This window comes from Alteromonas sp. G4i35 (genome assembly GCF_054960375.1).
Window position 1 is genome coordinate 1 of the sequence record NZ_JBHNZD010000024.1, and the last position, 57,671, is coordinate 57,671.

The following is a 57,671-nucleotide window of genomic DNA, read 5'->3' on the forward strand; positions in this document are numbered from 1 at the left end:
AAAGATACTTCGTGTGACGACAAAAGCGGCAATGATGCTATTCATGGGTAGTGAAAGAAATGAAAGGGGGCGTCTTTTTAAGGTGAGGCTGCGCGGCCAGTTTATAGAAACGCTGTACTAAAACACTGTAATCACAATCATTATATTCATAACTACTGTATTAATAGCACAGCACACTTTTCGTATAGCGGGCGCGTTACATTCGCAAGGTTAATTAGAACAAGGCGAGGGCAATCAACCAGATGCCGTAGATAACAATATAAGGTGCACTTGCAATTAATGCCGCTTTTTTAAGAGAAAAGGCGGTCCATTGAGTAATGCCTACGGTGGCTAAATAAATGCCCCAGAATAGCTCTACCCTTAACGCCTGGCCGAAAGCGTACCAAGGCGAGTCCATCGGGATATTCGCAATATACCCAAGAGACGCTGGCGATAAAATTGATGGCGCTACTTGATGGTCGCCTGCGAACAACAGCAAAGCAACACCCACCAAACCAGTAAGCACATAAGGCATTGAAAGCCACCAAGCGAAACCATACCAGTCAGTAAAGCCATACACATGGCTGTCGTCAGAACGGGTCATTAAATTCACGTACACGGCGTAAATGGCGTTTACGATAATAGGAATAAAAAAGGCACCTATAACCGATGACCAAAGCAAAGCATCCCTGGTGAAGAAGGCCTTCATTTGCTCTTCTTCTGCCGGACTCATATCCCCTTGCGCGGCAATATTCATCTGAGCGAACCATTCAATGTCAACGAAGTTTACATACAAGTACTGGGAAACAAGCGAAATTGCCATGATCAATATAAATGGCATCCAGCTCCAATTGTTGTTTTCACCTACTGCTTTAAATACGCCATTAGGCTTGAAGAAAATATCGTTACACGCTTGAAAGGGGTTCGTTACATTGTGCATCCCTTGCTCCTATTTCGTTTTTCTTATTACTCTGGCTCTGGGTAAAGCCATGAGTCATTGTTAGCTTGCCAACAGGCAGGCAATAAATTGAGTTATAGATTACTGTTGGCTACAGGTGTTGTACAGCACAACATCTTGATATTTGTAAGAGAAAATGAATGTATTGAAAGGTTATAAATAAAAAAAGGGAAGCGTTCGCTTCCCTTTACGTAATACTGCTGATTGCTGCTCTATCTTTGGTGATTTTCTATGTCCTCTCAAAACGCGCCGCAAGACCTTACAAATAAGTAATATTAAGCAGTGTCAAAACTATGGTGCTATACAACAGCGAAATAGGCAGTCCAATTTTTATAAAATGCGAAAACTTATAATTCGCCGCATTATAAACAAGCAAGTTGGTTTGATAGCCGAATGGTGAAATAAAACTGGCACTTGCTGCAAATGCTACCGCTAATGCAAATGGCATTAGCGGTGCGCCAATGATTTGCACTAACCCGTAGGCAAACGGGAACATTAACGCTGCAGCAGCGTTGTTGGTAACGAACTCTGTTAAAACCAGTGTTAGCAAGTAGATGACTAACAATGCTATGAACCAGTCAGTACCCGACAACACCGGCATAAGTGCCTCGGTGGTTATATTAATAACCCCTGAATTTTCTAATGCGGTTGCCAGGCTTAGCGCGCCTACAATCACAACAATCAAATTCAACGGTAAATTTCGTTTCATTTCGCCGTTTGACGTTACCCTTACGCCAATTAGCACAGCGGCTAAAAACAGCAGACCAATAGCCAGTGAAATGACATTAGTTGCAGCCAATAACACCGTGGAAAGGAAGCCGCCAAGGGTAATCCACTCTTGCTTGTTGGTTAGTGGGCGGGCTATTTTTTGCTCTGACAAAATAAAAAAGTTTTTATTTAAATTTTGACGAGTCGCAAAGTCTGGGCCTGTAGCTAAAAGTAAGAAGTCACCTGCTTGAAGCTTAATTTCTCCTAACTTGCCTGACAGCTGCTCTCCATCGCGGCGAATGGCTACAACGGCCGCATCAAACAGGGCTCTAAAGCCAAGTTTTTTAATGGTTTGCCCAATAACTTGAGCGCGATTGGCAACAACTACCTCGGTTAAGCTCTCACGCAATACCCCATCGGTCTCAGCAAACATGCTTAGCCCCTTTATGTGGCTAAGATTATCAAGCTTTTGAACGTTGCCAGAGAAGATCAGTTTGTCGTTTTCCAGAATGACCAGGTCAGGCCCAACAGGAGATATCAGGTTGCCATTGCGCACCACTTCTACCAAAAAGAGTTCTGGTAAGTTACGTAAATGGTTTTGTTCTACGGTTTTGCCTATGAGCTCTGAACCAGATTCCACTTCGGCTTCAACCATATACTCGTGATAGTTATTACTCTTATTGCCAATATGAGGTAGCAAAGGCAGTAACAAAAACATGAGAAGACCACAGCTTAAACCCGCTACGGTGCCATAAAGTGTGAAGTCAAAAAAGTTAAAGCCTGGATGCCCGTGCTCTTGCAAAAAGCTGTCTACGATTAGGTTGGTAGACGTACCGATTAAGGTGACCGTACCGCCTAAGATAGCTGCGTACGAGAGCGGGATTAGTAATCGAGAGGCAGGATGATATTGGTTTTGCTTAATTGGACCAATAAGGCTTGCCACAATAGCAGTATTGTTCAAAAGCGCAGACGATAAAAAGGTCAGTGAAAACAAGCGCCAATAGGATTGAGTAAAGTTAGCACTTACTAGTTTCCTACCTAGGCGTTTTATTAGCGCTGTTTTATCAATTGCACTGCTTACCAAAAGCAACAAAACAAGGGTAATAAGACCCTTGTTTGTTAAATTTAGCAAGATGTCATCAAGAGATAACTGCTGGGTAACCAGTAAAGCTAACACTGCACCAGAAAACACAGTGGAAGGGCGCTGATTGGTAAAGATCAGCGCGCATATCGTACCGGCAAATACTGCCAGTACGATGAACTGGGTCACATCCATATTGCTCCAGTCCTGCTTAAAGTTTACTGATATCCACAGAGTTCCAATGCGGGAAGTGCTTGCGTACTAGTGCATTGAATTCAAGCTCGAACTCAGAGAAGTTTGGCGATGTATGCTGTGCGTCACCCGCAATTTCGTCAATGATCATACCAGCACCAACAGTGCCGTTGGTCAAGCGATCGATAACGATGAATGAACCGGTAGGGCGGTTGCGTTTATACGGGTCGCATGCAACAGGTTGAGTAAACTTAACGTCTACTACACCAATCTCGTTAAGATTTAAGTGCATGGCATCCGTTTCTTCCAACGTGTTCACATCAATTTGATTATCGATATGAGCAACTACCCCTGGCGTTGATTTAGTCGCGAACTTAAACAAGTATTGCTTGTTTGGCATTAGCGGCTCTTCAGACATCCACACAAGGTGAGTTTTAAATTGCGTGTTAAGCAGTGGCAAGTTGTCTGATTTTACAATCATATCGCCACGAGAGATGTCAATTTCATCTTCTAGCGTTAGCGTTACCGCTTGTGGTACATAAGCGCGCTCTTGGTCGCCTTCAAACGTAACGACTTGCTTCACCTTTGATTTCTTACCAGAAGGAAGTGCCGTTACTTCATCACCTGGTGCAACTTGGCCAGATACCACGGTACCCGCAAAGCCACGGAAATCTAGGTTAGGGCGGTTAACGTATTGTACAGGGAAGCGAAAATCTTCTAAGTTGTCGTCTTCACCAATTTCAATGTTTTCCAACATTTCCATAAGTGGCGTGCCGTCAAACCATGGTGTCTTTTCGCTCTTGCCTACTACGTTGTCGCCTTCAAGTGCTGAAATAGGTACGAACTGAATGTCAGGAATATCAAGCTGCTCAGCAAACTTCAGGTAGTCTTCCTGAATTTGCTTGTACACTTCTTCTGAATAGTCCATCAAGTCCATTTTGTTGATAGCAACAATAACGTGTTTTATACCTAGAAGAGAAACCAGGAACGAGTGACGTTTCGTTTGTACCTTAACGCCGCCGCGAGCATCAACAAGAATAATAGCAAGGTCGCACGTTGACGCACCGGTTACCATGTTACGGGTGTACTGCTCGTGCCCCGGAGTATCTGCGATAATAAACTTACGCTTGTCAGTAGAGAAGTAGCGGTATGCTACGTCGATAGTAATCCCTTGCTCACGCTCAGACTGAAGACCGTCTACAAGAAGGGCAAGGTCAACTTTCTCGCCGGTAGTGCCCACTTTTTTACTGTCTTTAGTGATAGCTGCAAGTTGGTCTTCATAAATCATTTTAGAATCGTGAAGCAAGCGACCAATTAGGGTACTTTTACCGTCGTCTACGCTACCGCAGGTAAGGAAACGTAGCATGTCTTTCTTTTCGTGTTGTTCTAGGTAAGACAGAATGTCCTGTCTCAATAATTCGTTTTCATTGTTCATGTTATGCGCTCACAAGGAAAAAGGGGTTTAACACAGACTCTTTTTGGTTGTACGTAAGAGCGTCAGCGTTTTCATCTAATGGGTTTTCAGGGTCAAGTACGGTGACGTTTGCGCCTGCTGCGAGTGCGACTGCGTGCGCTGCACCTGTATCCCATTCAGATGTTGGGCCTAATCGAGGGTAAAGATGTGCTTCGCCCTCAGCCACCAAGCAAAGCTTCAGTGAGCTGCCCATCGCCACAAGCTCGGTTTCACCTTTAAGCTGTGCCAATAAATTCTGAATTTCTGGGCTTTGGTGAGAACGACTACCTACCACTTTCCACACTTCGGCACCATCGTGCTTGCGCGCAGAAATAGCGGTAAATTCGCCATTTACTTCAGTCCACGCACCTTCACCAACAATACCTACATAGCTTTTGTTTAGTGCTGGCGCGTAAACCACACCCATGGTCGGTTTACCGTTTTCGATAAGTGCAATATTTACCGTAAACTCACCGTTTTTCTTAATAAACTCTTTAGTGCCGTCTAGCGGGTCTACCAGCCAGTATGACGACCACGTTTTGCGCTCTTCCCATGAAATATCTGCTGACTCTTCAGAAAGAATCGGCAGGTCAGATTCAGCTTCAAGGGCGTTAACGATTACGTTATGTGCGGCAAGGTCAGCTTCTGTTAGCGGGCTGGTATCCTGCTTTTCATAAATGGCGAAGTCTTTCTCGTAAATGGCCATTATCTTATCGCCAGCTTCTTTGGCGATAGCTAGCACTTTTTGTGCAAGACTATTTAAAGGCTGTGTCATTACACCAATCCCTTTTCTTGAAGCAAAGCATACAATCGCTCAGCGGTTTGCTCTGCTGGTTCATCCTGATAGGTTAAGTGTACTTCTGGCGCTTCAGGTGCTTCATAGGCTGAATCAATACCTGTGAAGTCCTTAATTTCACCGCTACGCGCTTTCTTGTATAGCCCTTTCGGGTCGCGTTTTTCACACACTTCAAGAGGTGTATCGATAAACACTTCTACAAACTCTCCGTCTTCCATTAAGCTGCGGCAATAATCGCGGTCGGCTTTGAAAGGCGAGATAAAAGCGGTAAGCACAATGGTACCGGCATCGACAAAAAGTTTAGCGACTTCGCTAATGCGGCGAATGTTTTCAACGCGATCTTTATCGCTGAAACCTAAATCGCCACACAGACCGTGGCGCACGTTGTCGCCGTCAAGCAAATAGGTGTGCTTGTTCTGCTCGTGAAGCTTTTTCTCAAGCAGGTTGGCTAATGTCGATTTACCAGAGCCGCTTAAACCCGTTAGCCAAAATACGCGAGGCGTTTGACCAAGCTTTTCAGAACGGGTGGTCTTGTTTACTTCGTGTTTATGCCAAACAACGTTGTCGGTGGCCATTAGAAGTACCCTTCCATTTTCTTCTTCTCCATCGAGCCTGCGCTGTCATGGTCGATAACTCGGCCCTGACGTTCAGACGTCTTGGTAAGCAGCATTTCTTGAATAACTTCAGGTAAGGTTGCTGCTTCTGACTCAACCGCACCGGTCAGTGGGTAACAGCCAAGGGTACGGAAACGCACAGAGCGCATCTCTGGTACTTCACCTTCTTCCAGCGGCATACGGTCGTCGTCAACCATAATAAGAATGCCGTCGCGCTCAACGACAGGGCGAGGCTTAGAAAGGTAAAGTTGTGGAATATCGATGTTTTCTAGGTAGATGTATTGCCAGATATCTAGCTCAGTCCAGTTAGACATTGGGAATACACGAATGCTTTCGCCTTTATTAACCTGAGAGTTATAAATATTCCAAAGCTCTGGACGCTGGTTTTTTGGGTCCCAGCGGTGGTTGCTGTCGCGGAATGAGTAAACACGTTCTTTGGCACGTGATTTTTCCTCGTCGCGTCGAGCGCCACCAAATGCAGCATCGAACTTATATTTGTTCAGTGCTTGTTTAAGTGCTTGGGTTTTCATGATGTCAGTATGTTTTGCTGAGCCGTGGCTAAATGGGCCAACACCAGCTTCAACACCTTCTTCATTGATGTGAACAAGCAAATCAAAACCGTGCTTCTTAGCTTGTTCGTCACGGAACTTAATCATTTCACCAAACTTCCACGTGGTATCTACGTGTAATAGTGGGAAAGGAATTTTGCCGGGCGCGAACGCTTTACGGGCAAGATGAAGCAGTACAGAAGAGTCTTTTCCTACAGAGTAAAGCATAACTGGGTTTTCAAACTCAGCAGCAACCTCACGGAAAATCTGGATACTCTCGGCTTCGAGTTGTTTCAAATGCGTTACAGACGGGATACTAGCAGTCATTTTGAAGTCCGAATTTTATGTTATATACAAAAAAGTTATATATGGGTTATTTTTCTGCATAGAACGATAACATATTTAATTTCAAAAGTAGTATGCGATTTTGCTATTTAAAATAGCTATCTTATTCCATTAAATAAAACTGTCATGCAATTGAAGCATAAGCCACTTTTTTCAAGGCCTATAAAAAGAAAAAAGCCCTGTTTAGTAACATAAACAGGGCTTGTTATTCACTTTCGTTGCGAATGACTTATTTCGTATCGTTCGCTTACCTTTCAGTCAATTTGGTCTGGAAAGCGTCGAACGTATCAACCACACCTTCTCTTGGCGAGCCAGATTTACTTAAAATCATGATGGTTAAGCTAGATAAAATAAACCCAGGGACAATTTCGTACATCCAGTCACCAAGCTTTTGGCCGCCGATTTCAATAGGAAGATAGATCCACAGTAACACCGTCACTGCACCAACGATCATACCACCTAATGCAGCACGGCGAGTCATTTCACGCTTAAACAGGCTAAATAGTACAAGCGGTCCGAAGGCTGCACCAAAGCCAGCCCAAGCATTACTTACAAGCGTTAAAATGGTGCTGTCTCTATCATAAGCTAGATAGATTGCTACGAGCGCGACAACTACTACGCTGACTCGACCAGCAATAACGAGCTCGCCATCTGACGCATCACGTCTTAGGAAGGCTTGATAAAAGTCACTGGTTAGTGAACTTGAGGTTACCAACAGCTGAGAAGAAATAGTACTCATGATCGCCGCTAAAATCGCAGCGAGCAGGAAGCCACCGATGAGCGGGTGGAATAGAATTTGAGATAAGTAGATGAAGACGGTTTCTGGATCGATTTCGTTTCCGTTACCTGTTACATAGGCAAGGCCGAAAAGCCCCGTCATTAACGCACCAATAATCGACACAATCATCCAACTCATACCGATATTGCGCGCAGTTGGTATATCTTTAACAGAACGTATCGCCATAAAACGCACAATGATATGAGGCTGACCAAAATAACCTAGGCCCCATGACATCAGTGAAACAATGCCTATTACGCTTAGTGCTTCATTGGTAGACGCATCCATAAATGCATCGAAAAGCGCCGGATTAATGGTATCTAAGGCGTCAATTGACGCGCCGATTCCACCCAACTCGCTAATAACAACGGCAGGTACCATAATGAGAGATACAAACATGATGCACCCCTGAACGAAGTCGGTCATGCTTACTGCCATGAAACCGCCTACGAGGGTATAAGCTACGACGACACCCGCGGTGACGTATAAGCCGGTCTCATAAGTTAATCCAAATGATGTCTCAAAGAGCTTTCCGCCAGCTACCACACCAGAAGAGGTGTAAAGCGTAAAGAAGACAACGATAACCACAGAGGCTATAACGCGCAATAAACGCGTGTTGTCAGCGAAGCGATTTTCAAAATAGTCGGGGAGGGTAATGGAGTTGTTGGCTACTTCAGTGTAAACGCGAAGGCGTGGAGCAACTAACATATAATTTGCCAGAGCACCGAGTGTCAAACCAACGGCAATCCAGCCAGCAGATAAGCCTGATACATACATTGCACCGGGTAAGCCCATGAGCATCCATCCGCTCATATCCGATGCACCTGCTGAAAGCGCGGTTACCGCGGGGCCTAGTTGGCGGCCGCCAAGCATATAGCCTTCTACGTTGGTGTCTGTCTGCCGATAAGCGAAAAGGCCTATCCCTAACATTACAACAAAATACAAACCCAACGAGATTATCGTGCCAGTAGCCATATAAATTCCCTATGTTTTTTCTTTCATGCTAACACCTATGACATAGAGTCTCTATGTCAGTCAGCGACCTTGCATGTTTTCTATACGGTAATTCGTAAATAAAGTTTGGCGAAAGGTTAAATTGGAAAAGATGCAACGCGCGCTCGACCTTCTCTTTTGGCTCTGTAGAGAAGCTCATCACACATCTTGATAATGGTGTCTAGGTTGGTTTCTCCGTTGACGTCTAACAGACCCGAAGAAAAACTCACGGAAAACATTTCTTTTGTATTGCTCCAGTGTTTCTGGCGAGAAAGCGCGAAATTCAGCTCGTCCAGAATTCGCTTAGCAGACCTTTGGTCGGAGTCGGAAAAGTAAATCAAAAACTCTTCGCCGCCATATCGGCAGAGCTTGTCTGACTTACGAATTCGGTTTTTGATAATCTGCGTAAAGGTAGTCAACACTTCATCACCGACAACGTGGCCGTATTTGTCATTAATCTTTTTAAAGTTGTCGACATCAAGTAGAGCAATACAGGACGCTTTATTGCCTTTCAGTGCTTTTTTCAAACTGTTTAGCATAGCTCGTCGCGTGAGAGCGCCGGTAAGTGAGTCACGCTCAGCTAGCAAGTCGCTCTGTCGTTTTGAAATCCATAGCCATAGTGCAAGAATGATGAGAATTGTGATAATCAACGCAAAAATGGTGGTTTTCATTGCTTCTTTGTCGGTAGAAAGGCCATCTTTTTCACTTCTGAGCACAGTGAGTTCTTTTTGTCGATATCGCGCTAACTCGATATCTTTCGCAATACCGTCGGTAAACGAAGAATTTGACAACTTGAATTGCTCAGTGTTTTTTTCAACAAGAAGCCTATTGTAGGTTTTCGAATGCTCATATGCTTTTTCGTAGTCACCCGAAGCATCGTAAAGCCTAGAAAGCTCCCGCTCTAACCTAAGCTTGATTTTTTCTTTAAAACCCGAATTTGGAATAGTAGCCAGAACGATATTGCGGTAACGCTGAAGGGAGTCTTGAAATTTAGCATCATCGTTCAATACCGCAGCGTAAAGTGCATCTGCGTAAGCTGAAAGCTCCTCAGTTCTTTGTTTTACCTCTGTGGTATCAAGCTGCCTGATTTGCGTCATGACTTCTTGCGCTAGCAGTTCATATCCTTCGCTTTTTTGAAACACTACTACACGAAGTCTTTGGACATACGTCAACAACCTTTCGTGCACTGACGTTACTGTGGACAAATGCTCTATTGCGTCGTTTGACATAGCCAATGCTTCTTCAAACTTATTTTGAATTAACAATGAATCGATGGCCGAGAAGTAGGCCCAAGTCTTTACCATGGTGTTGTTATCTTGCGTTTTACTTTCAATGATCTCTTTTGAGTGGAAAAATGCTCTGCTTGGAACGAAGAGTTCCAGATAAGCACCTCTCAGCCAATCATGTGCAATTACGTTTGATAACGCATTTTCTAAGCTTTTGTCTGATGAGTATCGAGGAAGGTGCGGTAACGCATATTCGATTTCATTAATTGCTTGTATTGGGTTCGCAAGGGTGAGTTCCATCGCTAACCATATGCTAGCTATAGCAGTGGCTCGTCGACTCCCAGTTTCTAGCGCTTCTCGCTGCAAACGGCGCAGTTCAGGAACAGAAAAATTTACCCTATGGTCAGAGCCTTTAAAATCATTTACCGCTCTAGCATAAATGTAATACGCCTTCGCAGCAGCGAAAAGCTCAGGCTTAATTGTCTTAAGCTCTTGCCAATGCTTATCTAATAGAGGCTCTTTAACGAAAAGTGGGATTCTCGGCGAGTCAGCATCATTCGCAGTATAAGTGGCCAACAAGTGTCTAAATATCACGCCTTCACTTTGCGTGTCATTCTGCAAACCGGCGCTCGTTAACATAGCAATGATATTCTCATTGCTCACCTCGCTAGGTGTATTCCAATGATAAATTGCCGTTGCAGCTATATGACTATAATTATCAAGTTTTTTTAGTCTAAGTGCGTTGGGAATATCTATACTTTGAGCAAAGACAGTGAAACAAGCTATTGTAGGAATCAAAAGGCAAATCATTAGCCTTGTAAAACGAAACCAAGCGCTCATTGTGATGGAGACCTCTTTACTGCGGGTAAGTGAATGAAGTGATTAACTGAAATTAAAACGGACGTTTTAACCTTTAAGTCGGAGTATAAGTTTTATTGAACAGGGTTTCATCTTAATTTTGGGCAAAAAAAATCGGCCCATAGGGGCCGACGAAGGGAAGTGCTAAAGATACGCACTTTTTTGGAACACTTTACAGTTACTTAACGTGTGTTAAGCAGAGAATTGAATCCTTTCTGACACCGCCTTTTTCATATCGCTTAAATCAGCATCTTTATCGCCAACAATCATTACATTGGCATGCTTCATTTTAATGCTCTCTCCATGGTACTGACCATCGGCAAACTCGCTTGGAACTGAGACATCTCCACGTTCAGGTACTACGAATACCGACATCTTGCCTTGTGGCGTATTCACAATCAGGTGAAGGCTTCTAACTGTGCTCAAATGGCAATAGTTTGCGACCTCTACACCGTCGAGCATTTCGCTAAAGCTGCCACCAAAGCTTGCTAGCTTTGCGTTAACCATGTTCAAATCAACAGGAAGCAACGAATGAGCGTGTTCCATTTCTGCGTACTGCATATGGGCAAGTGCTTGTCCGCCAATACTAAGCGGTTGGTGGTACCACATGGTAAGTCCGATACCTACAGTGAAAGCAACCGATGCAGCCATGGCTAAATACCAGCGACTTCTGCGTTTATAACGGGTGAATTCGTCTGCAGACTGCTGCCATATTAGCTTGCTTGCGAGATCCTCTGGTACATCGACTTTCAATGCTTGCTTTAATTGCTTATCTAACTGCTTTTGTTCATTCCAGAAACTGCGTTTACTTTCATCCGCTTTTGCCGCTTCTACAACATCACTGTCAGTCGTTTCTGGATCGGCGTAGATACGACGCCTAAATTCTAACTCATCCATTTACACGACCTCTCTGTTCATTTTGCTTCTCTAATGCCTCTTTTAGCTGATTCCTCGCTCTGAAAAGGCGAGTCATTACCGTGTTTTTGTTAAGCCCTAACTGGTTGGCGATCTCTTCGCCACTAAAACCAAAAATCAACTGGAGTATTAAGGGTTCACGATACTCCACACTCAATCCACCTAATAGTCGCTGAAGCTCTCTATCTTTCAAGTCCCCATCAGCATGCTGTGTGTCATCTTGAATATGGCAATCATCAATATCTACTGTGTCGAACTGTTTGCGTTCAAACCGACGGGCGTTTTCGCGGCGAAGAATGGTAATTAACCATGACTTTGCTGCTTTTTCATCATTTAGGGCGTCTAATGAGCGCCAAGCACGTAAAAAGGTTTCCTGAACAACATCTTCAGCAATGCTCTGGTCTTTGATAAGCCAAAATGCATAGCGGTAGATGTCGGCGTGAAATGCCTTTACTAATGCTTCATATCTTTGGTGTTTTGCTTTCATACCCGATAAGACCTGAGCATTATCAGATTTATTTCGCCCAAACATAAAAAAATCCAAAAACTTAATTTTTTCTCACTATGGCATAAAAAACGCGCCATTTCGTTAGCCGAAAGGCGCGTTTTCATTTTATTTCCAGTGATCAGAGCACCTAGTTCGAAAAGCTAGGCACGTTTTTGGGAAGTAATCCAAGCATTAATGTTTTCTTCTAAAATAGAAAGTGGGACTGGACCGTACTTCAATACCTCGTCATGGAAGCCTTTCCAATCAAACTTGTCACCAAGTTCAGCTTGGGCATGCTCTCTAAGTTCCATAATTTTCAGTTTACCAATCATATAGGCCGTAGCCTGACCTGGCATAGCAATGTAGCGCTCAATGGCTTTTTGCGCGTCGTATTCAGGGTTTGGCGTATTTTCAACAAGGTAATTTACGGCTTCTTCACGCGTCCATTTTTTCGCATGAATACCCGTATCAACCACAAGTCTGCAAGCGCGCCAAAGCTCCATGGCTAGACGACCGAAATCAGAATAAGGGTCTTCATAAAAGCCCATATCTTTTGCAAGTTCTTCGGTATATAGGCCCCAACCTTCTGTGTATGCGGTAAAGCTCAAGAATTTCTGGAATTGAGGTACACCTTCTAGCTCTTGTGCAATAGCGCGCTGCATGTGGTGACCTGGGATGCCTTCGTGATACGCCAGCGCCTCTAACTGATAAGTAGGCATTGCTTTCATGTCATAAAGGTTTGCATAATAAATACCTGGGCGGCTGCCATCTTGCGCTGGGCTTTGATAAAACGCCTTGCCCGCAGACTGTTCGCGGAATGCTTCAACCCGTTTAACAATCATGGGCGCCTCTGGAAGAATACCGAAGTATTCAGGGATAGCTTCTCGCATGTCGTCTATGGCTGTTTTCGCCATATCAAGGTATTGCTGTCTACCTTCATCGGTTGAAGGTAGATAGAATTGCTCGTCTTCACGCATGAAAACGAAAAACTCTTGAAGGCTGCCTTCAAATTTCACTTGTTTCATAATGTCGCGCATTGCATCGTGTATGCGCTCTACATTGTCTAAGCCAATTTGATGGACTTCTTCAGCGGTTAGGTCTGTAGTGGTAAACCAGTTTAGACGATTCTGATACCATTGATCACCATTGGGTAAGCGCCACACACCATCGCCTTCAGGCGTGATTTCCCTTTGATGAGCGAGTTCTTCGATAAACTTCTCGTATGACGGCATGACTGAAGTTACCAAAGCGGCTTTCGCTTCACCTAATAACGTCGTTTTTTCCGCCTCTGTGATATCCAGGCTATTTACTTTATTTTGAAAATCTTCCCAGATAGTTGAAGATGTTTCGCTAGAATCAAACGGTGCGCCGGTAATCACGTTTTTTGACGCATCAATCATTTGATCGTAGGCCCATGCAGGGGGGAATACGCCGGCTTTTTCGCGAACTTTCATTTGTTCGATAACTTGATCAAAGTACGTACGTACATTGTCTAGTCGTCCAATGTATGCCTTAGCGTCCTCTTTACTCTTTACGCTGTGAATGTTGATAAGGAAGCTAGGCACTTGTGTATGTGCGGCGCGGAACTGATGTACAATGTAACGGTGATGTCGAAATTCGTCGTTAGCTAAATCGCGCTCAATACCCAATTTATACAGGCGCAAGCTTAGCTGTTCCTGTTCACTTAACTGACTGGTGTCAAAACTATTAAGCTTTTCTAGTCGGTTTTTGGCGATAGCAATGCGAGCGTCAGCTTCTTCGTCACTGATGTCATCCCATTTGTCATAGTCCCATTTTTTACCCAAGTAACTTTGAAATAATGGCGAACGCTTAAGATCTTCTTCAAAAGTACGTTCGAAGAACGCATTAAGGCGCTCTGATTCAGACTGCCCGGCTGGCTGTTCTGTTTTAATAGGTTCTGGCGCTGTTTTAGCGGTTTCACTTGCAGGAGAGCAAGCCGTAAGCGTGGTAATGGCCAACGCAATTGGCGTTAGCTTTACTAGTGTTTTCTTCATTATATTCCCCGTCGCGTTTAATTGATTATTTTTATGAGCTAAAGCTTCAAAGATTAATAAGCCTTAAAGAGGACAATAAGGCTCAAAGGCTCGACTGTTTCTCAAACGCAAACATTTCTGTTACCAAGCCCTTGCCACTGAGATTTAGCTAGTTGCAAGGGCTTTCATTACGCAAATTCTAGTGTATTGGCAAATAAAATGCGTTTTATGAAGCAGGATATAAGGCAGATAGCGTGTTATTGTTCCCTTCACTTTTTTGCTTCCATTCGCTGCGGGCAAGCTTAGCTTCATGTGAAAGTTTATCTAAAGCTTTCATGACCTGTTTAGATTGGGTGTTAGCGTCAGCTTTACTGGCTGAAAAGCGCAGTGCATAGAGCTCATTAACACTAGCGTTGATTCTTTCAAACTGCGAAAGTTGCGCTTTACCCGAAGTTAACGCGTTTATCCACTGCTTAAGAGCAGGCGTAAGTAAACGTGTGTCCTTTGCCTTTATTACTGACATTAGGTTTTGAAACTGTGCTTTTTCATCCCACTGAGCATAAGAGTGGAGGCGCTGTGCAGAACCGGTTTTGTTAGTGATCCCAGGTCCCATAAACTGAGCCTGTTTAAGCTTTCTGTAGGTAACTAACCATCCTGTAAGCGCAATGATGAACAGCAAAAGTAATACACAAGTTACCATCCAATTAAGCTGGGTACTTTCGTCAGTACTGACGTCACCTGAAGCGCTGTCTAATGGTTTATTCTCATTGCTAGCACTAGCGTTAGGCTGTTTTGCAGTTGACGGTATATCATTTTGAATATCTTCATTGCTTGCACTACTGATTGAAGGAGTGTCTAAGCTATTCGGAGTATTGGCATTATTTGCGCCAGACGCTGGCGCTACCGTAATTGAACGGGCGGGAATAGTGGCATACTCTGTTTGCTGAGTAAGCGTATTAAACCAAGGAATAGTAATTTCAGGTAAGACAAAGTTACCAGGCTGCGTTGGAATGATCGCCAGCGACGTTTGGCGCTGTGAAATTAAGCTCTGGTCTTTTTCGACTGTCGTAGTATTAGATTGATCAGGGTACAGCTTAAAGTTTGGCGGATAAAACTCAGGAATATCAGGAAGCTGCTCTTCTACTACGCCCAATGCGGTTAGCGTAACAATACGGGTGACTGGTTCACCTGCTACAAAACTATCACCTTGTGGCCATTCTTCATCCACTCGCACCATTTCAGAAGGCAACCAAGGGTAATCTATCCCCTGAGGAATGGGCTTAATGTTCACCGTAATGTCGGGCCCAACCCGATTAATTTGCTGGGTGCGGTTGAAGAAGCCAAAACGTTGGTTAGTATTGGCAGCCATAACTTCGCCAGTGAAAATAGGGCCTCTTAGCGTAAATTCACCGGATGCTTGAGGCACAACAGCAAATTGACGCTCTATAATCTGATACCGTCTTCCATTTACTATATCTGTATACTGTTTATCTTCTCCTAGCTGGGTGATTTCCGCATTTTGCATTTCTGGCGCTTGTAGACTGCCGCGCTCAATATTGCTAGAAAGAAACAGCTTAACCGTGTAAAGCAGCTGTTGATTTAAATAGGCCTCTTTTACGTCGATGTCAGTGGTAACAAAATAGTCTCGGGCGACATTACTTTGTTCTTGAACCGGAATAACTTTGATCTGAATAGGTTGGGTAGATTTTCCCTCAATGGTTAATGAAGGAATGGTGAACGTGCCTTCCTTACGAGGAAATAACGTAGTGGTCCAAACGGTGGTGCGCTTGGTGTCGAAATTGACAATTGAGGTTTGGCTACTTACTGATGTTCTTCCGACCACAAAGTCTTTAAGCAGGGGAGAGCTGTCGAATGCATCTCTTTCCGCGCTGCCGTCTGCGGTAACCGTTAAGCGAATGGCTTCATCCAACATGACAGGGTTTCTATCAATGGTGGCTTCCAGCGAATTTACATCGGCATAAGCCGCCGTACTTAAGAGTAGGGTTAATAAAAAAACTATAAGTGTAGATTGTAATAAGGCTCTCATCTACCAATCACTCCGGTTTGAAGGCATACGTTGACGCTGACGTTTTTGTGCTTCTAATTGCATTTTTCGTTTTAGTAGGTATGCAGGGTCGTCTGGCACGCGGCGCATTAAACTCTCCATTCGCTGCAGCTCTTCTTTTTCTGCGTCGGTAAGCTCGGCCTCTTGACCTTGCATTGCCTGTGCTTCCTGCTCTGCTTGTTGTTCGTCTTTTTGTGCTTGCGCGCTGTCACCTTGATCAGACTCTTCTTGTTCTGCATTTTGCTGCTGAGAGTCTGATGACTCGTTCCGACTGTTCATCTCGGAATCATCAGGCTGTTGTGAGTTATCTCCGCCACTTTGCTGTTCATCGTTAGCTTGGCTTTGATCAGACTGTTGACCCTCATTATCGTCTTGCTGACCATTCTGCTCGTTTGAACCTTCCTGATTGTTCTGGTCCCCTGATTGCTGTTTGCTATTAGGGCTATCAGAGTTATCTTGGCCATTATCCTGCGAGTCACTCTGTTCACCATCATCGCCATTATCGTTCTGGTTTTGCTCCTGATTCTGCTGTTGCTGCTGTTTCAGCAAATCCTCGACAATCTTTTTGTTGGTTCTTGCATCGTCGAAATCGGGGGCTTCGCTTAACGCCTGATCATATTTCTTAATAGCGTCTTCAAGCTTACCGAGTTTTGCCAGTGCATTGCCTTGATTGTAAAGACTCTCGGGACCAGGAATGCTTTTGAAGGCATTTAATGCACCTTCGTAGTCACCTGATTTATAAAGTGATGATGCTTTCCAGGTGTCGTCATTAAACTGATTAACGGCGTCTTTGTACTTGCCTCTTTGATAGCTGTTTAATGCTTCTTGGTTGTCATTCATAAATGGCGTTTGCCACCATGAGAGTGAATCAGGTTTGTTTGCCATCTCTAGAGTATCTTCTGGTGCGCCTATGCCTTGTGACGTGCTTATGCCTTGTGACGTGCCAGCAATTTCTGAGGCTTGGGCACGTTGCAGAGCATGGGCGTTTTTAATCATAGAGGGGCTAAGTAAACCCACCAACACGATGAAAACTAACCCGCGTTTGAATGCGAAGGCGGCAAACGGTAGAAGTATAAGCAGCAAGTAAGGGCCAACTTCTTTCCACTGGTCTCCTTGTAAATTACTTTCTTCTTCGTTCTCTTCGCTGTCGCTTTTATCTAGCAGAGATACCGAGGCGAGGGCATCAATGTCGGTGTCGTTTGATGTAAAGGATTCAAAGCGTCCGCCGCTCGTTCTAACCACGCCTTTCACTGCGCCTTCGTTTAACTTGGGTATAACGATGCTGCCGGTGAAGTCTTTTAATAGCTCGCCGCTTTGCTGGCGGATAGGCGCGCCTTCAGATGTCCCAACGGTAAGTGCATTTACTGTAAAAGGAATAGAAGCCACATACTCCTGAAGCTCTTGTTGTTGTTCTAACTCTATTCCGTCAGTAATCCAGTAGATCATGCCTGAGTTATATCCGGCATTCGTGAGAAGCTCTGACGCACTCTCTATACCTAGGAGAGGGTCGCTGCCCGGCACGGGCATAATTTCCGGTGACAGGCTAGGGATTAGGGTTGTGATATTTCCTGCGTCTTCGGTTAAGGGGCTAATGACAAACGCATCGCCAGCGTAAGCAACCAAGCCCATTTCTCCTTCACCAATAGCGTTGACTAGGTCTATCGCTTTATATTTAGCGCGAGTTAGCCTGTCTGGCGTCATATCGGTAGCGCGCATTGAAAGCGACATATCTATGACTATAACGTGTCCCATTTTCAACTGGTAAACCGGCTGCGGCAGGCGCTCCCACGTTGGGCCAGCGAGTGCTATCACACTTATAATCCACACAAAAGCAAGCATCCACATTGGAGGTTTTGCGCCCATTTCGTTTTTTCCAATCACCATGTATTGATATAGGTGAGAAGGGATCACAGATTGCCAGCCAGATTGCTTAGCCGTGGTTTTTCTAATTAAAAGCACAAGCAGCATCAGGGGAACGAGCGCGATAAACCATTCGGGGCGTAAAAAATGAAATTGGTTTAAGAAGTCGAATTCCATTACTTCGTCTCCCTATTTATTTGAGCTGCTTGTATTGAATCAGCTGAGTTCGGGGGTTGCTGGGACGAGTTAATTCGTCTTTGTGCGAACCAACGAAATGTTGATAAAAGAACCGTCAAGAATGCCCATAGTGCTGACAGTAATATTGCCGCACCAAGGGGATAGTAAAACAGTGCGCTCAATGGACGCATCTTACGCGTTTCACCTTCAATAGGCTCAAGCGCGTCAAGTTGTTGATAAATAGCTTGAAGTTCCTGGGCATTTCGAGCCCTAAAATATTGGCCGCCAGTGCTAGTCGCAATGTCGGTTAACATGCCTTCATCAAGTTCTTGCGACGGGTTTATTTGTCGGCTGCCGAAAAAGCTCTGGATCAGCATTTTATCTGCGCCCACACCAATAGTGTAAACCTTCACACCCTTACTAATCGCCAACTCTTTCGCCTGCTCAGGTGTAATATTCCCTGCAGTATTTTGCCCATCGGTAAGAAGAATTAATACGTTATTAGACTCTTCCCGTTCGTCAAAGCGCTTCACCGCTAAACCTATCGCATCGCCAATAGCCGTCTGTTCGCCAACCAACCCAATGACAGCTTCACTCAGAAGTGTAGAAACGGTATCTCTGTCATAGGTAAGCGGCGCTTGAACGTACGCGGTATCGGCAAATAAGATAAGGCCAATTCTGTCGCCAACGCGACGCTGAATAAAGTCATAAACCACCGACTTAGTCATGGTTAAACGGTTAACTTGTCGGCCATTTAGCTGCATATCATCTATCTTCATACTGCCCGATAAGTCTACTGCTAACATCATTTCTCGACCTTCGTTTGGTATGCTAACAGGCTCTCCTAACCATTGAGGGCGCGCGGCAGCCGTTACTAGCAGCAGCCATATTAAGCTACTTACCACTAGCGGTATTCTGGTTTGTTTCAACTGGGTTTGCTCTGACACATCGCCAGGTCGCAAACTAGGAACCCGCAATGCAGCCATGGGCATGTCTTGTGCTTTTTTAGAAAGCAGGCGTACGATAATAGGCAAGGGGAGTACGAAAAAGACCCACCACCAAGCAAAATTAAGCATGATGCGGCTCCTTGGTTTGCTTATCATGAGCGCTACCATCGTTTAGACCGCCATCATTCACATCGCCGTAAGCCCCCTTGTTTTTTGGCAGTTTGGCTTTTAAAAGCCAGTTTTTTACTGCCCCTTTGCAGGTTTCAAAATCACTAGGGTTGGGGGTGGCTTGATAAACATTATTTACTAGCAAACCTAAATCACTTTCAAGTTTACTATCACTACTTTTCAATGCAGAGGTTAAGAACGCTTGCCACTGTTTACCGTATAACCCGGCTACTTGCTGAGTTGGGTAATAGCTCATAGCCGTGCGTTTTAGAATTGAGTTTAACGCCACGGGCCAATTGCTTTGTTGTGCTGAAATCGATTCAAGTAAGGCTAAAGCTTGCTTGCGCGCCTTGTTGTGACGTATGTGAGCAGTGATAGTTTTATATAGGCAAAATAGGGCAAGTAAAAACACTGCGATAGCGACCCACCAACCCCAATCTAATGGCCAAATGTTGACCTCTGTAGGTACGTGTATATCGCGCAGTTGAGCTAGTGGGTCTTGCTGCTGAGGGGGCACTGGCATTTGATTTGCCGGCGGCATCGATTGAGCAGCTGATTTTGTGTAACTAGATAGAAAGTTTGATAAAAAATGGGTTGAAAAAATACTGCTTTGCATTAATTAAGCTCCAACCTTTGTTCTTGTTGCATACTTTGAAGCTGTTCGTCTAAAGGAAGGCCCGCTGAAACACTGAATCGAGCGATATTGTTTTTGCGCAAGGCGCTATAAATTGCGCTGTTGTGTTCACTGCGCCATTTTTGATATTGCTGTTGCTCGGTATTGTCGCCTAACACCCAGCGTTGTTGGTTTCGGCCATCAGAAACGCTGACGGTTTGTAATGAACTGGTTTGTGGTAAGGCGTGTTCTATTGGATCGTTAATTACGATAGCCCTTACTTCACAGTGTCGTGTTAAGTGACTTAAGTGTTGAATAGCTTGGGTACTTAAATGCTGAAAGTCTGATACCAGATAAACCAAGCTCCCAGGTCTTGCTAAACGTCTTGCCCTAGCGCACGCATCGGCAAAAGCTTGTTCGTCTTTGTCTTTGTCCGGCTCAGATTGCGCGCTCTGTTCGTGCAATGCCATAAGTTCATGACACACGTGCAACACGGCTTTTTTGCGTGTTAGTGGTTTAATTTCTTTGTGCTGTTGCTGATTAAATACTAGCGCGCCAACTTTATCGCCGCGAGCGGCAGCTGACCAGCTAATTAATGAAGATACATGAGCGGCTTGCACCGCTTTAGTAAGCAGTTGCGTGCCAAATGCCATTGACGGTAGGTAGTCACAGAATAGAAAAACCGGGCGCTCTCGCTCTTCCCGATACACTTTAGTGTGAGTTTTACCCGTGCGCGCAGTAACGCGCCAATCAATAGCGCGAATATCATCACCAGGCTGATAATGACGGGCCTCATCAAACTCCATGCCTCGGCCTTTGTGCTTGGTGAGATAACTCCCTGCAAGTTTAGCTTGTGGCATACGTTTAGGCGCTAAGCTAAAAAGCTTAGCCAACTGTTGATAGCGAAGTAGCTCCGCGGTAGACAGTGACACCCCGTTACTTTGCAGCTTGTCTAGCTGCGCTTGTACATTCACCATAACTTAAGGAACTGCGACAGTTGCAACAATCTTATCAAGTACGTCGTTAATCGTTACGCCTTCAGCCTCGGCTTGATATGACAGAATAATGCGGTGGCGAAGCACGTTGTGAACCACAGCTTGAATATCATCAGGACCAACAAAGTCTCTGCCGCTAAGCCATGCGTGAGCGCGTGCACAGCGATCTAAGCTTATGGTTGCTCGGGGGCTTGTTCCCATCGCTATCCACTGGCCTAATTCCGCGTCAAAATTTGCAGGCTGACGTGTGGCCATAATCAATTGAACTAAATACTGTTCTAACTCAGGCGCCATATACAAAGACAACGCTTCTTTACGCGACGTAAAAATATCGTCTTGAGTTAGCGTTGGTGGCGTAACAGGCGGTTCTGAGAGGGCTTCACCTCGCGTTAAACGCAATATCTCTAATTCTGTCTCGGCGCCAGGATAATCGATGTCCACGTGCATTAAGAATCGGTCTAGCTGTGCTTCAGGTAGTGGATAAGTTCCTTCCTGTTCTAGCGGGTTTTGCGTTGCCATTACTAAAAATAGCGGAGGAAGAGGGTAGGTTTTACTGCCTACCGTAATTTGACGTTCCGCCATGGCCTCAAGCAGGGCCGACTGCACTTTTGCGGGGGCACGGTTGATTTCGTCGGCTAGCACTAAGTTATGAAAAAGCGGCCCTTTTTGAAAAACAAACTCGCCAGTCTCGGGGCGGTATATGTCTGTCCCAGTTAAGTCGGCAGGCAAAAGATCAGGGGTAAATTGTACGCGATGAAAGTCGCCGTCAATACCGTTAGCAAGTGCATTGATTGCGCGTGTTTTTGCAAGCCCTGGAGGGCCTTCTACCAGAAGGTGGCCGTCGGCCAAAAGAGCGATAAGAAGGCTTTTGGTTAACGCATGCTGACCAATAATCTGCTGGTCTAAATAAGCGTGTAACTGTTGAAATTGCGCTGCTGCCATAATGCAAAATTTCCGTTTGAGTTCTCGTTATCAGGAAGTGTCATCGGAACGATAGATTTATAAATCTCTTATAAAGTGATCGCTTAGCTAAAAAGTAAATTACATATTAATTAGATAGCTTTAGCCCGTCACAATGACACAAAACAGACTTTCATTTCCATATAAGGTTCATTCTATCTTTCTTCAAGTCGTCAAACAGTAATAAAAATGCGATATGTGGTGGAGGGCGAAACTTGCTTTCTTTAATCTCAAGCGAATTTAGCTAGCAAGTTTATTGACTAACTGCACGAACGGCGCAAATTTTAGTTTCATTTATATTGTCCTTAATCCTGCATTATTTGCTATTTTGTTCATTGTTTGTAAAAATCGGGTTTATTACAGGTCAGACCACTTCATTAGTAGTGAGCTAAAGGTGAAGCTGGTCATAAATTTAGGTGCATTATGGCAACAAAACAATCAGTTACTACCCGAGAGGGTGATCGCATCGCCATTGTCGCGGGGTTGCGTACTCCGTTTGCGAAAATGGCTACATATTTCCACGGTGTTCCGGCTGTTGATCTAGGTAAAATGGTCGTAAACGAACTTCTCGTTCGCCATGGTGTTCAAAAAGAATGGGTTGACCAGGTTGTCTACGGTCAAGTAGTACAAATGCCTGAAGCGCCAAACATTGCGCGCGAAATCGTGCTTGGCACGGGCATGAATATTCATACCGACGCGTACAGCGTATCTCGTGCATGTGCGACGAGCTTCCAGTCAACGGTAAACATCGCAGAAAGCATGATGGCTGGTACGGTACAGGTAGGCATTGCTGGTGGTGCTGATTCAACGTCGGTATCACCTATTGGGGTTTCTAAGAATCTTGCGCGTGCGCTGGTTGATTTACAGAAAACTAAGACCCTTGGTCAAAAGCTAAACATCTTCAAGCGTTTAAGCTTAAAAGACCTAGCGCCTGTTCCTCCTGCGGTAGCAGAGTACTCAACAGGTCTGTCGATGGGACAAACGGCTGAGCAAATGGCGAAAACGCATCAAATTTCTCGTGAAGAACAAGACAAGCTCGCACATCGCTCGCACAGCCTAGCCGCTGAAAGCTGGGAAGCAGGCAAGCTGTCTAGCGAAGTGATGACCGCTTACGCAGAACCGTATAAAGGTGCGCTTGAGCGCGATAACAACGTACGTTTCGATTCCAAGCTTGAAGGCTATGCGAAACTGCGCCCAGTTTTCGATAAAAAGTATGGCTCGGTAACCGCTGCAAACGCTACACCGCTTACCGATGGCGCTTCTGCAGTGCTTATGATGACAGAAAGCCGAGCGAAAAAACTAGGTTATACGCCGCTGGGTTACATTAAGAGCTACGCGTTTTCGGCAATCGACGTTTGGGAAGACATGCTAATGGGGCCGTCGTACGCGACACCTATTGCGCTAGACCGCGCAGGCATGACGCTAAATGACTTAACGCTAATTGAAATGCACGAAGCGTTCGCAGCCCAAACCCTAGCGAACGTTAAAATGTTCGCAAGTGACAAGTTCGCTAAAGAGAAACTAGGCCGCGACAAAGCGACGGGCGAAATTGACATGGACAAGTTCAACGTAATGGGTAGTTCAATTGCCTACGGTCACCCGTTTGCCGCAACCGGCACACGTATGATCACGCAAATGCTTAACGAACTAAATCGCCGTGGCGGTGGTACAGGTCTTCTTACTGCATGTGCTGCGGGTGGTCTTGGTGCCGCAATGATTGTGGAGACAGAATAATATGAGTCAGGAACAAGAAATGACAAATGAAGTTCAGCCAACATCAGGCGCATTTACGTTAACTAAGCAAGATAATGGCGTTGCTATTCTTAGCATGGACGTACCTGGCGAGAGCATGAATACGCTTAAAGCTGAGTTTGGCGATGAGATATCTGCCATGCTTGATGATATTGAACGCGACAGCAGCATCAAAGGTGTGGTGTTAACAAGCGGCAAGCCAAGCTCATTCGTAGCAGGTGCCGATATCACCATGCTAGCAGCGTGTAAAACTGCGGAAGATGCCACAACGATTGCCGCTGGCGGCCAAGCCATTTTCGATAGAATTGAGAACATGAAGGCTACCTTTGTTGCGGCTATTCACGGCCCAGCGTTAGGCGGTGGTTTAGAACTAGCATTAGCGTGTCACTACCGTGTATGTACCGATTCACCTAGCACTCAGGTAGGTCTACCGGAAGTGCAGCTAGGCTTGTTGCCAGGCAGTGGTGGTACTCAGCGCCTTCCTCGCCTAATTGGCATTCAGCAAGCGATGAAAATGATGCTTACTGGGTCTCCAGCACGCGCTAAGCAAGCTAAAAAGTACGGTATTGTAGATGATGTGGTACCTCACAGTGTTTTGCTAAAGGTAGCTGAACAGTTTGCGCTTAAACGCAAACCAGAAAGAGAAGCGCCGCAAAAGAGTGTGATGGACAAAGTGTTAGAGAAAACCGGCCCGGGCCGTAACATGATGTTCAAAAAAGCGCGCGAAGCGACATTTGCCAAAACCAAAGGTAATTATCCAGCGCCAGGTTACATTATTGATGTAATTGAAACAGGCATGAACGAAGGGATGAAAGCGGGGCTTAAAGCCGAAGCTGAAGCCTTTGGTAAGCTTGTTATGACGCCGGAATCTTTCCAGTTACGTCAGATTTTCTTCGCTACGACAGAAATGAAGAAAGAAAACGGCGTTGAAGGTGTTAAACCTGAAAAAATGAAGAAAGTCGGTGTGCTTGGCGGTGGTTTAATGGGTGGTGGTATCGCCTATGTAACGTCGACCAAAGCCGGTGTACCTGTCCGTATTAAAGACGTGCGTGCTGAAGGCATAGCCAATGCAATGAAATATAGCTATGACATCTTAAACAAAAAGGTGAAGAAGCGTTTCATGCGCAATAGTGAAATGCAGAAACAGTTGGCGCTTCTTACCGGTACGCTAGATTATAGTGGCTACCAAGATGCTGATATCGTGGTTGAGGCGGTTTTTGAAGATTTAGATCTTAAGCAAAAAATGGTGGCGGATATTGAAGAGAACTGCAAAGAAAGCACGATCTTCGCGTCTAATACGTCGTCTATTCCAATTACACAAATTGCAGCTAAAGCAGCACGACCTGAAAACGTGATTGGTCTACATTACTTCTCGCCAGTAGACAAAATGCCGTTGGCCGAAGTTATTGCTCACGATAAAACGTCTGACCAAGTCATTTCATCGACGGTAGAGTTTGCTAAAAAGCAAGGCAAAACGCCGGTAGTTGTTAAAGACGGTGCGGGTTTCTACGTAAACCGTATTTTAGCGCCGTACATGAATGAAGCGGCAAACCTCATTCTTGACGGTGAGCCTATTGAGCACATCGATAAGTCATTGGTTAAGTTTGGCTTCCCTGTAGGCCCTGTGAAACTACTTGATGAAGTGGGCATTGATGTTGGTACTAAGATTATCCCATTCCTTGTAGAGGCGTTCGGCGAGCGCTTCACTGCGCCAAGTGCTTTCGATAAAGTACTTGCAGACGGCAGAAAGGGTAAGAAAAACCAAAAAGGGTTTTATTCTTATGAAGGCAAAAAACCAGGTAAAGAAGTGGACGAGTCAATCTACGAACTACTGGGTCTTTCACCTTCTGCTAAGTTAAGCGAAAAAGAAGTAGCGGAACGCTGCGTATTAATGATGCTTAACGAGGCGGCACGCTGTTTGGATGAGGGCGTTATCCGCAGTGCCCGTGACGGCGATATCGGTGCTATCTTTGGTATTGGTTTCCCTCCATTCTTAGGTGGCCCATTCCGCTATATGGATACACTGGGAATTAAACACGTTGTTGCTCGTTTAAACCATTATGCTACTGCTGTAGGTGATAAATTTGCACCTGCTGAAGTGTTAGTAAAAATGGCAGAAAACGATCAAAAGTTTTACAGCTAAGTTTATAAAATGTTAAAAGCCGGGCATTGCCCGGTTTTTTTATGTCTAATGGGTATTTTTGCTGGTTTATTGTTCTATTTTGGGTAGAATTCCTGCGGTTAAAAAATGAACGTGTCAAATTGTTGGCGTCAATTATCAGTAAGTTAAATTGAATAATTGATGGGGACAAGTAACCCCACGTAACTAGGTCAAACAGGCGGAGGCAGTGTGATTTCACTCGTAGTATTAAGCGTTATCTTTTCTCTATATTTTTATGTAGAAGCGTTTAAATGGGGGATGAGCGCGAAAAAGTGGGCGATAGCGGGTTTTGTGTTAGGTCCAACCTTACTGCCCATGTTCTCAATCTCTCGCCATATACATTGGCGCAACGCAGTAGGGTTTAACAACCTTTATATTTCTGCGTAGTCTTTCCTAGCGGTCTGCTGAAATAAGTAAGTGGGGCGTAAAATACAGGTATAAAAAAAGAGAGCGTTGCTCTCTTTTTTTGGAAATTCTAAGGTATCTCTTAAAGACCAATACCGTAACCGCCACCACCCGTCTTAGGGCGAACTGTTTGTGGTTGAGTTACTGTCTCTTTTTGCGACTCAGGAGCTTGTTTAGCGCCTTCTTGCTTGTCGGCAGCAACTGGGGTAGCGGTAGAAAGTACTAGTGCAACTGCGTACTCTTTTAACATGTTAATTTCCTCTGATTATTTTGAACGAACAAACAAAACCGATTTTTTATATTTGTCATCGGTATCTAATACTTAGCTAAATGTGTGCCAAAAATAATATTTTTTAAAATATCCAATATAATCAGGTGGTTAGCTTTTCGTTTTAATGCGGAGAATTGTCGATGTTCACAAGCGCCATTTTAATGGCACTAAAGTCTAATAAAATAAGGTTGAATAGGCATGACTTTGCCTAAAGCTGCAATGAGTGGCATTAGGCAGGGGAAAGTACGCGCCCTATACGCGAGTAAAAGGTAAGGGCTATTAAAAGTTAGAGTGGCCAAGCAGCGTATGAAGCTTTTGATTCTCGGTGAGAAGCTTCTCGAAGCGCTCTGCATTTAATGGTCGGCTGTACAAGAAGCCTTGCAACATTTCGCAATCGTAGCGACGTAAAATATCTAGCTGAGCTTCTTCTTCAACGCCTTCCGCTACCACTTTTAAGCCTAGATTGTGGGCGATATTTATAATGGCAGCCGCCATATGACGATCTACATTACTTTTTGCAATATCGTCAATAAATGCTTTGTCAATTTTTAGCGTGTTTAGCGGGAAACGCTTTAAGTAGGCTAGGGACGAGTAACCTGTACCGAAATCGTCTAGCGCTAGGTGAATACCTCTTTCGCGAAGGCGAGTCATCATTTGAAGGCCGTTTTCAGGACTTTCCATTAGCGTACCTTCAGTTATTTCGCACTCTAAATGTAGTGGTGACAAACCGATATCGCTTAAAATCTTGTTTATTCTGTCGTCTAAGTCGGGTAATTCGAACTGCTTCGCAGATATATTCACAGCTACACGACCACTAAACAAACCTTGGTTTACCCAGCGTTTGGTATCTGCACAAGCCTTTCTTAGCACTTGTTCACCAATTTCTATAATCTGGCCTGTTTGCTCTGCCAGAGGGATAAATTGCCCAGGGCTTACTATGCCTTTTTGTGGGTGCTCAAAGCGCACCAAAGCTTCCATGCTAACTAGCTTACCTGAGGCTATATCTACTTTAGGCTGGTAGTAAACCGTAAACAAGTCATCTTTAATACCTTGTCTTATAAGGTTTTCGATTTGCAGTTGCCTAACGGCGTTTTGATTCATCTCTCCGCTAAAGAACTGGTAGCTGTTACCGCCATTGTTTTTAGCGAAATACATGGCTGTGTCGGCGTTTTTCAGCATTTCTTGGGGAGAAGTGCCGTCGTCAGGGAAGAACGCGATACCAATACTGGCACCCAATACAAACTCTTGCTTATTAATGATAAAGGGGCGAGATAAAGTGTCTAATAGGTTCTGTGCGTAATGCGTTACCGTGTGGATATCGGCATTGTCTTCCATTAACACGCTAAATTCATCACCACCTAAACGATAGCAAGTCGCACTCTTACCCGTAATTCTCTGTAAGCGCTTTGCTATTTGTTTAATTAATATATCGCCCGTTTGGTGACCTAAAGAATCGTTTATTTTCTTAAAGTTATCCATATCCAAACAGAGTAGGGTATGTTGTGCCCCTTTCCGCACCAAGTTCTGGTGGCTAGCTTGGAAGAACGAACGATTCGGAAGCTCCGTGAGCGGGTCGGTATTAGCTAGTTTCAATAGCTCTTTCTCAGTACTTTTTCTTGACGTGATATCACTAAATACGCCTACAAAATGGCTTATTTTTCCGTCATCGTCATGGACGGCGTCTATGTTTAATTCCATTTCATAGCGCTCGCCGTTCACTCGCACACTTTCTACTTCACCTGACCAGTTACCTTTCGCTTTTAGCGTTTTCTTAATTTCTTCGGTAAACGCGTCTGGATATAGATGGAAGTGCATATAGCTTGCTAACGCTTGATCGCGGGTCTCGCCGGTGTAACCGCAATATGCATTGTTTACACTTATGAATTTAAATTGGGTATTAGTTATGAATACACCTTCAGAAATATTCTCAATTGAACGCTTAAATAGATTCAGCTGCTCTTCAGCTTCTTTTAAGTGATGAATATTCTTAAGCGTACCAGTCATTCGTACCGGCTGAGCATTGTGGTCTCTTTCAACCACTTTTCCGCGGTCAAGTATCCAAATCCACTGATTCTTAAATGTCTTTGCGCGGTATGCGAGCTCGTAGAAGTCGCTATTACCTTCAAGATGGTCTCTTAGGGCAGTTTTAACACGGTTTACGTCGTTAGGATGAATGTTTGCATCGTAAGCGCCTGTGGTGCGTATATCATCTTGAGGGAAGTCGAGTGTGCCCCATGTATTTGCACGGTAAACTTGGCCTCTGTATACGTCCCAGTCCCACAGCTCATCTCCAGAACTCCATAGCGTCAGTTTAAGGCGTTCTTCCGACTCTTTAATGGCAAGCTGGTTTGCCTTCCTTATCTGATATTGGCGAACGATAAATGCAAAAATAGCGAATGCGACAATACAGTAAAAAACAATAGCAACAGTATGAAGCCAAGGTGGTCTTGCGATTTGAACTGAAAGATTTCTGCTGTCAGACCACAACCTTCCAGGCGCTTTTGCTTGTACCTCGAAAACGTAGTTTCCAAAGCTTATATTATTAAATTGAGCAACTCTGTCGTCTCCATTATCAATCCAGTTGTCGTCAAAACCAAGCAACCGATATCGGTAAACCACGTGCTGCGGATAAACAGCGTTGAGTAAATTGAAAGATATGCTGAATCTAGACTCATTGTAATCTAGCGCAATCGACTTTTTAGTTCCTATATTTTGTGCCGATGAGAAATAACTTATTTCGCCACTGCTTTCCCTCTGAATTACATTTGACCTATTGTTAGATACCCCAAAAACTTTTAATTCAGAAAGCTCTGGGATAAGTGTTTTCGTCAAATCATCTTTTGAGCTAGTTTTCTTACTCGTTATTATGTTGTAACCAGTCATCCCACCAAAATAGATAGTTTTTTCTGAGGATGCGAAAGCTGAGCTCTCGCCTAAAGAATTGTAGTTAAGCTCTGAATTTGGAACCGAACTTACTTCTTCAAGTTCGGGAAGTTTGATTTGGTGAACTCCCGTAGTATCTGCATACCAAATACTGTTATCGATACCTACGGATGATATTATTAGCCCAGAGTTTTCTGTACGAACTTGCCTTTTGACAAATTCAAGAGAATGCTTGTCGACCTGCAAAATTCCTTTCGAGCGAGTAGTTAACCAGTATGAGTCTGGTGTTTCGTAAACGCCGTAAACGAGTGAATCGAAACCATTGCTCTGATCTAAATTTTTGATCAACTCCCTGTTCTTCAGCGAGTATATACTTACACCTGACTCGCTTCTCAGCCAAAGTCGATTATCATTATCTTTATAGATCGGAACTAAACGGGATGAGTCTATCTCTATTTTTATTGGCTCAACAGATGCTTTAGACGAATCATAACCAAGAGATAGTTTTACCGGTCCCTGTGTATCCTCCCAGATCCAAACTTCGTCCCCTTTGGTATAGAGAAAATCGATAAATAACCCTTCGAACACATGATCTATTAATTGAAGCTTTCCTTCCACCTGCCTCAAAACATAGATGCCATTAGAGGATGCAACCCAGAATGTGCCTTTGGTATCTATTTCAACATCCCAGTAAGTTATTGAGTTCGCAAAATCAGAGAAGGTTTCTGAGAACTTTACTTCTCCGCTAGAGCTATTAATAACGCCAAGTCCTCTTTGTTGAGAAACAACATATATGTCGTTGGCGGAGTCTTCTGCAAAGCCCCATATTGAGGAGTAGTCATCCTCGGATAAGCTCGAAGAATTAAAAACAGATTTATACCTAGTTGTAGCGTAGTCTGGGTGATACCTAAATGCACCGCTCTTTATTGTCGTAACCCAGATACCACCGACTCTATCTGTTACTAGGTTCATGATTGTTGCTGTAGGCAAGCCTGTCAGCTCTTGATTGTCGTGATCAAGGTAGATGACCCTCGGCTGGAAGCTGCCATTTATCTCTGACGTTGCTGCATCACTAAATATGAATAGGCCTGCTTGAGTGCCAATCCAGATGTCGTCATCTTTCTCATAGATTGTTAGGGTATTAAGCGCTTCATCAGACTTAGAAGTGAATGCGTCTTTCAAATGTTGAAGTATTTTACCCGAAGCAGCTATGACATAGATGCCCTCATTGGTTGCAAGCCAATAGTTACCGTTTATTACTTTGATGTCGTGAAGAGAACGAACATCCAAGTTGATTCCCCATGGATTTACTTTTGTTGCGGAATAAAGTGACTCGTTAGCCTTGTCTATAAGCGAAAGCCCAAACTCATTTGAACCTAACCAGGTGCGGTTCGCTTCATCATAAATGACCTTTATAAAACTCTGGTCTTTGTGTATCTGTTTTACAACCTCAATTTGATGACTCTCTTTCGATAACTTGTAAAGAAACTTCAGATCAGCAAATAGAATGTCACCATCGTACGATTCTCCGATGCCAGTAATAAAATCAACTTTAATTACACTATTTTCTCTATTGAAAACTTTGAAGTTGTCACTTTCAGGTTGATACTTGGCAAGACCTGCTTGTGTTCCCACCCATAACTCGCCATGAGAATCTAAGAATAGATTTTGAGTATAGCCGGACGGAAGTGAATTGTGGTCAACATCTGAAGGGTGGTATTGCTTCACCTCATAACCAGAATAGCGATTTAAACCATTGGAGGTCGCGATCCAAATATATCCTTTATTGTCTTCAACGATATCCAATACCGCAGTGTCAGAGAGTCCTTGCTGTTTATTTAGCTCATTGAAATGAAGATCAGAAACCTCTATCGCCTTTGCAGAAGAAAAAAGAATTCCTGACAAAGCCAACAAAAGAAGAGAAATTGAATAAATTAGGGTTGAGCGCACCTACACACCTTTGGCATACGCCATTTATTATTTTTTTATTTCACTGGCGGCATCCCTAACAGCCAGAATAATAAATATGCCGAATTAACTAAGCCTCTACAAGGACTTTTTAGTAATAACAAGAATGATGGTTTACTTATTAACCAACCTTGTCTGCGAATACCACTGGGTATCGGCAGATTGATTAAAATCTTAACGACCGTGGCACGTGCCTACATGCAGCGTTAGTAGTAAGGAATTTCTTTTTTGAATTCAGAAATACTGTTAATCGTTCGTTTTTCTTGCGTGGGAATACTCTCAAATTTTCCACGAGAGAACAGCACCAATTCCCCGCAGCGCTCTCGTTTAGCGAGTTGATGCGCGAAGTCTTGAATCTCTTCGAAACTCAAGCCTTTGATCCTTTCAGCAAGCTTTGCATTTCTATTAAACTCTAAATCTTGCGTACCCAAACTTACCCATAAACGCTGTGACTTCATCGAAAGAGTAAGGTCTCTCTCTTCTAACTGCTTAATAAGGTTTTGTTGGATAGTCGGCCAATAAAAACGATAGAACTCTATTTCATTGAGTTGCTGGAATAAAAAGGCGGTCATTGCATCTAGCAACTGCTTTGGACTGCATTGCGGGCTTTGTATATAGAATGCCATTCCGGGGTGTTGATTATGTGGCACATAGCCTGTACCGACTATGTATCCCAATTGCTGTTCTGTTCTTAACGAATTGAAGAACGGTGCTGCCAGCATCTGTTCAAGAACCATGCATAATGCGGTGTCGGTGAGGCTAGGAGAAGGTGCTTGTAAATAAAGTACGACCGCTGAGTCATCGTGATTACACAACACTTCATGATAAAGAGTTCCGCCTACAGGCAGCTTAGATACAGCACGAGAAAGGGGAGCTCCCCCTGCATTTTTGCAATGGCTATGAAGCGACGTCGAAAATGCCTTTGCTTCTTCGCTTGCCCAGTTGCCATGCATAAATGCCTCTACAAAATAATGCTCAAAGGCTGCACTGCGACAGCTTAGCATCTCGTTATAAGAGATGTTTTCTATCACGTCTAACAATTCAACTGGCGCTTGCGTGTTGCGTTGAATAAGAACACTTAAGCGAGAGAATAAACGGTTAGTCGGCTTATTTAACAGTGAATTATGAAGGCTTTGAATTTGAAGTGCTTTGTGATGTTCAAAGGCTCTTTCGTCAGGAATAAAACCGAGAACGGCGTCAAGAAGTTGACTTGCTAACAATGTCTGCTGATTCGTAAAACCACGGGTGTGTAGGGTAAACCCAGCTTGATGCCCATAAATCCGATAGTGAAGTCCTGCTATTTCAGCTCGGTAGTATTTAGCTTGGAGATGATCGTTAAGTGCGCCGAGCCAAATTCGCTTGGCCGCAACAGAGGTCAAAGAGTCTGAAAACTGAGCTGCGTCGAAAGAGATATAAATATCGCCTTTGGGGCTATGGAATTGTTGGTCCTGAGCGAACCAAAATCGATAGCCACCATTATCTACCAACCTATTTGGAACATTAAACCCCGTTTCAGGGAGGATAAGCGTGTATTCGCTCGCCAAATAAGGGTTGGGTGGGGGAAGACACAATTCTGGAATTTTCTTTGCGCTTTCAAGTGAATGTATTAGCGCATCGTCGATGACTTCAACGCTATATTCAGCCTCATAAAATGCGCAAATCTGAGTGGTTTTAACATCTTTTGATATGACCTTTAAACGAAGGTTCTTGGGCGTGAAAAAAGATAGTGCATGCTCAATTATGCTTCTGTCATAACTACCAATAGTAGAGCGAAGTCTATTTAATTCGTCAGGTTCGAATATAAATTGATGCTGTGCATACTCAGTTATGATCCCAAGCGGCTTCACATTTTCTTCGTACTCTAAGGCCAGCGCATTTAGCTGCGACTTTTCGTGAAAGCGCCATTCTTCAGTCGATGCTTCTCTAATTAATTCGATGTAGCTAAATAGTGCCTCTAACACCTGCGCTTTGTGTTTAAGGCCTTCCTGGGTAAGCTGAAAGCTCACATTAAAATCTTTAAATTTATCGCCTTCTATGCCAGAGCCCGCTATCAGGTTTAACGCCCAATCTTTTTCTTTTAAATAGGCAAGTAGGCTTCCTTCACCTTCGTCACCAATCAAATGGCTGATGTAGTTCAGCGGTTTGGTTTTGTAGTCGTTCTGTAAAGCGGGGAGGGCAAATGTCACTATCATACGTCTAGCAGATTGCAGCGGATGAATGTTGATTTGAATGCCCAGTTCATTTTCTGTGTAAAGCGAAGGCCAGTCGTCAGAGGCTAACTGTCCACTTGGCAATGTCCCAAAACACTGATTCACTAACGCCTCGAGTTGACGTATTGGCATAGGACTGGCTATGCACAAGCGCATATTAAGCGCACAGTAATACGATTGGTGCAGTGCCTTTAGGCGCCGTTTAAGCTCTGTACATTCGTGTTGAGAAAAGGTATCGCAATTGCCTACAGAAAATTTTGCAAAAGGATGTTCTGGATTACATGTCTCTTTATGAATTTGATAAAGGCGGCGAAGGTCGTCTTTTTTCTTAAACTCAAATTCAGCATGAATGTTCTTTATTTCGTTGGTTAGCGCGTCTTCTTCAAATAAGGGTTGCCTAAGCATATCTGCAAATGCAGGCAATGTTTGCGCAATAGCGTCACCGCTGCAATTAAAATGGTAATTTGTGTACTCGGTACCTGTCCACGCGTTGATTGTGCCGCCGTGTTGCTCAATGAATCCATTTATAGCATTGGGTTTGGGCAAATGACGGCTACCCATAAAAAGCATGTGTTCAAGAAGATGGGCTAACCCTTGGCAATCGTTTGGGTCATAAAAGTGTCCGGCTCTTACCGCCATTGAAACAAAAGATTCACTCGCTTCTGGCGTGTGACATAACATGGCACGCAACCCATTAGGTAAAGTAACGTGATGTGCGTTTTCTAAATTTATGGTGTTGTTCACATTGTCTCGTTTTTGGTCAAGAGCACCTTACTGCTGGAGCGTCTATAAAGAGAAACTTCACAAAACGTTAAATAATGTACGAAAATTCTCACTATTCGCCGTTTAGCGCTAGGCGTAGTATCAGCTCTCTGATATCGTTAGCATACTTTCATTAATACTATGCGCAATGTTATGTCAGGTCAAAGTAGCAACGACGACATTTATCTTTTCATTATGCGTCACGGTGAAGCAGAAGCGCCCAGACTCGATGATAAAAGCAGGCAACTTACACCATTAGGTAGAGAGCAAGCCAAAACAGCAGCTTTATGGTTAAAAGACCAGTATTGCCAGAAAGGCATTGTGGACTTAGCGCTTGTGAGCCCTTATCGTCGAGCCAAACAGACCCATGATATGGTATCGCTTGATATCATTGCGAACAAAGTTGAAAATAATGAAGATATTGTTCCGGAAGGCTCGCCAAGACTGGTGAGTGATTATATTGATGGACTTCTTCACGCCGCGGTCAATTCCAAAAAACCAATCAAAAAACTTCTTGTTGTTAGTCACATGCCGCTAGTTAGCTATCTCGTTGATGAACTGTGCCAGTCTTACACCACAAGTTTGTTTTCTACGGCCTCAATTGCTGTTATCAAGTATTCTTTAAAAGAGCACAAAGGCACGCTGGTAACGCATTATCAAGGACTGTAAACGCCTTGCTCCTTCTTAGCGATTAATTTCGGAAATTGAACAATTAATCGTTAAGTATATTCCCACATGGTCGATAGACTCTTTGAGAGTGTCAAAGTTTATTCTATTGAAGGGTTGGGAAATGGACAGCAAATCTATTCCTGAGCTCCTTAAACGTTCATTGCAATCGCATATGGCGGAGGCTGATTTACGTGAAGATAAGGAGACGCAGGATATTATTGCCAAATTATCTGAATTGTCAGATAAGGTCGCTGCTGCGAAAGCTAGAGCGCTGGCAAATAGAGCACAGCGTCTAGCTGACGAATCAAAAGGTTAGCTGATAAGGCCGAAAGGCAGGTTAACCACCAAAACGCTTAGTGGTCGTTATTCGACTCTTTAGGTGCAACATAGTATTCCGGCATGATTCTGACGGTTTTTATCATGCTTTCTGAAATGTCTACAATTTCTAACGGATAACCCGCCAAACGCACGCTTACTTTGTTCTCAGGAATATCTTCAAGATACTCAAGTAATAAACCATTAAGGGTTTTAGGGCCTTCCGTAGGCAGGTTCCAATCCATTTCTCTGTTCAATTCCCGGACGTTGGCACTACCATCAACCAATACTGAACCATCCTGTTGTACGTGTGCTTCTTTACTGTGGTCTGGAACCATACTGGTGGTAAAGTCACCGATAATCTCTTCAAGAATATCTTCAAGAGTGACTAGACCCATAATGTCGCCATACTCATCAACGACCAAAGCAATGCGCTCTTTTTCCGCTTGAAACTTATACATCAGCGTGTGCAGTGGGGTAGATTCTGGTGTGTAGTAAATCTCACGAACTGCGCGAAGCAAACTTGATTTAGTGAACTGGTCTTTTGATAGAAGGCGCAGGGCGTCACGCACATGCACAAAGCCTACCGCATCGTCGACACTGTCTCGGTATAATAAAACACGGGTATGTTGAGCATGGGTTAAGGCTTTTTGAATTTTCTTCCAATCGTCGTTAATGTCGATAGCAAAAATTTCAGCACGTGGCACCATGATATCTTCGGCCGTTACGCTTTCTAAGTCCAAAATACTCACCAACATATCTTGGTGTCGCTTAGGGATCATAGCACCAGCTTCGAAAACCACGGTTCTTAACTCTTCTCGACTTAACGAGTCGTCACTTCCACTTGCAGGACTAATTCTTAGCAAAGCTAGAATGCCGTTTGTGATACCGTTAATCGCTGCCACAAAAGGGTACAGCAATGTAAGTAGTGGAAGCAGAATAATGGAGCTCGGAAATGCCACTTTTTCTGGATACAGCGCAGCCAGTGTTTTCGGCGTTACTTCTGCAAAAATAAGTAGGACCAGCGTTAAGCCAAAGGTAGCAGCAAACAGCCCCCAATAGTCACCGAATAAACGAATACAAAGTATGGTTGCAAGCGAGGATGCTGCAATATTAACTAAGTTGTTTCCGATGAGAATAAGGCCGATAAGGCGATCAGGTCGTTCTAGAAGTTTAGCAACACGTATAGCTGAGCGGTTGCCTTCTCCTTGCAAATGCTTGAGTCGATAACGATTAATCGACATCATGCCAGTTTCTGAACTAGAGAAATACGCAGATAGTAATATGAGTACGCCGAGCGCGATAAACAGCGTACTCGTTGATATGTCGTCCAATTAATGGGTTCCTGTCTTAACTTAGGCTTCAAATGTATTGATTTGAGGTGCGAGTTTCAAGGGAAAATTGTTGATATGCCCCTAATTAACTAGATAACACCCAAAAGTGACAAGCGCCGCCGAGCCGCCTAAAAAGCCAGCCCTGCAGCGAGCTCAGCAATAAATACAGGGAATTTTAAAGAAGAAATTCGCGAACTAATTTGCTACCAAAATAGGCAAGGGACAGTAGCGTCACACCCAAGACTGTCATCACAATAACTTGTCGCCCGCGCCAACCCCGAAGTTTCTGGCCTATTAAAAGAATGAGAAAAACAACGAGAGCGGCCGCTGATAGCACCGTTTTATGCGCGTAAGTTTTGTTAAACATATCTTCTAAGAAAACAAACCCGCTAATTAGTGAGACGGTTAGTAAACAAGTTCCCGCAAGCAACAGCTTGAACAAAATGTTTTCTACAAGCATTAAAGGCGGTAGTGATGAATGTAGTAGCGCAGCACCTTTTTGCTTTAACCGGTAGGTAATGTAGGACATTTGCAGTGCGTATAAGAATGCAATGACCAAAGTGCAGTAAGCAAACAATGACAAACTAATATGGATAACTAAGCCCGGCTGCAGCTCTATGTGCATGATGTACGACACGGGAATAAACTGTGAGGCGAGTACCGTAAGACTTGCAAAGCCGAAAACAACAGGAAGTAAAATAAGATTAGGAATGGCGCGGGCAAATATAAGCATGGATACTGTGATTATCCACGACACTAATGAAAGTACGTTGGTTACACTCATGTCTTGCCCAGGCGCGACAATAATAACGTTGGTGAGAAAAGCGATATGTGCAATTGCCCCAACACTAGCGATGGATAGCCCCAATCGCTTATTCGGGCCGTCTTGGTGTACGAATTTGCCAATAAGTACTGCCGCAGCTAATGCGTAGAGTAAAGCAGCAGAAATGGCGAAAAGGGTGTTCATGATGCGTCCTGTAATAGGTAGGTGACGTCTTCACCGACTGAGTCGGTATTGATACTGCAACTTGCAAGTAAATTCAACCATCTCCTTGATTTTGTTTGTTTCACACCCACTTTTAGTGTGGGTATAGGATCATGGAAGGACAATTTTTACTCCATATCGACTTCGAAATTCGTACATCAAATTTCGACAACCCTTGACGCAAAAGTTTAAAAATTTAACCGCAATTGTGGGTACGTTACCGTTCGCTTTTACGTTACAATGCGGGCATTACGTCTGAAATAAAAAGAAGTTTCATACTATGTTTGAGAATTTATCAGAACGCTTAGGCCAGACATTACGAAATGTCAGCGGTAAAGGGCGTCTTACTGAAGACAATATTAAAGAAACGCTACGCGAAGTGCGTATGGCGCTACTTGAAGCCGACGTTGCGCTACCCGTAGTAAAAGCGTTTGTTGCACAGGTAAAAGAGCGTGCAGTTGGTACCGAAGTAACCAAAAGCCTCAAGCCTGGCCAAGTATTTATTAAAATCGTTCAGTCTGAACTAGAGTCGGTGATGGGGGAGGCGAACGAAAAGCTTAACCTCGCAACTCAACCTCCGGCTGTTGTGCTTATGGCGGGCTTACAAGGTGCGGGTAAAACTACGTCTGTAGGTAAACTTGCGAAATACCTAACTGAGCGCGAGAAAAAGAAAGTGATGGTAGTGAGTGCCGACGTTTATCGTCCGGCCGCTATCAAGCAGCTTGAAACCCTTGCCGGTGAAGTGAATGTAGCTTTTCACCCGTCAACGATTTTACAAAAGCCCATTGATATCGTTAACGATGCCATTGTTGAAGCGAAGAAGAATTTCTTCGATGTACTACTAGTGGATACAGCAGGTCGTTTGCATGTCGACAACGACATGATGGACGAAATTAAAGAGCTTCACGCTGCCGTTAAGCCAATTGAAACTCTGTTCGTGGTTGATGCCATGACTGGTCAGGATGCTGCGAATACGGCAAAGGCGTTTAACGACGCGCTACCGCTAACCGGTGTAATACTGACCAAAGCAGATGGTGATGCACGAGGTGGTGCTGCACTGTCGGTTCGTCATATCACGGGTAAACCTATCAAGTTTATCGGTATGGGCGAAAAGGTTGATGCACTAGAGCCTTTCCACCCTGAGCGTATTGCGTCTCGTATCTTGGGCATGGGCGACGTACTTAGCCTCATCGAAGAGGTTGAGCGTAAAGTCGATAAGTCGAAAGCGGAAAAGCTGGCCAAGAAGGTACAGAAAGGAAAAGGCTTCGACTTGCAAGACTTTAAAGATCAGCTTGAGCAAATGAAGAACATGGGCGGCATGATGGGAATGCTTGATAAGCTTCCTGGCATGGGCGGTATGTCTGATAAAATCAAAGATCAGGCAAACGACAAGCAGTTTAACCAAATGGAAGCCATCATTAATTCAATGACACCGGCCGAACGTGCGCGCCCAGATATGATTAAAGGGTCGCGTAAGCGCCGTATTGCAGCAGGCTCAGGTACGCAAATTCAAGACGTAAACCGTTTACTTAAGCAGTTTACGCAAATGCAGAAAATGATGAAAAAGATGTCTGGCGGCGGCATGAAGAAGATGATGCGCCAGATGAAAGGCATGATGCCTCCGGGTGGCGGTTTTGGAGGCCCTGGTGGTCCAGGCGGCCCAGGTGGATTCGGCGGTCCTGGCGGGTTTGGCGGAGGCGGTGGCTTCCCACCACGTTAAAAGACTATCGCATTACTTAACAATGCTTAAAAACCTCAATCGCAGCAATGCATTGAGGTTTTTTTATTTTTTTGCATCCAGTTTCACTCATCAATCGTTTGGCTTGTTGAACAGGACGTGAGCAGTACTTATCGCATCGCGCGTTTAAGTGACGTCTCTTCACGAATCAACAAGTACGGAGATGAAGATGGAATTCAATAAAACATCACAGCAAAAATTAAAACTGTCACTGTTGGCGACGGCAATGGTTCTCGCGCTAAGTGCCTGCGACGGTGACGACGGAACAGATGGTGTCGATGGGACTGATGGCGCGCCTGGCCAAGATGGTGCACCCGGTCAAGATGGAACCCCAGGCTTCGCGTCTGCGACATTCTTGGTCGCAAATAATGGCGATGACAACCGCAATACGGTTACCTCGATTGACCAAAACGCGAATGTTTTATCCACGGTAACCACAGGAGCCAACGAGGGGATTGTATTCACGCAAAGCGGAAGCTTAGTACAAGCTGGCGACAGTGATTTACCGTTATTAAGAACGCTTTGTAATTTTGAAGCTCAAGCCGACTACATGATGAGTGCAGGGCACGAGATAACGGGCGCAGCTACGGGCCTTGTTAACCCGAAAGGTATTGCCTTTGCTGAAAATGCAGGTTTAGTTATGGTGGCTGACTTTAACGGTCAAAAGGTTAGCGTATTCGGTAGCCAAGCAGTAGGCAATGTTGCACCGATTGCAGAAATAATGACCTCAGCAAAACCATGGGATGTGGCCTATGACGAACAAAGCGATAGATTGTTTGTTGCACTGACCGATGGGACACTTGCGGTTTACGATAATGTCGCTGGTTCTGATTTTGCGCCCGCAGTTATGCGTTCAGTGGTGCCTTCAGATGCAGACGGAAATCAAATATCGATTAATCTGCACGGTATCGCTTACGAGCCTATGTCTAATCGTATGGTATTGTCAGACGTTGGCGATGCTGCAATTGCTGATGATGGTCAAATTTTTGTTTTAGAAAATGTTTCATCAGCTGATGGCGCTGTCGTACCAAGCAGAGTTATTGGCGGCGCATCGACCCAGCTTGGTAATCCGGTAGACATTGTTTTAACCGGTTCTGATCTTCGCGTGGCGGAAAAATCCAATGACGCCATTTTGGTGTTCTCAAACATATTTAACGGTGCGAGCGGCGACGTTGCACCAACGCTATCAACGCCTTCAGTAAAACCAGAGTCGTTGGCCGAGTTAACTCAGCTGAACGAGATGACAGACGCATCGGACGATGGCATAACTACCATGCCTATTATGGGCCTTTCGGTATCAAGTAACCCTGCAAGCGAAGGTCCAACCACGGGGCAAGTAGCGCAATACAGCGCTGTACTTTCCAGTGAGCTAAGCACTTTTGACGCTGGTATGAGCATTGAGAGTGCCGCTTTCACGGCTAGCGGTGATGGCGTCATTACCTTCGATGATGTTGAAACCTCAACGGGTGGTTTACTCGTGATTAATCGCCTCAAAACCATGCGAGACGGTATGATGTATAGCGATAATTTCGACCACATGATTGCGGGTAGCGATACAGGCTTGATTGCACCTAAAGGGTTAGACATTGCCTCAGAAGCAGGTGTGGTATTTGTGGCAGATGTTAACGAAGCTACTCCTGCCGTTCGCGTATTCTCGCCTTGTGCGTCAGGCAATGTTGCGCCTCTATTAACACTTGAAGCGGCCAACGGGGCGCGCCCTTGGGATGTGGATTACGACCCATCAACTGATAGCGCGTATCTGGCGTTAACTAACGGTTCGGTTGCCGTGTTTGAAGAAGTGATGCGCAAAATGGAAAGCGGTGAAACCGTAATTACGGGTGAAGATAGGCTGATTGTCCCTGCAAGTGGTGGGACAGCATTTGCCGCGCCAACCAACATCCATGGCATAGACTATGATAGCCAAAGCGATAGTTTGGTCATTTCTGATGTAGGCAGCGCAGCGGATGCTACTGACGGTAAATTGTACGTGATTCCTGGCGCAGGCAGTGCCGATGGCATAACGGATGTATCCGTCAATATTGCAGGACCGAACTCAATGTTGGGTAATCCGGTAGACTTGATGCTCAGCAATGGCCATGTATATGTTGCTGAAAAATCAAATGGCATGATCCTGCGCTTTGATAATATTCTAAATGCAGCCTCGGGTGATATTACGCCCAGCTTTAGCATGATGTATCCCGCACCAGAGTCGGTAAATGTATTGTCAGTGAAGTAAAACAGCTGATAGACAGCTTTATAGAAACAGTTCAGTTAATTTCATCGCTGTTCTATGAAAGCTCAATGCTTTCGCTAAGGCGGCACGTACCTAATCAGTACGTGCCGCTTTATATTCATGTGGCGTTATTGGGATATTCAAAAGCTTTGCCAACTTAACTTTTAAACAATAGCATGCTTTATAACCAACAAATCACCGCGCATCTGTGCAAATTCGTGAATTCATAATACACTGACGGGCTACATCGTGCGCATGTGCTCGCTTTCTTTCAGGTATGCAACTTTTACCCTATCAAAGCAGGTACAGTTTTGTGCTGTGTGAGCGTTCACACGGCAGAGTTATTGATACAGGAACACTATGGCAGGCTTAAAACGTATTATTCTTATCGACACGCATTTACCAGGCGTGGTCGAGCTAAAGCTTGATGGACACACCAATATTTGTGGTACCAATGCGTCGGGTAAAACCACGCTTCAACGACTTATTCCCGTGTTTTACGGCGAGTACCCAAGTCGCGTGGTACCGGCAACCCGTGACAGCTTTGAACGCTGGTATTTGCCTCGTTTATCTAGCTTTATTATTTATGAATACACGCGTGCCGAAGGTGACCTGTGCCAAGCAGTGTTAAGCTCAAATGGAACCGGCGTCAATTATCGTTTAATCGGCAAGCCATTTGAAATCAGTGATTATTTGATAGAGCAAAAGAACGGCAAACACGCTAGTGTAAGCAGCGCCGAGCTTGCACGCGCCATGAAGCGTAACAACATATTGGTTACGAGCTTACTTAATACGAAAGACTTCCGTGCAATCATTCAAAACGACCACGGGGTGCTTAACCAGAGTAACAATGCCCGTGAGCTATTAGGCTACGCCAAAATCTTTAGCCTTTGCGAACCGTCGAAACACATGCGCCACATTGAGAAGTTGGCTAAAGCGGTTCACTCTAAAGAAGGCAAGATGGAAACTATCAAGGCCATGATTGCCGCCATTTTAGAAGAGGACGGTGTTACGCCACCTACTTCAGGCCTAAGCCGCCACCGCGTCGATGACTGGATTAAAGAATGTCACTTAATTAAACAATTCGACAAAATTCGCCCTGAATTTTCTAAACTCGAACAAGCTGACATGGCGTTAACCACAACAGAGCAAGTGCTTGCTAACCTCAAGCATAGCTTCGAGCTTGATAAGACCTACTTGGCTGCGCGCGTTGAAACAACAAAGAATGAACTGGATGAGAATAGCTTCCAGCGCAAACAAACGGACAGCGAGTGGGGTGATACCCGTGATCACCTAAACCAGGTAATTTCATCTGCTCGCGCTGATGTTGAGAAGTTCACCAGTGAACTTGATACGGTAGAGCGTGAATTCGATAAGTGGCAAGACGAAAATATTGAGCAGCTTAAAGAAGACGTGGCAAATCTAGCGCAGTGGCAAAATGAAAAGGCCATGGCCGATAGTCGCTATGTACTGCTTACTGAAAAACACCAAGATATTGAGTCGGCCTACAATAAGCGCTTGGCTGAGCTAGGTGAAAAGCTGTCAATTACCCTGGAAGAAATGTCAGCCGCACGCCAAGAAGCCGCAGAGAATAAAGCTGAGCAGCAGCAGAGCGAGCGTGAAGCATTAAGTCGCATTCAGAGCGACTACAATAGCCAGCTAAGCGCGCTTCAGAACGATTACCAAAATAGTTTGAATGAGCTAAAAGTTGCTGAAGCTGAACTTAAAGCTTCACTAAGTAACGCAGGCTACAACGAGTTTGAACAATCTCAGCTAGATATTCTTGATGCGGCCATTAAAGAAGCATCGATTAATGAAGATGCAGCGCGCGGTGAGCTGCGACAAGCGCAGCAGGCGCACAGTAAATCAGTTGAGTTTCGCAAAGAATGTTCAAATGCGTTAGATAAAGCACGCAACGCCTTTCAACAAGAAGAAAAAGCGGTTAACAAAATTAATGCGCTTCTTTACCCTGGCGAAGGCTCGCTACTTGAGTTCTTGCGCGCCAATGTCGATGACTGGGAGTTATCCTTAGGTAAAGTTGTGCGTCCTGAGCTACTAGAGCGCACTGATTTAGCGCCTGCTATGGCAAAGGATGCACAAGGCGACAGCCATACCTTTATGGGCGTTAAGTTAGCACTTACTGAACTTGATACCCCAGACTATGCCTTTACCGAGCAAGCGCTTAAGCAGCAACTGCAAGAAGCTGAAATTCGTCAAGCCGCTGCCCTTGCTGCGCAAAACGAATGCGAACAGCGCTTGGCGAAAGCGAACGAAGATGTGCGCAACGCCGAGCTTGTGGTTACCCAAAAAGACAACGCTGTTAAGAGTGCCGAAGCCAGCCGTAAACGCGCACAGCAAGACCGCGATACGGTACTTAGCGAATATCAGCAGGCGCTTTCTGCACGTAAGCAAAAAGCCAAAACTAAGCTTGAAGCGAATCAGCAGTCGCAAAAGCAAGCGAAGGCGCAGTTTGAGCTTAGTCGTGACGAAATCAAAGATCAGCAGCGCGAAGCGGAAACCGAACACAAATTCCATTGGCAGCAGCTTATTGCTGACAGTGAGGCACGTATATCTCAGCTTGATAGCGACATGCGTAAGGCGAAAGACAATGCTGCCCAAGACCGCAAAGATATGCAGGATTGGCTAGAAAGCGAATTGAGCAATCGCGGTGTGGATGTTGATGAAATAGGTCAGCTTAAAAAGCAAATCAATAAGCTTAAAGAAGACATAACGCGCACTGAAACCCACCGTCATAAAGTAGCCGACTACGAGCGTTGGTACACTAACGTGTTTACCAAGCAAAAAGTGGTATGGCAGGAAGGCTTGTCTAAGTCGCGTAAGTTATTGGGCGAATCTGAGCGTAATTTAGCCAGCAAACAAGCAACCTATAAAGCTAACCGCGAACAGCTTCAAGAGCAGCACGGGCAGCTTGAAACTACGCTTAAAACTGCCAGTGAGCACTTGGAACAGGTTAAAACCTTAAGTAAATCTCTTGCCAAGCTTACGCTTCAGGCAGGTGATGAAACGGCTGAAATTAAGCACGACGATGTAAGTATTGGTCAGCGTATTTCAGAAGTGCAAAGCCAGCTTCAAGAGCGCGAAAACTTACTAAGCGATATTCGCGCCTATGTAGAGCGGTTCGATCAGCTTATTGCCGCGCAAGCGGGCACAGGTTTGTCGGATACGTGGGAGCGCGCCCGTGAAGAGTGTGCAACGCTGAACGCCCACGGCGTGAAGAGCTTTGATCATCGCCGTATGGTGTCGCATTTAGCACAGCTTCTAAACGTGATTGTTCCGCAAAAGCTACAGGGCTTGCGTGAGCAAGGCCGTATCTTTGGTGCCGATCTTTCGCAATACTACTTTGTACTTGCCGATATCGACAAACGCATTGTGTCGCAAAGCCGCCGTATTACCCAAGAGGTCGACGGCGACCTTTCTCTTGATGGTGTATCAGACTCGGCTGTTAAAATTCGCTCACGTATTAGTGAACTTGAATTCTGGCCCGAACTTGAGCAATTCAGAAAGCTCTATGAGCACTGGATGGAAGAGGGGGCTAACGAGTTACCGGAAGAAGAATACGGTCAAAGTATGCGCCGGGTTCTTGATATTCTTGGCCGTGCAGCGCTTACGGGCGGCATTAGCAAGCTACTTGATATCGAGCTACACCTTCGTGAGGGTAAAAGTGACCTTGTCATTCGTACTGACCGCCAGCTTAACGAGTCATCAAGCCACGGAATGGCCTACCTTATTCTGTGTAAATTCTTACTCGCTTTCACCCGTCTGCTGCGCGGCGATGCCGACGCCACAGTGCATTGGCCTATCGATGAACTAGGTACACTTCACCAAAACAACGTGAAGAAAATCTTTGAAGCGTGTCAAAACAATAACATTAGTGTAGTCGGCGCATTCCCTAACCCAGAGTCAGAAGTATTGACGTTGTTTGAAAACCGCTACTTGATAGATAAGGTGACCCGCCAACTGCAGGTGGTTCAGCCCAAAGCAAGCTCTATAGGGGCGCGCATTAAACAGAAAAAAGAAGCAGAAAAGAACAGTGAAGTAGCAGGTGAGGAGACATCAGCATGATGACAGAACAAGGCCGTGTACTGAGTGCACTTTTACAAGGCGCGTTTATATGTCAGGTGACCGATGAAGAGGCATGGCGTTATCTTAAATCAAGAGACAACGCTGCGCAGTTAGAACCTCATTTAGCGTTATTAAATCGTACATTATCGACCACCGCTGAGGGGGACGTATTCTTTGCCAGCTTCCTCACCATTGGTGAGAACGAGCGCAAAGTGCTTACACAGCAGTTCCAAGATACAGCATCTAACCTAGTGCCTCTGGTAGAGTGGTTATTGCTAGTTCAGCAAGCTAATGAATCTGATATGCCCATTACCATGGGTAGCGCTATTCGATTAAACGAGCTGCAAACTACCATTGAAGATACGCCCGCCTATGCTGAGCAGTTAGAGAAAATATCGCGCTATCGCATGTTTGGTTCTACCAGTGTGAATTTGGATGGTCAGCTAAAGCAGGTGTTTAAACGCTTAACTGAAATGGGTTATCTGATTAAGCCAAACCCAGATAAACAGATTTATTTGGGCACTGGCAAAATTGAACACCTTTACGAAATGCTACGTTTCATTGATGAAACCGAAGCGCTGAGTTTATCTGAGCAGGCGGAGGCCGCTATTTCGCAAGGTAGCTTGATATGAGTCAGGTGTTAATTCAGGCAGGAACTAAACTATTAAACGCATTGGGTCGTCACAGCGACCTGATCATGCAGGCGTACATTAATGGTTCAGTAAAAGAGCGTGATCACAGCCCTAAGGTATTAGACCAGCTTGTTCAACTAGGCGTATTATGGCGTCCGGAAGCGCAAAGCGAACTGCGTTTGAAAAGCGCGGTGAGAACGCTTTTAGAGGGGAGCTTACAAGACGAGCGCAACCGGACTATCAACGCCAATATTGGTGCGTCGCTGGCAAGTCTTAAAACCCTAACCGAGCACTATAAAGAAGCCCTTCACTACAACAAGTATAATGAAGCGGCAGCCCACATGGGCGATTTGACCGAGCATGTCTATCAGCTTTCAGAATCATTGAGTAATAGCGTGCGTGTCATGTTTGGCCGTATTAACAATGAGTTTGGCTACGTGTCTTCGGTTGAAGCTAAAATTCGCGAAAATGAGTTAGCGCAAGGACAGGTAACCGACTTACTTGCCCAGCTTGAGTGTTTCCGCTTCGATGAGTTAAGTGAACTGGCAGGTTCTAACCGTGAACTTCGTCACTTGCTGGTGGTGTCGCTACAACAGCGCTTTGCTAAAGCTGCACAGGAGCTGTCAGTAGTACAAGCACGCTTATTAGACTTGTTAGGCCGGTTTAGAGAGTTCCAAGGTCGAACACGCTTGCTTAAAGGCTTCTTGCTACACATGGAGCAGCAGCCTGATTTTGCGCCAGGCAACTACGCTAACCTGACTAACGTACCTGTGTTGTTTAACCAATCGGACGCGATTATTGCTAACGCCGCCCCAGACGTGAACAACGTTGAGCATGAAGCCGATTACCAAAATATAGTGGCGTCGTTAACCCACGTACACAAACGCCAGACTAAACACGAAGACACAAAACCGGTCGACATTGATGTGACTGAGCAATCGACCTTGTCACTTGAAAAAGATCCATTGCAGCAAGCAGTAGAAGCGTATTTCTGTGAAGTCATCGACTCTGGTCAGCCTAAAACGGCGCTGGATTACTTTGAAGAACAGGCGTTAGACTTTGACCCTGAAGTGTGGATTTATCAGGTGATCGGGGGGTATCAAGCCCTAAACGATGAAGATAAGCAGTTTTTTGCATTAGAATCCCACGGTAATAACGATAAAGTCTATACGGGTAATTTCTATATTAACGATATTACATTGGGCTTGCGTTAACGTCATTTCTTAATTTTACCCATCGCCTGTAAAAGTAAGTCTGGCCCACGTTTATTAAGGGTGTGCCAGGCTTTCATACAACGCCAACGGTTCAAATTTAAACGTAAGTTAACAATGTTGATTAACTTCGTTCTTTTCTTTTTCACGCCAATTTTTGCGATGTGTGACACTTGGAACCTGTCAAAAAACACCTATAATGCAATAGGTGTTTACACTTATTTAACATTGTGAACTAAAAGCTTCATCGCGGCGTAACACTATCGTCAATTCAGCGGTCTACATTATTAGCCCTGTTAAACCTTTGAACCAAGTTAAAGGTTTATAGGTCCTATCGTAGTTCAACAACGACGCGTTATTGATGCTTTGGGTGTTAAATAGCTCGGTGTAGACACAAAAAAATTATCGCTACTGCTAGGACGCAGAGCATGTTGTGGTACTGCCGCGTACAGTACGAAGAGGAAGAGTGTTATGCAATTATCAGAAGAACAAAGTTTTAACCAAGCCCTTATCAAGCTTTCAGTATTACTTTATCAAGTCGACGGAATGGTCACACTGTCGGAACAAGACTACCTGAATGCAATGGTTGAGTCTTTAGACTGGCAAAGCCCAATCTGTCGCGAAGCATTTCTAAACGACACGATATACCAAACGCGAAAGGCCATTGACACCGGCGATGCCATGACGTTTTTACGCAGTTTGAAGCACGACCTATCGTTTGATGCCGAGAAAACGTTAGAGGTTGCAATGGCGATCACGGGCGTTGATGGCGAGCGAAGCGAGGAAGAAACCGAACTTCTATCATTACTTACCCATAAATTACTCGCCAAAGCTTTAGTTTCGGGTAAAGATACACTGCAATAATCGCTTTTTATTGCCACAGACCTAAACGTTAACAATGCCAAATTTTACCGTTAAAGCAGCACACGCATGTGCTGCTTCTCTCGCGCTGTTCTTATTGAGCGGCTGCCATTCGTCGCACAGTTCTCAGTTCAGCGCCAGTGCACAGGCCTTCCCGGTTGGTGTGCAGCCTTTCGATAATTACCTAAATGAAGTTGAACGTTACTTGCTTGAACATAGGGCATTTATTTCTGACGACAAAGCACAAGAAATGTCCATGAATATGCCATTTGAATGCGGCACACAATACCGCAATATTGGCGTCTTGTTAGTTCATGGATTGGGCGATTCACCTTACTTTTTTCGTGATGTTGCCAACGCCATGTGCAGTGAGGGCATTCACGTTAGAACCATCTTGTTGCCGGGACACGGCTCAAAACCCGGAGACATGCTAAATGTTAGCTATCAGCAGTGGCAGACAGAAACTAATCATCACATACGGCTATTTTCCGAAGAAGTAGACAACCTCTACATTGGTGGCTTTTCGACAGGCGCTAATTTAACCACAATAGCGAGTTTTTCGATGGCGGAAGAGCTTGATATAAAAGGGCTAATGCATTTTTCACCAGCCTTTAAATCACGCTTCTTTGTGTCCCGTTTAGCGCCTTATATTGACTCATTATTTCCCTGGCCTAATGTTGAAGAAGAAGATAACCCAAGTCGCTATAACTCTACTGCAATGCCAGGGTTCGCTGCCTATCAAGAAAGCGTAAATGTGCTTCAAGATTTATTCTCTAAATCGGAAAAAGAAAAGCGTGCGTTGAATTTACCTGTGCTTATGGTGGTGGCAGAAAAAGACAGTGTGGTTGACACATCAAAAGTAGCTGAACAGTTTAGAGATAATTTTACTCATCCCCACAAGTGTTTATTGTGGCAGGGTGAGGATGAACCCGATGTACCTGAAAATACACTCGTCATGCAAACCATGAAGGTCCCGAAGCAGCGGATTAGCGCAGCCTCCCATATGAGTACACTTTTTTCAGATAAGAACCCGCTATATGGTACTGCGAGTGACTTTCGCATATGTGATAACGGTCAAGGTAGTGGCGCTGAAGCGCGCTGCAAAGCGGGCGAAGAAGTGTGGTATGGGCCGTGGGGATTTGAGCCCGATAACGCTGATGAAGAGTTAGCAACTAATAAGAAAGACAAGGTGTATGCAAGGCTAACCTACAACCCTTACTTTGATAGGATGGTCGATCAACTACTCGCCTTTACAGGTAAAGCCAAAGTCAAAGCGTTCTGTAAAACCTACTAGGGCAGTAGGTTCTTAATCCATTTGAAAGCTCTAGCATCAGCCGTTTTTTAATAAAAAAACGCCCAAGCCTTAACGCGAGTAGTAACACTTGTTGTTACAACACACGTAGCTTGGGCGTCTCTCTTAATTCTCAAAGCAAACCTAGCGCACAGTCGCCGTTTAGGTGCCGCTTAAATAGGCATAGCGCCTACTTAAGCGGGTAAATCCTAGGAATGTTGTGCGTTGGCTTCTTCCATTTCCTTCTCAAGCTTAGCGCTTTCGTCTGCACGTGGCTTGGTAAATCGGGCAAGGGCAAGATACAAAACCGGTGTCAGGTAAAGGGTAAATACTACGGCAATACCCAATCCACCAAATACGACCCAGCCAATAGCATTACGAGCTTCTGCGCCAGCGCCTGTGGACAGAATGAGCGGCAGGCCACCTAGGATTGTTGAAACCAGCGTCATCATAATAGGGCGTAATCGCACTCTACCAGCCTCAACGATAGCATCGTAAATATCATAACCCTTATCGCGAAGCTGGTCGGCAAATTCAATCAAAAGAATCGCGTTTTTGGCGAGAAGACCTATCAACATTACCAAGCCAATTTGCGAGTAAATATTAATGCTGGTGCCGGTTAAAAACAGGGCATAGACCGCGGCTGCAATACCAAAAGGAACGGTAAGCATAACCACAACCGCACTGTTCACACTTTCAAATTGTGCAGCCAATACAAGCAGTACAATAACAAAAGCCAACACATAGGTAAGCGCTACTTGCTTAGACGTTTCTTCATAAGTTTGTGCTTCGCCAAGAAACACAAGTCCGATACCGTTCGGTAATGATTCTGCCGCTAGATTACGAATATTCTCTACTACACTACTAAGCGCTACGTCTTCGGGTAATTCCATTTCCAGCTTAATTGCGCGGCGCTGTGCCTGACGCTCTAATTCAGCGGCAACACCTTCTTCACTGATGAAAGCTACGCTAGAAAGAGGCACCAAGTTTCCGTCGGTACTTTTCACATATAAGCTAGTAAGCTCAGATGGATCTAATGTACTGCGATTATTAGTTTGCAGCATGATAGGGATAGATTGGTCGCCCACATTCAAATCTGCGATATCATCGCCGTTCACAGCGGCGCGCAGGGTACTTGCTATATCGGTAAGCGGCACGCCCAGTTCTTCAGCACGGCGTCTGTCAATATTTACTCTCATCTGAGGTTGGGTAGGGTCGTAGCTTATTCTCGGTCTACCTAGTTCGGGTAGTACATCTTCAATCTGACGAGAGAACGCTTGTGAAGCTTCGAAAATGTTTTCATAAGTGTCGCCAGTTAAAGCTATTTCAAGCCCGCCGCTTTGACCGCGAAGGTTCAAACTATTGCCGCCAAAGGCACTGCCTGGCGCACCAGGAATTTGCTGAAGCTTAGGGCGTATTTCATTTACTACTTCTTGCAGAGATTTGTCTCGGTCATCCCAATGCTTCAAAGGCGCTGTGATAAAGACGATGTTGGGATCCCACGAACCGACTACCGTGTAAATGGAATCTATGGTGCCGTTATCCACATAGGGAAGCAGCAGTTCTTCCATCTTTTCAGCTTGTCTGTCCATAAAGTTTAGGCCAGCACCGTCTGGACCTCGTGCAAAAATACGAATTGTGCCTCTGTCTTCGCTTGGCAGTAATTCATTATCGATATTTTGCGATAAAATATAAGCGCCACCACCTGCTGCTAAGCTCAACACACCAACTACCCAGCCATATTTGAGCGCTTTTAATAATGACGCCTGATACAGGCGCAAACAAGCGTTGCCAAAACGGCCAAAGGTCTTGCTAAACAAACCGCTTTCTTTCGCTTCTTTCACCTTAAGTCGGGCGGTAAGTGCAGGAACCAAGGAAAGGGCAACGAAAGATGAGATTATAACAGCGCCAGCTAATACGCCTCCAAACTCCCTGAATAAAAGCCCTGCAGTAGAAGGAAGGAATGCGATGGGAATAAATACTGAGGCGAGTACTGCGGTTGTTGCTACTACTGCGAAGAATACTTCTCGTGTGCCCACCACGGCTGCCGCACGGGCACCTAGACCCATACTTCTGCGACGCTGTATATTTTCAGAAACCACAATAGCGTCGTCTACTATCATACCCGTGGCCAATACAAGAGCGAGGAGGGTAAGAATATTAATGGAAAAGCCCATGCCCCAAATAATAGCCAGTGCACCCGCTAGCGAAACGGGTATCGAAAGGGCTGGGACGATGGTGGCGCGCCACGAACCGATAAATACTAACAATGTAACAACAACCAGCGCTACGGTAAGGCTGAGAGAAACGACCACTTCTTTAACCGAGTCGCGGATAAACTCTGCATCATCGGATGTTACTACGATATGCATATCAGTAAAACGCTTGTCGAGGTCTGCGACCATGGCCAGCACTTCATCTGAAATCTCAATAGTATTAGAGCTTGCTTGACGTATTACGCCAACGCCTATGACTGGCGTTCCATCCAAACGAACTACGCTGGTGGTGTCGGCAGGGCCGAAGTACACACTGGCAACATCATTAATTCGAATGTCACCGCTTACAACAATGTTACCCACATCTTCTGCCGATACCGAAGTTGCATCAGCTCGCACGATTAACGCTTGTTCGGCAGATTGAATACTGCCAGCGGGTACATCAAAAGGCGCAAGCGATAATGCATTAGCAATGTCACTCATCGATAGGCCAAAACTGGTTAATCGTAGAGGATCCACAGAAACGCGCAGCACACGCTCTCTTTCTCCATCTAACATAACGTCGGCAACGCCAGGAATGCTTAAAAACAACGGTGCTACATCGGTGTCTACACGTTCGGTGAGCGTCTCCATGTCCAAGGTATCACTTGAAATAGCAAGGCTTACAACTGCCTGAGCGTCGCTGTCGGCCCGAATGATCGATACTTGTTCGACATCTTCCGGAAGCTGTCGCTGAATTCGACTGACCGATTCACGTACTTCGTTAGCCGCGTCTTCCAAGTTAACACCGGGGCGAAACTCAACCCGAACACGGGCCGAGTTTTCTTCACTTTGCGCATAGATGTCTTTGACGCCACTCACACGCGCAACCGCACCTTCAAGGCGACCAGTTACTTCGGCATCCACTGTTTCAGGAGATGCGCCGGGAAATTCTGCTGTAACGGTTACCTGAGGTGTATCTACATCGGGCAGCTCGCGCACTTCAAGGCCGCTCAATGCAGCAAACCCAGCGATAGCAATAAGTAGGTTTAGTACAACAATAAGAACCGGGCGTCGAATTGATAGCGATGGTAAGTCGCTAACTGACGAAGATAGGTTTGGATCACTCACCTTGAGGCCCTCCGGCCAGTTCGGTAGTAATCTCTTGTCCGGTACGTAAGCGTTGTACACCTTCAGAAATTAGTGTGTCACCTTCTTCAATGTCGCCTGAAACAAGGATAGTTCCTCTAAGGCGCTGATGAACACTCACGTCAACACGTTTAGCCTTACCGTCTTCGGCAAGCCATATGTAAGCGCCAGTAGCTCCCCACAAAAGTGCGGCTTCTGGAATCGCGGCAAAGCGATCGCCTTCAATGCTTAAATTAACCCGAAAGCTCATGCCAGGGCGAAATTGATCAGAAGAGTTGTCGAGTAATGCTCTAGCGCGAAGCGTTCTATCTGCCTCATTGATACGAGAATCAACCTGAGCTATTTCGGCTCTTACTAGTTTCTCTCTGTCACTCCATGGCTCAAGCGTTACGTTTGGCGCATTCAGTAAAACGGGCAATGCTGCTTCAGGCGCTCTGAAGTTAATAAAGAGTTTGCTTCTGTTATCCAGTGTAGTGATCACAGTCTGCTCGTTAATGCGATCGCCTACTTCAACGTCAGTTATGCCCACCACACCGTCAAAAGGCGCAACGATGTGTCTGTCTTGTAAATCGGCTTGAGCTTCTTCCAATGCAACTTCTGCAAGGTCACGTTGAGTGCGTGCTAAGTCCAATTCACTGACCGGCACAGCGCCTTGCTTATAGCTTGATGCTAATCGTTCTACGGTGCGCTGTGCGTCTTCCAAAGTGAGTTTGGCGCGTTTTAATGCCGTTTGCTGACGTCTATCATCAAGACGAACAAGCACCTTTCCTTTTTCTACTGTTTGCCCAGGGACAAAGTTAATTTCTGTAACTTCATCAGCGACGGCAGGATACAACACAATTGAACGAACGGCTTCAGCACTACCTACTGCTTCCACTTTTCGCGTTTCGTTCATAAATTCAATGGGCTTGGTTACTACAAGCTTTGCTTGCCTGTCTCCCATAAACTGCGCATTTGCAGTTGGCACCATCATTAAAAAAAGAGCGCAAAGACCTGTCCATGTCTTCATTGCACCATAGAATGAATTTTTCATTTTAAACCCGTAGCGTTATTGGAACCTGTGCAGAAAAAGCTGCTGGCCCTTTATTTTTGTATTACCAAAACGTATGTTTTGTAGTCGATTGGTCGACCTCGTTGTTTGTACCGTATAGCACCACAGGCGGTTCAGCTAAGCAATTGCAGTTCGGCGTATTCCCTGTACAGGGTATCGCTTTTCATTAACGATGCATGGTCGCCGCTTCCTACGACCTGACCTTTATCCATAACTAATATGCGATCGGCGTGCTGCACCGTCGCAAGTCGGTGAGCAATCACAATGCTGGTTTTGCCTACCATTAATCTATCTATCGCTTGTTGAACCATACGCTCACTCATCGCATCAAGCGCACTTGTTGCTTCATCGAGGAGTAAAATTGGGCGGTCGGCCAAAATAGCGCGAGCAATAGCAATACGTTGTTTTTGACCGCCAGAAAGTTTTACGCCTCGTTCGCCTAACTGTGTGTTGTAGCGCTCATCTAGGTTATCGATAAATTCGTGGGCAAATGCCTGCTTCGCTGCATTTATCACGGCGTCGTCACTTGCATGTGGGCTGCCGTAGCGAATGTTTTCCAACACGGTATCAGCAAAGACCACGGGCTCTTGGGTAACTATCGCAATATGTTGGCGCAGAACGTCTACAGGCATTTTGTTGATTGGCGCACCATTGAACAGTATTTGTCCAGCACTTGGGTCGTAGAAGCGCATTAATAATTGAAATAGTGTTGTTTTGCCTGCGCCACTTGCTCCTACCAGAGCAAGACGTTCTCCTGCTTGAATGTTAATGTTTAAATTATCAAACAAAGGTTTGCTGTTGGGGTAAGCAAAGCTGACATTTTCCAATTCTATTTTTGGTGCCGCTTTGGAGATTATCGGTTTAGCGCTTGCTCCTTTTAATGCTGAGTACGTTGAAGAAGCAGAGGCTTCAGCTGTGTCACCATTCAAAGATCGAATAGAAGACTCAGTGGTAAATAGCTCGTACAAACGCTCACTTGCACCAACTCCTCGCTGTACTTCACCAATGACTTCGCTGATTGTGGCCACACTGCCGCCAGCCATTACGGCATAGAAAAGGAAAGCGGAGAGTTCACCTACGGTCATAGTGCCGTCTAATACTTGTCTTGCCCCCACCCAAGCAATAAAGATGATGGCCGTCATACTGATACACATGATGCAGCCAATAAGTAGTGAGCGATAGTGAATACGCTTTTTAGCTACGTCCATGGCAAGCTCTACCTTTTTAGAGAAATGCAGTCGTTCGGCATTTTCAGCGGTATAGGCCTGTACGGTCATAATTTCATGGAGACTTTCATCAATGCGTGCACCCAAGTCTGCCACTTTGTCTTGGCTTTCTTTGGCATAACGGCGCACTTGAGGCGCCAGTACTTTGATAGGAACCAGCACAGCGGGTACTGCAACAATTACACAGAAGGTAAGAAGGGGACTAGAAAACGTCATAAGTGCCAGTGCACCAACGAAAGTCACGACCGAGCGAAGGGTCATCGACAAACTCATTCCCACTACAGTCTGGATAATTGTAGTGTCGCTGGTAAATCGAGAAATGACCTCGCCAGTTCTAAGTTCCGCAAAAAATGAAGGCGGAAGAGACAGCAAGTGCGCATATACCTGGTTTCTGATATCAGCACTAACCCGCTCGCCAAGCCAAGTCATTAAGTAAAAGCGCGCATATGTCGCTAAACAGGCCACGATAGTAATGGCTAGCACTAATACTGTGGCTTTGTTTAACGTATCCGCTGCGTTTTCTATGAAGCCGCTGTCGATAGCGTACTTAATGCCTTGCCCAAGTAAAAGCCATGCAACTGCGGCCGTGAAAAGTGCTATAACTGCACCTACAACGCGCGTTTTGTAGCGAAGTAAATGTGAGCCAATCCACTGTAAGACTTGTTTGGTTGATACACTAGCGAGTGGTGTTGTCAAAATTACCTCTTCATGCGCATAACTAATTCATAGCGTTGATTTCGCTACGCTTATTAAAATTCACTATTTGGATTATACGGCAAAGCATGTACATTGGACGTAGGCAATGCGATTACAGCGGCAGTATTTACGCTGGGATGAAAGTTAACGTCGCAGAAGCAAAGCAAAATAGTTAAAACGGGAAAATAACGATGACTGAAACACGTACTTTGTATTATGTTCATGATCCAATGTGCAGTTGGTGTTGGGCATTCGTTCCTACTTGGGAGCAAATACAGCGTGAGTTACCCAACGACATTGAGGTTGTCTACTTGCTTGGCGGGCTCGCACCGGATAGTGATTTACCTATGCCGGAACAAATGAAGCTGACTATTGCAGGCTATTGGCAAACTATTCAAGATCGTGTGCCTGGAACACAATTCAACTATGATTTTTGGACAAAGTGTCAGCCTCGTCGCTCGACCTATCCTTCGTGTCGAGCAGTTCTTGCCGCAAAAGCGCAGGCTAGAGATAGCGATGAAGCAAAAGCATTAGAGAACGCAATGATCAAGGCAATTCAAGAAGGGTATTACCTGAATGCGAAAAACCCGTCGGATTTTGATACCTTGATAGCATTTGCTGAAGAAATAGGGCTCGATGTCGAGCGCTTTGAAATAGCACTCAATAGTGAAAGTACAATTGAGAAATTAAACGAAGAAATGCATATGGCGCGTAGTATAGGCGCCCAAGGCTTTCCCAGCTTAATACTCAAATCAAACAAATTTGCCGAGGCAGAAGAGACAAAATCACAAGCGCTTAAAAAGCCACAGTGGCAAAACGTTCCCTACGACTATAACGACGCAAGTGTAACCCTGCGTCGTCTATAATCGTTATTGAAAAAAGCGAGTACTTTTAAACTGTGCCTTCCTTGCATTGTTCAAGGCTTAAATCTCCCACCGATTTTGGGTATTCAACACGGGTTGTAACGATTTCAGAAACAGGGACGCCAGAATCCGTTTCTTGGAGCCATACTTTCATATCGTGATGGTCACGAGATTGGTTGAGCGAGTAACGCTTGCCGCCTTCTAAGTTTACATCTAGCCTAACTATCGCCTCGCGAGTGGTACCATCAGGCAGGTCAGTGTTTACGACACTGGCTTGAACAAATAGAACATGCTCTCCCGGCTCAACATCCCGAAGAACTAACGCACCGTTAGGGCGTTGGTTAAAACACATCAACTTTACGTACTCTCGCTTATTGTCAAAGGCTTCTCCGCGGTTAGCGAAAAAGTCTATACGAGCTTCATTGGGTTGGACTTCTGCTTGTTGTGTGACCATATCTGTAGCGGATGAACACGCGAAAAGTGGAGCAATTGATGTAGCGAGTATGAGTGATGATAATTTCATTCGAATAATCCTTCTTCGTGATCCATTTACTGAAGCCTTTGATTAACAAATGCGCCAGAGAAAAACTAAAATCCAGTTAACTGCCATCCTTTAAACTGCATATGGTTTAAGTTTTTTATCCACACTAAATCCTAGTGCTACGTTAACAATACACCACCAGATGATATTTTAAAGAAATTTACGAAAGATCATGCATGTGTATTTGCGTTCTTAGGCCATCACCTACTTACGGGAGCGATATTGAACTAAACAAAGGATAAATCAGGTTTTTACTTGCATTGAGTGGTGATATCCGTATAATTCGGCGGCCTTCTAATTGGTGTCTAATTTTTAGACGTTGGTTGAAGGCTTAAGTTAACGGTAACGCTACAACGAGTTTGAGGCATTTATGGTTACTATTCGTTTACAGCGTGGTGGCGCGAAAAAGCGTCCATTTTATCAACTAGTGGTGGCTGATAGCCGTCGTGCAAGAAACGGTCGTTTCATTGAAAACA

At 44.9% G+C, this 57,671-nt stretch carries 40 protein-coding genes (1 of these 40 running past the window's edge); 14 read left to right on the forward strand and 26 right to left on the reverse strand.

The window, feature by feature from the left end; all coding sequences use genetic code 11:
* Positions 1–214 precede the first annotated feature (214 nt).
* The 17 genes from ACFI6L_RS15430 to ACFI6L_RS15510 form a co-directional block, all read right to left on the reverse strand.
* The gene (locus ACFI6L_RS15430) at positions 215–919 is read right to left on the reverse strand and encodes a YIP1 family protein (protein ID WP_014948793.1); all 705 of its coding nucleotides are present in this window, start codon (positions 917–919) and stop codon (positions 215–217) included.
* A 277-nt stretch (positions 920–1,196) separates the two neighbouring features.
* Positions 1,197–2,921: an SLC13 family permease gene (locus ACFI6L_RS15435; RefSeq protein WP_014948794.1), complete on the reverse strand. Its 1,725-nt coding sequence runs from the start codon at positions 2,919–2,921 to the stop codon at positions 1,197–1,199.
* A gap of 16 nt (positions 2,922–2,937) precedes the next feature.
* Entirely contained in the window at positions 2,938–4,353 is a 1,416-nt protein-coding gene (cysN, locus tag ACFI6L_RS15440; RefSeq protein ID WP_014948795.1) for a sulfate adenylyltransferase subunit CysN, read from the reverse strand.
* A gap of 1 nt (position 4,354) precedes the next feature.
* On the reverse strand, positions 4,355–5,146 hold the full coding sequence (gene cysQ, locus ACFI6L_RS15445; RefSeq protein WP_061094584.1) for a 3'(2'),5'-bisphosphate nucleotidase CysQ: 792 nt from the start codon (positions 5,144–5,146) through the stop codon (positions 4,355–4,357).
* A complete protein-coding gene (gene cysC, locus ACFI6L_RS15450; protein WP_014948796.1) occupies positions 5,146–5,742 on the reverse strand; it encodes an adenylyl-sulfate kinase in 597 nt (198 codons plus the stop codon). Before cysC ends, cysQ begins: the two co-directional genes overlap by 1 nt.
* The gene (gene cysD, locus ACFI6L_RS15455; protein WP_014976001.1) at positions 5,742–6,656 is read right to left on the reverse strand and encodes a sulfate adenylyltransferase subunit CysD; all 915 of its coding nucleotides are present in this window, start codon (positions 6,654–6,656) and stop codon (positions 5,742–5,744) included. The genes cysC and cysD overlap by 1 nt, the downstream gene beginning before the upstream one ends.
* Before the next feature lie 265 nt (positions 6,657–6,921).
* Positions 6,922–8,427, reverse strand: coding sequence for a sodium/proline symporter PutP (putP, locus tag ACFI6L_RS15460; RefSeq protein ID WP_039227233.1), 1,506 nt, complete (start codon positions 8,425–8,427; stop codon positions 6,922–6,924).
* 116 nt (positions 8,428–8,543) lie between these two features.
* The gene (locus ACFI6L_RS15465; protein WP_342290530.1) at positions 8,544–10,292 is read right to left on the reverse strand and encodes a GGDEF domain-containing protein; all 1,749 of its coding nucleotides are present in this window, start codon (positions 10,290–10,292) and stop codon (positions 8,544–8,546) included.
* A gap of 429 nt (positions 10,293–10,721) precedes the next feature.
* Positions 10,722–11,426, reverse strand: coding sequence for a DUF3379 family protein (locus tag ACFI6L_RS15470; protein WP_014948800.1), 705 nt, complete (start codon positions 11,424–11,426; stop codon positions 10,722–10,724).
* Entirely contained in the window at positions 11,419–11,976 is a 558-nt protein-coding gene (locus tag ACFI6L_RS15475) for a sigma-70 family RNA polymerase sigma factor (protein ID WP_039233340.1), read from the reverse strand. Before ACFI6L_RS15475 ends, ACFI6L_RS15470 begins: the two co-directional genes overlap by 8 nt.
* Before the next feature lie 116 nt (positions 11,977–12,092).
* A complete protein-coding gene (locus ACFI6L_RS15480) occupies positions 12,093–13,946 on the reverse strand; it encodes a DUF885 domain-containing protein (protein ID WP_462574377.1) in 1,854 nt (617 codons plus the stop codon).
* A 205-nt stretch (positions 13,947–14,151) separates the two neighbouring features.
* Positions 14,152–15,972, reverse strand: coding sequence for a BatD family protein (locus tag ACFI6L_RS15485; protein WP_156086112.1), 1,821 nt, complete (start codon positions 15,970–15,972; stop codon positions 14,152–14,154).
* Positions 15,973–18,027 carry a vWA domain-containing protein gene (locus tag ACFI6L_RS15490; RefSeq protein ID WP_371342437.1) on the reverse strand — a complete coding sequence of 685 codons (2,055 nt, stop codon included), beginning with the start codon at positions 18,025–18,027 and terminating at the stop codon, positions 15,973–15,975.
* Positions 18,027–19,103 (reverse strand): vWA domain-containing protein, encoded by a 1,077-nt coding sequence (locus ACFI6L_RS15495; RefSeq protein ID WP_371342438.1) that lies wholly within the window; start codon positions 19,101–19,103, stop codon positions 18,027–18,029. The genes ACFI6L_RS15490 and ACFI6L_RS15495 overlap by 1 nt, the downstream gene beginning before the upstream one ends.
* Positions 19,096–19,758, reverse strand: a complete 663-nt coding sequence (locus ACFI6L_RS15500; protein ID WP_462574379.1) for a DUF4381 domain-containing protein — start codon at positions 19,756–19,758, stop codon at positions 19,096–19,098. The genes ACFI6L_RS15495 and ACFI6L_RS15500 overlap by 8 nt, the downstream gene beginning before the upstream one ends.
* Positions 19,758–20,732 (reverse strand): DUF58 domain-containing protein, encoded by a 975-nt coding sequence (locus ACFI6L_RS15505; protein WP_462574380.1) that lies wholly within the window; start codon positions 20,730–20,732, stop codon positions 19,758–19,760. Before ACFI6L_RS15505 ends, ACFI6L_RS15500 begins: the two co-directional genes overlap by 1 nt.
* Positions 20,733–20,735: 3 nt before the next feature.
* Positions 20,736–21,692, reverse strand: coding sequence for an AAA family ATPase (locus ACFI6L_RS15510; RefSeq protein ID WP_014948808.1), 957 nt, complete (start codon positions 21,690–21,692; stop codon positions 20,736–20,738).
* 441 nt (positions 21,693–22,133) lie between these two features.
* Here ACFI6L_RS15510 and fadI point away from each other — a divergent pair, with 441 nt between their 5' ends.
* From fadI to ACFI6L_RS15525, 3 genes are all read left to right on the forward strand, one after another.
* Positions 22,134–23,444 (forward strand): acetyl-CoA C-acyltransferase FadI, encoded by a 1,311-nt coding sequence (gene fadI, locus ACFI6L_RS15515; RefSeq protein ID WP_462574382.1) that lies wholly within the window; start codon positions 22,134–22,136, stop codon positions 23,442–23,444.
* Between the two features lie 19 nt (positions 23,445–23,463).
* A complete protein-coding gene (gene fadJ, locus ACFI6L_RS15520; protein ID WP_342324458.1) occupies positions 23,464–25,605 on the forward strand; it encodes a fatty acid oxidation complex subunit alpha FadJ in 2,142 nt (713 codons plus the stop codon).
* 207 nt (positions 25,606–25,812) lie between these two features.
* The gene (locus ACFI6L_RS15525) at positions 25,813–26,010 is read left to right on the forward strand and encodes a hypothetical protein (RefSeq protein WP_462574383.1); all 198 of its coding nucleotides are present in this window, start codon (positions 25,813–25,815) and stop codon (positions 26,008–26,010) included.
* A 100-nt stretch (positions 26,011–26,110) separates the two neighbouring features.
* Here the strand turns inward: ACFI6L_RS15525 and ACFI6L_RS15530 are convergent, their stop codons facing one another.
* The 3 genes from ACFI6L_RS15530 to ACFI6L_RS15540 form a co-directional block, all read right to left on the reverse strand.
* Positions 26,111–26,278: a hypothetical protein gene (locus tag ACFI6L_RS15530; RefSeq protein WP_168532690.1), complete on the reverse strand. Its 168-nt coding sequence runs from the start codon at positions 26,276–26,278 to the stop codon at positions 26,111–26,113.
* Between the two features lie 300 nt (positions 26,279–26,578).
* Positions 26,579–31,132, reverse strand: coding sequence for an EAL domain-containing protein (locus tag ACFI6L_RS15535; protein ID WP_321825237.1), 4,554 nt, complete (start codon positions 31,130–31,132; stop codon positions 26,579–26,581).
* Between the two features lie 224 nt (positions 31,133–31,356).
* Positions 31,357–34,104 carry an insulinase family protein gene (locus ACFI6L_RS15540; protein WP_321825238.1) on the reverse strand — a complete coding sequence of 916 codons (2,748 nt, stop codon included), beginning with the start codon at positions 34,102–34,104 and terminating at the stop codon, positions 31,357–31,359.
* Positions 34,105–34,275: 171 nt separating this feature from the next.
* Between ACFI6L_RS15540 and sixA the strand changes: the two genes are divergently transcribed.
* Both sixA and ACFI6L_RS15550 read left to right on the forward strand, forming a co-directional pair.
* On the forward strand, positions 34,276–34,791 hold the full coding sequence (sixA, locus tag ACFI6L_RS15545) for a phosphohistidine phosphatase SixA (protein WP_014976012.1): 516 nt from the start codon (positions 34,276–34,278) through the stop codon (positions 34,789–34,791).
* Between the two features lie 121 nt (positions 34,792–34,912).
* On the forward strand, positions 34,913–35,107 hold the full coding sequence (locus ACFI6L_RS15550) for a hypothetical protein (protein WP_014978722.1): 195 nt from the start codon (positions 34,913–34,915) through the stop codon (positions 35,105–35,107).
* 37 nt (positions 35,108–35,144) lie between these two features.
* Here ACFI6L_RS15550 and ACFI6L_RS15555 read toward each other — a convergent pair whose 3' ends face one another.
* Together ACFI6L_RS15555 and ACFI6L_RS15560 are read right to left on the reverse strand one after the other, a co-directional pair.
* A complete protein-coding gene (locus ACFI6L_RS15555) occupies positions 35,145–36,440 on the reverse strand; it encodes an HlyC/CorC family transporter (protein ID WP_014948817.1) in 1,296 nt (431 codons plus the stop codon).
* A gap of 175 nt (positions 36,441–36,615) precedes the next feature.
* Positions 36,616–37,407: a cytochrome C assembly family protein gene (locus ACFI6L_RS15560; RefSeq protein WP_014948818.1), complete on the reverse strand. Its 792-nt coding sequence runs from the start codon at positions 37,405–37,407 to the stop codon at positions 36,616–36,618.
* Between the two features lie 298 nt (positions 37,408–37,705).
* Here ACFI6L_RS15560 and ffh point away from each other — a divergent pair, with 298 nt between their 5' ends.
* The 7 genes from ffh (at position 37,706) to ACFI6L_RS15595 (ending at position 49,477) form a co-directional block, all read left to right on the forward strand.
* A complete protein-coding gene (ffh, locus tag ACFI6L_RS15565; RefSeq protein ID WP_014948819.1) occupies positions 37,706–39,145 on the forward strand; it encodes a signal recognition particle protein in 1,440 nt (479 codons plus the stop codon).
* Between the two features lie 187 nt (positions 39,146–39,332).
* On the forward strand, positions 39,333–41,399 hold the full coding sequence (locus tag ACFI6L_RS15570) for a hypothetical protein (RefSeq protein WP_462574385.1): 2,067 nt from the start codon (positions 39,333–39,335) through the stop codon (positions 41,397–41,399).
* A 357-nt stretch (positions 41,400–41,756) separates the two neighbouring features.
* Positions 41,757–45,479: an ATP-binding protein gene (locus ACFI6L_RS15575; RefSeq protein WP_101563862.1), complete on the forward strand. Its 3,723-nt coding sequence runs from the start codon at positions 41,757–41,759 to the stop codon at positions 45,477–45,479.
* Positions 45,476–46,111 carry a condensin complex protein MksE gene (locus ACFI6L_RS15580; RefSeq protein WP_014976014.1) on the forward strand — a complete coding sequence of 212 codons (636 nt, stop codon included), beginning with the start codon at positions 45,476–45,478 and terminating at the stop codon, positions 46,109–46,111. Before ACFI6L_RS15575 ends, ACFI6L_RS15580 begins: the two co-directional genes overlap by 4 nt.
* Entirely contained in the window at positions 46,108–47,325 is a 1,218-nt protein-coding gene (locus ACFI6L_RS15585) for a phosphoenolpyruvate carboxylase (RefSeq protein WP_075176223.1), read from the forward strand. The genes ACFI6L_RS15580 and ACFI6L_RS15585 overlap by 4 nt, the downstream gene beginning before the upstream one ends.
* A gap of 468 nt (positions 47,326–47,793) precedes the next feature.
* On the forward strand, positions 47,794–48,186 hold the full coding sequence (locus tag ACFI6L_RS15590; RefSeq protein WP_039227263.1) for a TerB family tellurite resistance protein: 393 nt from the start codon (positions 47,794–47,796) through the stop codon (positions 48,184–48,186).
* 34 nt (positions 48,187–48,220) lie between these two features.
* Positions 48,221–49,477 carry an alpha/beta hydrolase gene (locus tag ACFI6L_RS15595; protein ID WP_462574387.1) on the forward strand — a complete coding sequence of 419 codons (1,257 nt, stop codon included), beginning with the start codon at positions 48,221–48,223 and terminating at the stop codon, positions 49,475–49,477.
* Between the two features lie 206 nt (positions 49,478–49,683).
* Here ACFI6L_RS15595 and ACFI6L_RS15600 read toward each other — a convergent pair whose 3' ends face one another.
* From ACFI6L_RS15600 to ACFI6L_RS15610, 3 genes are all read right to left on the reverse strand, one after another.
* On the reverse strand, positions 49,684–52,800 hold the full coding sequence (locus tag ACFI6L_RS15600) for an efflux RND transporter permease subunit (RefSeq protein ID WP_462574388.1): 3,117 nt from the start codon (positions 52,798–52,800) through the stop codon (positions 49,684–49,686).
* Positions 52,793–53,851: an efflux RND transporter periplasmic adaptor subunit gene (locus ACFI6L_RS15605; RefSeq protein ID WP_014948828.1), complete on the reverse strand. Its 1,059-nt coding sequence runs from the start codon at positions 53,849–53,851 to the stop codon at positions 52,793–52,795. The genes ACFI6L_RS15600 and ACFI6L_RS15605 overlap by 8 nt, the downstream gene beginning before the upstream one ends.
* Before the next feature lie 131 nt (positions 53,852–53,982).
* Entirely contained in the window at positions 53,983–55,791 is a 1,809-nt protein-coding gene (locus ACFI6L_RS15610; RefSeq protein WP_462574389.1) for an ABC transporter transmembrane domain-containing protein, read from the reverse strand.
* Between the two features lie 191 nt (positions 55,792–55,982).
* On the opposite strand from ACFI6L_RS15610, the gene ACFI6L_RS15615 reads away from it, so the two are divergent.
* Positions 55,983–56,657, forward strand: a complete 675-nt coding sequence (locus ACFI6L_RS15615) for a DsbA family protein (protein WP_462574390.1) — start codon at positions 55,983–55,985, stop codon at positions 56,655–56,657.
* A gap of 25 nt (positions 56,658–56,682) precedes the next feature.
* Here the strand turns inward: ACFI6L_RS15615 and ACFI6L_RS15620 are convergent, their stop codons facing one another.
* Complete coding sequence (locus ACFI6L_RS15620; RefSeq protein WP_462574391.1) at positions 56,683–57,177, reverse strand: hypothetical protein; 495 nt, start codon at positions 57,175–57,177, stop codon at positions 56,683–56,685.
* Positions 57,178–57,565: 388 nt separating this feature from the next.
* On the opposite strand from ACFI6L_RS15620, the gene rpsP reads away from it, so the two are divergent.
* Positions 57,566–57,671: the start of a 30S ribosomal protein S16 gene (gene rpsP, locus ACFI6L_RS15625; protein WP_014948832.1), read on the forward strand. It continues 146 nt past the right edge of the window; 106 of the gene's 252 nt are visible here — the first part of the coding sequence; its start codon is at positions 57,566–57,568; its stop codon lies off the right edge, out of view.

Bases quoted from the DNA above. Each gene is read 5' to 3' on its own strand.
- ACFI6L_RS15430 (WP_014948793.1), bottom strand. From the start codon at position 919: ATGCACAATGTAACGAACCCCTTTCAAGCGTGTAACGATATTTTCTTC.
- ACFI6L_RS15435 (WP_014948794.1), bottom strand. From the start codon at position 2,921: ATGGATGTGACCCAGTTCATCGTACTGGCAGTATTTGCCGGTACGATA.
- cysN (WP_014948795.1), bottom strand. From the start codon at position 4,353: ATGAACAATGAAAACGAATTATTGAGACAGGACATTCTGTCTTACCTA.
- cysQ (WP_061094584.1), bottom strand. From the start codon at position 5,146: ATGACACAGCCTTTAAATAGTCTTGCACAAAAAGTGCTAGCTATCGCC.
- cysC (WP_014948796.1), bottom strand. From the start codon at position 5,742: ATGGCCACCGACAACGTTGTTTGGCATAAACACGAAGTAAACAAGACC.
- cysD (WP_014976001.1), bottom strand. From the start codon at position 6,656: ATGACTGCTAGTATCCCGTCTGTAACGCATTTGAAACAACTCGAAGCC.
- putP (WP_039227233.1), bottom strand. From the start codon at position 8,427: ATGGCTACTGGCACGATAATCTCGTTGGGTTTGTATTTTGTTGTAATG.
- ACFI6L_RS15470 (WP_014948800.1), bottom strand. From the start codon at position 11,426: ATGGATGAGTTAGAATTTAGGCGTCGTATCTACGCCGATCCAGAAACG.
- ACFI6L_RS15475 (WP_039233340.1), bottom strand. From the start codon at position 11,976: ATGTTTGGGCGAAATAAATCTGATAATGCTCAGGTCTTATCGGGTATG.
- ACFI6L_RS15480 (WP_462574377.1), bottom strand. From the start codon at position 13,946: ATGAAGAAAACACTAGTAAAGCTAACGCCAATTGCGTTGGCCATTACC.
- ACFI6L_RS15485 (WP_156086112.1), bottom strand. From the start codon at position 15,972: ATGAGAGCCTTATTACAATCTACACTTATAGTTTTTTTATTAACCCTA.
- ACFI6L_RS15490 (WP_371342437.1), bottom strand. From the start codon at position 18,027: ATGGAATTCGACTTCTTAAACCAATTTCATTTTTTACGCCCCGAATGG.
- ACFI6L_RS15495 (WP_371342438.1), bottom strand. From the start codon at position 19,103: ATGCTTAATTTTGCTTGGTGGTGGGTCTTTTTCGTACTCCCCTTGCCT.
- ACFI6L_RS15500 (WP_462574379.1), bottom strand. From the start codon at position 19,758: ATGCAAAGCAGTATTTTTTCAACCCATTTTTTATCAAACTTTCTATCT.
- ACFI6L_RS15505 (WP_462574380.1), bottom strand. From the start codon at position 20,732: ATGGTGAATGTACAAGCGCAGCTAGACAAGCTGCAAAGTAACGGGGTG.
- ACFI6L_RS15510 (WP_014948808.1), bottom strand. From the start codon at position 21,692: ATGGCAGCAGCGCAATTTCAACAGTTACACGCTTATTTAGACCAGCAG.
- fadI (WP_462574382.1), top strand. From the start codon at position 22,134: ATGGCAACAAAACAATCAGTTACTACCCGAGAGGGTGATCGCATCGCC.
- fadJ (WP_342324458.1), top strand. From the start codon at position 23,464: ATGACAAATGAAGTTCAGCCAACATCAGGCGCATTTACGTTAACTAAG.
- ACFI6L_RS15530 (WP_168532690.1), bottom strand. From the start codon at position 26,278: ATGTTAAAAGAGTACGCAGTTGCACTAGTACTTTCTACCGCTACCCCA.
- sixA (WP_014976012.1), top strand. From the start codon at position 34,276: ATGTCAGGTCAAAGTAGCAACGACGACATTTATCTTTTCATTATGCGT.
- ACFI6L_RS15550 (WP_014978722.1), top strand. From the start codon at position 34,913: ATGGACAGCAAATCTATTCCTGAGCTCCTTAAACGTTCATTGCAATCG.
- ACFI6L_RS15560 (WP_014948818.1), bottom strand. From the start codon at position 37,407: ATGAACACCCTTTTCGCCATTTCTGCTGCTTTACTCTACGCATTAGCT.
- ffh (WP_014948819.1), top strand. From the start codon at position 37,706: ATGTTTGAGAATTTATCAGAACGCTTAGGCCAGACATTACGAAATGTC.
- ACFI6L_RS15570 (WP_462574385.1), top strand. From the start codon at position 39,333: ATGGAATTCAATAAAACATCACAGCAAAAATTAAAACTGTCACTGTTG.
- ACFI6L_RS15575 (WP_101563862.1), top strand. From the start codon at position 41,757: ATGGCAGGCTTAAAACGTATTATTCTTATCGACACGCATTTACCAGGC.
- ACFI6L_RS15580 (WP_014976014.1), top strand. From the start codon at position 45,476: ATGATGACAGAACAAGGCCGTGTACTGAGTGCACTTTTACAAGGCGCG.
- ACFI6L_RS15585 (WP_075176223.1), top strand. From the start codon at position 46,108: ATGAGTCAGGTGTTAATTCAGGCAGGAACTAAACTATTAAACGCATTG.
- ACFI6L_RS15590 (WP_039227263.1), top strand. From the start codon at position 47,794: ATGCAATTATCAGAAGAACAAAGTTTTAACCAAGCCCTTATCAAGCTT.
- ACFI6L_RS15595 (WP_462574387.1), top strand. From the start codon at position 48,221: ATGCCAAATTTTACCGTTAAAGCAGCACACGCATGTGCTGCTTCTCTC.
- ACFI6L_RS15605 (WP_014948828.1), bottom strand. From the start codon at position 53,851: ATGAAAAATTCATTCTATGGTGCAATGAAGACATGGACAGGTCTTTGC.
- ACFI6L_RS15615 (WP_462574390.1), top strand. From the start codon at position 55,983: ATGACTGAAACACGTACTTTGTATTATGTTCATGATCCAATGTGCAGT.
- ACFI6L_RS15620 (WP_462574391.1), bottom strand. From the start codon at position 57,177: ATGAAATTATCATCACTCATACTCGCTACATCAATTGCTCCACTTTTC.